Source organism: Haloglycomyces albus DSM 45210 (assembly GCF_000527155.1).
GTDB classification, from domain to species: Bacteria; Actinomycetota; Actinomycetes; order Mycobacteriales; family Micromonosporaceae; genus Haloglycomyces; species Haloglycomyces albus.
In genome coordinates, this window is sequence record NZ_AZUQ01000001.1 from 3,452,225 (window position 1) to 3,509,895 (window position 57,671).

Sequence of the window (57,671 nt, forward strand, 5' to 3'; positions counted from 1 at the left end):
TGACCGACTGCACGATTTCATCCGAATCGTCCGCGGTCAGATCGAACCGGACCGGTCCCCCCACACCCTCGGCAATGAGTTTCGACTCCCGCAACAGCGGTTCGAACCGATCCTGCAGGGTAGTCAGCACATCGATCTCGGGGTGGCTCCAACCCGTCTTGATCTCGGCAATGCGATCCGCCTGACGTTCTTGGTAATTCCGGAGATGTTCATCCTTATTGGCGAACCACTCCCGCACATCGTCCACCGGCTGGCGCACCTCGACGGCGCCGGACGAGTCCAGTTCCACCTGAGTCCCCGGCAGGAGAACGATGTTGTTCTCCCGACCCTGATTTTCCAACCAATCGACATAGACTTGCTGGTCGGGGAAGATATTGCCAGGATCGTCGAAAACGTCGTTGAAGGCGTACAACTCAGGATCCAGGAAACAGGGAGGTCCGGCGATGGGAAAGACCCAATCGGCGTTTGCGTCCTCAATGTAGCGCAACGACCGGTCAAATTGCCGATCGCGCTTCTGCTTTCCAAAGGCCCGCTTGGCGTTATCGGGAATTTCGTAGACCATGGGGTACCAAATCGCACCCGAGAACTGCAGGAGATGCGCATGCAGGGGGCCGTGTTTCAGAAAAGCGGTCAAATCCGTAGGGCGGGCGTCGTTCTGATTCAGCAAGCGTGTTCCGTCGGCGTCTTCCACCCACAGAGACGAATCGCCAATGGGACCGTCCGTCGGCGAAGTCAAGGCCTGAACCATGACCTTCACGCCTTCGCTCAACTCCACTATCTTTTCGTTCTCGGTCTTAATGAAGTTATGGAATCCCAGTTCACGCAGTTCATCCTCGAGCTCATCCGTGGGGTACTGCGGAAGAATGACCGTCGTGTCCTTGCTGATGTTCTCGCGTAGGTTGTCGGCGTCAAAGTGGTCGCGATGCAGGTGCGAAACATAGAGATAATCCGTCTGCCCCAGCGCTTTCCAATCCAACCCGGAATTGTCGGGGAAGGGAAACCACGATCCCAGGTACGCGGGATTCACCCATGGATCGGTCAGAATCGTTCCGGCAGCGGTTTCAATCAGCATGCTGGCGTGCCCAGTACCGTAAATTCGCATTGACGCCGTCCTCTCACTTTGACATATTCCTCAAAAGCTGCCGCCATGACCTTGTCGACCTACTGACCGTTCGACCGTCAACGTTGAATTCACAGTACGATGCCCTAGCGCACCCCCACGGACTGAGGCTGGACCGTAGGCGCAAAGGCCATGATCGTCACAGGCGGCTACGCGACGTCCAGCGTCGCAATCGACCGTGGCAAGCAAACCGGTTATCGGTATCGCAGCAGCCGATACGGATGATAGACGAACATCGGTCAGAAGCCACAACCGACACAATGAGCACGTCTCCACATCATAGGATACTTCGTGGGAACCACATCTCAATTGGATCATGTCGCATATCATGCGCGGCTGTGGCATGACAGACTATGGTCAACCGTGCCGTAGAAAAGGAGTCGCCTGTGTCCGCCGCAGAGGAACCCATAACATCACCCGACCAGAAAAAGCCCACCAAACGCAATTGGCTGTATACCGCACTTCTGGTCTCGGCAACGATCATCCTGCTTTTCCTCTTTGGCAACCACACCGGTTGGATCGAGGACGTATTCATCGTATTGAGTGCCGGTTCGCTGGTGGCCTTCGTGGCCAGCGACTGGGCCATGCGCAAACGGGGCTGGCGCTAACGTCGTCGCACCGCGCCGATCGATCCGGCGCGGCCCGCTCTCCGCCATCTCCGCAGACAGCCCGACCAAACTCCCCGGCGCAATGCGCGCCGCTCTCAGTCCCCCGACCGTAATGACGACAAGCCACGATACGCGTCGAATGCCCACCGAACCTTTTCCCGGTGAGAGCGGAAATATTCCAGAGACCGTGCTTCCTCGGCGTCGAACCAACGAACGTCAAGTGCTTCCTGTGGCTGCGCCACCGGAACCTGCGATCGATCGCGCATGAGGGCGATGAACGTCGTGATACCACCGATGCGAATTCCCCCAACCGAAGGTCGGGTGGAAAACAGTTTCGCGGGCCCCAGCGGAAGGGCGTCCACACCGGCTTCTTCTTTCGCCTCGCGTACGGCCGCCTGCGCCGGCAATTCCCCGATTTCGGTCGCGCCACCCGGAATACACCACGTACCGGTATCCATTCGTCGAATCAAGAGCACTCGATCGCCGTCAAAGACGGCGCACTCCGCACCGGTTCCCACTCCGACGGAGGCGACGGGATCACGGCGCCGCACCGGATAATCAACGTCGACCCGTTCATACTGCCGCATGGTCTCCGACAGATTCACGATCCGTTCATGCCCCCAGAAATTACTCAGCTGGGGCGCCAAACGATCGCAGACGTCCGCGATGTCCTCCATCCGTTCGGCAACCGCACCGGACACATAAGGCGTCTTATCGCGCGGTTGCGTATCGGTGACGTCGTACAGTTTCAGTGCCACGTCCTGGAGATCCACTGTTGACGGGCGCAGACGCATGTCCACCGTCAACGAATCGAGCGGGCTCGACACGGCGGTCACCGCGATCGTGGTCTGCGGGCCCGGCAGTCCCGCACGGTCGGTATCGGCGAATCCGATCAACTCGGGCCGCTGGGACGATTCGAGGCTGTAGGAGAGATCGTTCAGACGGTAGTCCATGACTTCGCCGTAGTCCAAACGCCAACGACGCCGTACGGTCACACCGTCTCGGCAATGAACGTTGACCTCCAGCCCCGAACGAGGGCTCTGCAGATTGAAATCCGTCCTAAAAAGAGTATCGAGCTCGTCGGCATCTCGGGAATCGGACATCGCCATCATTTCGGCCGCGAGACGACGGATTCGATCGTAGGATTCGAGCGCGAGCGGGAACTGATCGGCTTTCCAGTAATAGGCGTCCGACACACTGGTACGTGCTCGCCGTACAAGATAGAAGAGGTCGTTGAGGTAACTGTCCGAGGTGGCGTCGGGGGTTGTCACAATCCACTCCTTAATACAGAGGTGAGAGCGGCCGAACCCCGCTCCGTACCGGACGGGGACGATCTAGACCGGATCGATGTTCTGATCGGGATAGCAAAAACGGCAGATGTCGAGGTTGCGTTCACGGATTCGGGCCTTGATCGTATCAAGGTGGCCCGTGTTCATACCAGCACTGCCCATGCCCTGCATCTGCTTCTGCATTTTAAGGAAGGACATGTTCGCCTTACCGCCCTGCTGCGCCAACATGGTCACGTTTCGCACCCGTGACGCCATTTCCCGGTATCCCCCTTCAGGAGCGTGCCGTAGGAGGCGAACCTCCGCGTCACCGGTGTCCACCTGGTGGAGGAGAGCCGAAGTATAGGTGTCCAGTTCCTGATAGAGCTCGTATGCCGACATGGCGCTGTAACCACTCTCCTTCGCTATAGTCCCTCTTAACCCATCTGACCTCGGCTGACGAAGATATCGCGGATCTCGCGCAGAGCCGACTCCACTTCCGCTTCAAAATATCCCCCTTGCACCAGCGAGAACTGGCTTATATCCAACTCACGTTCGCCCAGCGGCATCTCGCTACGACCGGTCATGTAGTTGGTGACGGCGTCGAAAACGCGGTTGACCTGGCCTGGGTCGTAACCCGAGCCAAAACGTCGAGGTTGGAATCCGCGCCGCAAAGTCTCCAAGCGATGGAGGTCATCGGCGCTGAACGGGGAGTCGGTCGAACGCATTTCGGTCGTCATTTCCTCACGACCATGGCGCCCGGGGGGATCGAACGCATGTCCCTCGTACGGATGTGCCGGGCGCTGTGGTTGCTCTGCGGGAGGTGGGGCGGCCGCTGCCCGAGCGGTGCCGAAACCACCCCGATGAGACTGAGGCATGTCATGCTGCGGCGGCGGGTTATACGCCCCGGTTTGCGGTGGAGGTGGTACCGGATTATGAGCGCCGGTCTGTTGTTGCGGTGGCAAACCACGTTCATAGCCGCTGGTATACGCGCCACCCCCATATGGTGCGTCCTCCGAGGGCGGTGGTGCACCTCTGGCGTATTCCCCTGGACTGTTCGGGGGCTGCTGCGCGGTGAATCCACCGGTATCGTCGTACCCGCCGGTTCGACCGGGGCGCCTGCCGCCGGCGAGTGGGACGTCCACGGACGTCGGTTCCGGAGCGGGAAAACCCCGAGCCGGTGTGCTCGGAGTCGACGGCTCCACCGGTGCGGCCCGACGGGACCCCGTATCGGAGAAGCGGTCGGCCCGCTGGTCGGAATAGGCCGCTCCGAAACCCGCGGCTTCAGCGTCTGGTGCTTGCGGTGGAACCGCGGGCCCCGCAGGCCCAGCCGGACCGCCGAACGAAGGTTGCTGTGGCGAAGCCGGAGTTTCACCCATGGACGGCTGCTGTGGAGACGCCGGATTCTCACCCTGCGGCCCCGCAGTCGGACGCGCATCATAGCCCGGGGGGACAGGAGAGGCCGGTCCAGGCTGTGCCCCGGCCAATGGCAGCTGTTGCGTGGCAGCGGCCGGGTCGGGGGGACCGTCGCGGTGGGGGGTGGAGGCGTAATTCGCAGGCACGAACGTGTCGTCGCTTTGTATCGGCGCGAAACCCGATCCCGGCTGTGGCTGTTGCGGGGGCGTTCCGCTGTCCATTGGAGGCCCAGGCTGCGGTGACGGGGGCCGTTGTGCGAAGGGGTCGTCCTCCGCCGCACCTTGAGGTGGCGGAGCCAAGTGTCCGAAACCTTCATCGTCATCTGCTCGCAAATGTGCGAACCCTTCCGGATCCGGATCCGACCCCCGCTGAGCGGGCATGACGGTGGTGGGCTGACCGGGATTCGGCTCCGGAGGCGCGGGGGCGGCGAAGGCATTCGGTTCTGGACTGATGGAAGGAGCCGGTGCGGGGGCGGCAAAACCGCCAGCCTCCGGTTTTGCCTCCAACTCCCCTACCTTGCTGTAATCCGGGGCGGGCGCGGAACCCAATACTCCGCGTTCTTCCAGTTCGGCCAATTGCCGTGCGACACGATCGAGGTAAACATCGACCTGCCACTCGTCATATCCCCCGAATCGAACCCGAAATACTACGTCGTCGACTTCATTGGCAGTGACCGGCGAGTTGCCGACAGGCTCTCCCGCGAGAGTTGCTTCCACACGGTCAAGGAAGTCGTCCACTTCATCGACCTTGTATCCCCGACTCAGCGCTCGCCTCCGAAAACGATCACCTTGACTAGCCACTGTATGAGTCACCTTCCCTAATTGGCCGCGTCTTGACGTTGATCTTGCTCCACAGCAGCGGCCAACTGCCCGCAAGCGCCATCAATTTCCTGGCCACGTGTATCACGCACCGTAGTCGGTACGCCACCGGCACGTAGTCGCGCCACGAATTCGTCTTGAACTGGGGCGGGAGAGGCATCCCATTTACTTCCCGGGGTGGGGTTAAGTGGTATCAGATTAACATGCGCCAACTTACCCGCTAGCTTGCGCGCCAACAGATCTGCCCGCCACGGTTGATCGTTCATATCCCGAATCATGGCGTACTCGATCGATACCCGACGTTTGGTCTTAGCCGCATAATCCCAGGCCGCTTCCAAAACCTCGGAAACCTTCCAGCGATTGTTGATCGGTACCAGCTCATCGCGCAGCTCGTCGTCGGGAGCGTGTAGCGAGATCGCCAGAGTCACCGGCAGGTCTTCCTCGGCCAATTTACGGATCGCGGGAACCAATCCCACCGTCGAAACGGTAACGTGACGCGCGGAAAGCCCGATTCCCTCCGGATTCGGAGCGGTGATGATGCGCAAGGCCTTCTTCAATCGCGCCCAGTTGGCAAGTGGCTCTCCCATACCCATAAATACAATATGACTGAGCCTGCCAAGTCCGCGTTCCTCGGAGATCTTGGCGGCATGGACGACTTGGTCGACGATCTCGGCCGTCGACAGGTTACGTGTCAGTCCAGCCTGTCCGGTCGCGCAGAAGGGGCAGGCCATTCCGCACCCGGCCTGAGAGGAAATACATGCGGTTACCCGATCCGGGTACGACATGATAACGCTTTCCACCAGGGCATTGTCGTACAGTCGCCACGCCGCCTTCACCGTCTCCCCGTTATCGCAGGAATCTACTTTCACCGGGGCCAGTAGCTGTGGCAGCAATGCCTCACCGATGGAGTCACGGGCGTCGGCCGGCAGGTCGGTCATGGAGATCGCGTCGGTCACATGCCGCGCGTAATATTGCCGCCGGATTTGTTTAGCGCGGAACGCCGGTTGTCCCATATCCGTCAGGATCTGCTGGCAATCGGTCAGGCTGAGGTCGGCGAGATGCCGGGGCGGCTTGGTGCGCTGCCTCGGTTCGCTCAAGGTTAGTGCTACAGACATGTCGTGATCCAGTCTCGCATGAAATAGGTGGGTATTGCCAATCGCATCAGGTGCCCGTTCAAGTACCGACTACCGGCTGTTCGGTCCTTCTCACTAGGCAGAAGTCACAGATTATACCGACTCTGAGACGATATGACCTTCATCGTCACTCGACCGAATGCGACGCTAAACAACTCGGTCGTGTCACGGCTTATTCGGATTATTGCAGTTCTGTCATCCCAGCAGGTAAGCAAACCAGAGGTACCCGACCGGCGCCGCCATGACAATCGAGTCAAGTCGATCCATAAGCCCTCCGTGACCTGGAATCAAATGACTCATATCCTTGATATTGAGGTCCCGTTTAAGGACGGATATCGCTAGATCGCCCAGCGTAGCAGCCAAGGCGACCGAGGCCCCGAACGCCAGGCCCAAATAGAACGGGAACTCGAATATGAAATGGCACGCCAGGCCTCCCCCCAGAGCCGCGGCCAAGACGGAACCGCCGAGTCCTTCCCAGGACTTCTTCGGGCTGATCGACGGAGTCATGGGGTGGTTGCCGACCAGTACTCCAGCGGTGTATCCGCCGGTATCCGACAGGACGACCATCAGCAGCAAGATCAACACCTGCAGAGGTCCGTTCTCTCCCGAAGTGGCCAAAAGGAGGATGAACCCCGCGAGGAACGGGACTTGAATCAGAGTCTGCACGGAGGAGGCGACGTCAGTGCGATATCTGCTGGCGCCCTCGGCCAACCGCCAGACCAGGATTCCCGCGACCGCCAATGCGGTGCCCAAGGCCAGGCCCGTTCCGCCACCGAACCATGCCATGGCGGCAATGAACGGGCCGCATGCCGTCACCGGCCAAATCGGAACCCGTCGGCCCGCTCTGTTCATCGCGGTGGAGACTTCCCAGCAGGCCAATGCCAATGCGACGGATCCCAGACCGAAGAATATGATCGACTGCCAGAGAAGAGCGAAAACGACAACGGCCCCCAAACCGACCCCGACCCCGATCGCGATGGGCAGGTTACGGCCCGGAGACGGGGAAGCGGGTTCGGTGGAGTCCTCTGTCGGGGTGTCGTTCGACGGGTTCATTAGAATTCAAGCAGCTCGTTTTCTTTGGACTGCATAAGCTCGTCAATCTGAGTGACGTAACCGGAGGTCAGATCATCCAGCTCCTTTTCGGCGCTGTGACCTTCATCCTCTGAAACGTCCGAGTCCTTAACCAGCTTGCTGATTTCTTCCTTCGCCTTACGGCGAACGTTGCGAATGGCGATTTTAGCGTCTTCGCCCTTCGTCTTAGCACGCTTGACCATATCCCGGCGACGCTCTTCGGTCATGGGCGGCAGGTTCAGACGCAGTTGCGTCCCTTCATTCGCCGGATTCAGCCCCAAATCGGAATTGCGTATCGCACGCTCGATGTCGCCCATCTGGGAACTGTCGAACGGCTTGACAATAACCATGCGCGGTTCCGGAATTCCAATGGAAGCCAGCTGAGTCAACGGTGTAGGAGCACCGTAATAATCCACCGTCACCCGGTTGAACATCGCCGATGAAGCGCGCCCCGTGCGGATCGCGGCGAACTCTTCTCGGGCATGACTCATCGAGCCGTCCATCTTCGACTCCGCTTCAAGCAAAATCTCGTCAATCACAGCTTACTCACATTCTGTTCGGAAAATCTCATCATATCGACTTCAATTGTCGTCGCATAGGTGGTCGGGACGAGCATGGCGTCCCGGAATCCCGTCGAGTCGACGCCGGTCGGTCATGGTTCCGCGACCGAACCGGACACACGGTACGAACTCGTCAGGCGTGAATAAGCGTACCCAGTCGTTCGCCGGTGATGGCACGGCACAGGTTGTCGTCTCCGTCCGCACCGAACACCAACATGGGCAAGGCGTTGTCCTTACAGAGGCTGAAGGCCGTCTGGTCCACAACGGCGAGTTCATCCTTCAACGCCTGGTCATAGGTCACATCGTCAATCTTTTCCGCGGTCGGATCCACCCGAGGATCGGCCGTGTACACCGCGTCGACACCGTTTTTGCTCATCAGCACGATATCGGCTCCGACCTCCAGAGCTCGTTGCGCGGCCACGGTGTCGGTCGAGAAATAAGGCAGACCGGCACCCGCGCCGAATATGACCACGCGCCCCTTTTCCATGTGTCGGATTGCGCGTCGGGGAATATAGGCTTCCGCGACTTGGGCCATCGAAATCGCCGTTTGCACCCGCGTGTCTATGCCTTCCTTCTCCAGGAAGTCCTGTAGAGCCAGACAGTTCATGACCGTGCCCAACATGCCCATGTAATCGGCCCGAGTTCGTTCCATACCACGTTTCTGCAGTTCGGCCCCGCGGAAGAAGTTTCCGCCTCCGATCACTACCGATACCTGTACGCCCTGTGAAGCCGCGTTGGCCACCTGACCGGCAATTCTCTGCACGACATCGGGGTCAACCCCTACAGCGCCTCCCCCAAAGGCCTCTCCCGACAATTTCAATACGACACGGCGGTAGTTGTCATAGCTCATACCGGCTTCCTCACTCCAGTCAGTCACGGACGCGGATTGCATGTATACGCCAGGGAAGCTACCATCACTTCCCGGCAATAGTCTTCGACTGCATTAATCCACATGAGAAGGCCGGTGTTACGAGTGTGGGGCGACGGTCGTGACCGCCGCCCCACACTCCACCCGATCCACATCCCATGAGGAGATGCTTTGGGGGTGCTGAAAGGTTAAATTATTGTCCGACCTCGAAGCGGATGAACCCGGTTACGTTCGCACCGGCCTCATCCAATACCTGCTGGACGGTCTTCTTGTTTTCCACGACGGAATTCTGTTCCAACAGCACGAAGTCGCGGTAGAACGCGTTGACCTTGCCTTCGATGATCTTAGGCAGGGCGCGCTCCGGCTTTCCTTCTTCCTTCGCCGCTTCCTCGGCGACACGCTTCTCCGCCTCGACCGTCTCGGCCGGAACCTCGTCGCGAGTGAGGAACTTGGGACGCATAGCGGCGATCTGCATACCCGTCTGACGTGCGGCTTCCTTGTCTCCGGTGTAGGAGATCAGAACACCGACGGCGGGAGGAAGATCGGCGGAACGGCGGTGCATGTAGGCCACGACCTCACCGTCCAGCGAACCGATCTGACCGATTTCGATCTTTTCCCCGATCTTGGCCGACTCGGTCTGAATCGTGTCGGCTACGGTCGATTCGCCCATCTTCGCTTCCAGGAACGCGGCGACGTCGGCGGGCCGTACCTCGTCGGCCAGTTCCACCAGGCTCTGCGCCAGTTCGACGAACGGACCGGCTTTCGCCACAAAATCGGTTTCACAGCGAAGCTCCAGGAGGGTGTTGCCAGATTCGGCAACGAGTCCCTGAGCCGTGGTACGTTCCGCACGCTTACCGACGTCCTTGGCCCCCTTGATACGGAGAGCCTCAACGGCGGCGTCGAAGTCGCCGTCGCTCTCCTCGAGAGCCTTCTTGACGTCCATCATTCCGGCACCGGTGATCTCACGCAGGCGCTTGACATCAGCCATCGTGTAGTTGGCCATGCTTCTCTTTCCTATTTCTCCGCAGCTTCTTCGGTCTTTTCGCCGGAAGGCTCCACGACCTTCTCAGTCTGGGTCGTCTTGTCGGCTTCCAGGAGGTCCTTCTCCCATTCGGCCAAAGGCTCACCGGAGTCCTTACCGGCGTCGGTTTCGGCGCCGGAGGAACGGGCCAGAACACCTTCCGCGATACCGTCGGCGACGATCTTGGTCAACAGCGATACCGAACGGATGGCATCGTCGTTACCCGGGATCGGGTGGTCGACCTCGTCGGGATCGCAGTTCGTGTCCAGAATGGCCACAACCGGAAGGCCGAGCTTGCGGGCCTCGCCCACGGCGATGTGCTCCTTCTTGGTGTCCACGATCCAAACCGCCTGAGGCAGCTTGTCCATGTCGCGCAGACCGCCCAAGGAACGCTCAAGCTTGTCCTTTTCGCGCATGAACTGGAGCATTTCCTTCTTCGTACGCCCCGGAGCACCGTTCGCCTCGATGATTTCGAGTTCCTTCAGACGCATCAAGCGCTTCTTGATCGTCTGGAAGTTGGTGAGCATACCGCCGAGCCACCGGTGGTTGACGTACGGCATGCCGACCCGCTGAGCCTGCTCGGTGATGGCTTCTTGAGCCTGCTTCTTGGTTCCCACGAAGAGGACTTTGCCGCCCTCGGCCACGATGTTCTTCACAAAGTCGTGAGCCTTGACCGCGTAGTCCACGGTCTGACGCAGGTCGACGACGTAAATACCATTACGTTCGGTCAGAATGAAACGCTTCATTTTCGGGTTCCAGCGCCGGGTCTGGTGCCCGAAGTGCACGCCGCTTTCAAGCAGCTGGCGCATAGTAACAACCGCCACGGTTGCTTCCTTTCGTAGTTTTCGGTTTCCTGCGACGGCTCGGTGAACCGTCGCTCCTGGCATCTGAACGCAGCCCACTGCCACTGCTTTGCGGAGGCAGACCTGTAGAGCCGACGCATACGGCCGATCGCCTCGGCCATCACAGATGCGCGAAGTCAACCCGGGCGGAATCCGCCTAGGTCGCTTCCCCCAGTGTACGTGCTGGACATCTGGCTTGACCAGCACGGTCGGACACAGTGACGCCAGACCTAACCGATTGACTGATGAAAGACCATCCCATCTGGGCGGCTCTGTACTCGTACGACTCGCTGAGATCGGCGTGTCGTATTGGGTCAAAGCCGGAATTCCGCTTTTATTTCCACTGTGCAACAGATAATCGAATCGGTTTCACATTATTGTCGTATCGTCTGATTTATTCGCCTTTCAGGCGCAACAATCCTTATCCACAGCTTTATACACAGGCCTGATAATTCCTTGGCTTTACCGATAATGTGTCCGATTCTTTCCCCATGAGACGCACGATTACGTTTTTCATCACAGTGGTTCTAGCGGGGGTCACAGCCATCGCCGCTCTCTTCGGTCAGCCTTCCCAGCATCCGGCCCGAGCCGATGGACCGATCCGCGACCATGACAGCCAGTCCGAAACGGAGCAGACCGTCACATCAGATTGGCTGGCACCGACGACCGAAGGGAATGCGATCACTCGCGATTTCCATCCCCCTCCCCAGCCCTGGCAGCCGGGACATCGAGGCATCGACCTCGCCGTCAGTGCGGGTGCTGTCGTGCGAGCCTCCGGCGACGGAGTGGTGTCGTATTCCGGTCGGGTGGCCGACCGAGGGGTGGTGTCTATTATCCACGACAACGGTTTGCGCACCACCTATGAACCGGTGAACCCGGTGGTGGACGACGGCGAGCGCGTATCGGCGGGCGACGAAGTAGGCCGGGTCACCCCGGGGCACGGTGGTCCCGGTTCCGCGGTGGTGCTGCATTTTGGGGTGCGGTCTGACGAGGAGTATCTCGATCCTCTTGCTTTGTGGGGTCAAGGCTCGGTGCGTCTACTCCCTACCAGGACGGAGGTGGCGGAGTCATGACCAACATGTCGGCGCGGAGTCTGGGGCGTATCGGTGAGCAATTGGCGGTGACGCATTTGCGTCGGGACGGTTTTCATATCGCGGCACGAAATTGGCGGCATGGGACATCGGAGGTGGACGTTATCGCACGTGATCGCACGACTTTGGTGGGTTGTGAGGTGAAAACCCGATCGGAGACGAGCCGATGTCACCCGTTCGACGAACTCACGTCCGCGCAGTTGGAACGGGTGCGTCGTGCGGTGCGTTCCTGGGCAAGGGAACGCGATCTGCCGTATCAAAGGATTCGGATCGATGTGGTTGGGGTGGTCGTTATGCGCAACAACCGTTGCGAGGTCGAACATGTGCATGGGGTGCATCATGGGTTACGGGAAAGTCATGACGGTATGTCTTCTGGGAGCGGAGGGCACTCTGGTCACCGTCGAAACCTCAGTGGTCAAAGCGGCCGCAAATGGGGATTCGGCACGTTTTCTCATGTCGGGGCTGCCCGACAGCGTTGTTTCTCAAAGTCAGACACGGATTCGTTCTGCCATCGCCAACTCGTCTCTGCACCTTCCCGAACAGGTCACCTCGGTCAATTTCGCTCCGGCGTCCGTTCCCACCCGTGGTTCGGCGGTGGATTTGGCCGTGGCGGTGAGCATTCTGACCGCCTCCGACGTCATTCCAGACGGTCCGTTGACCGATTCCGTTCTGCTGGCCGAGTTGGGACTGGACGGCAGCCTGCGGGGCGTTCCGGGGGTGCTTCCGGCACTCTCCGCCGCGCGGGATTCCGGTGTCCGCACCGCGATCGTGTCTCCCGCCAATGCGGCTGAGGCGGCATTGATCGACGGTTTGCGTATCGTCGCGCCGGACACGTTGACCGAGCTCGTTTCATGGCTGCACGGGAAATGCGACCTCCCTCCGCCGTCCCCGGCGGAGGAGGACCGCCGTGATCAGGGCCCTGACCTGTCGGATCTGAGGGGGCAACAACGTGAACGAACGGCCCTGGAACTGGCGGCGGCCGGGGGACATAATCTGTTTCTCATCGGGCCTCCCGGTTCGGGAAAGACGATGTTGGCGGAGCGGTTGCCGGCATTGCTGCCGCCTTTGAGTCGTAGCGAGGCGGTGGAGGTAACGTCCCTGCATTCCTTGCGCGAGGCTCATGACGGCTCCCGCGTGCGGTTGATTCAGCGCCCTCCGTTTCAAGCACCGCATCATTCCAGTACCATGCAGTCGCTTTTGGGCGGCGGCCACCGTGAGATCGGGCCGGGGGCGCTGTCTTTGGCGCACCGTGGGGTGCTGTTTCTCGATGAGGCGCCCGAATGGAAGAGAGAGGTTCTGGACGGCCTGCGTGAACCGTTGGAGAGCGGGGAGGTCGTACTCCATCGAGCACACAATATCGTGCGGTTTCCCGCACGGGCTCTCCTGGTGTTGGCGGCCAATCCGTGTCCCTGCGCGGCGGCACGACCGATGGATTGCACCTGTGCTCCTGGTAAACGCCGACGTTACCTCGCTAAACTGTCGCGGCCGTTGTTGGATCGCATTGATCTTCACTTGGAGGTGCGTCCACCTTCACCAGCGGCCCTTCTGGATGAGCAGCCCACAGCGGAGGCGACCGCCGTGGCGGCTCGCCGGGTGGCCGAGGCACGCGAAGCGGCACGGCACCGATGGTCCACAGCGGGTGAAAGGTGGGCCTGCAACGCCGACGTTCCTCCTTCTCGGTTGCGATCTACCACCTGGCGTCTGCCCGCTTCGGTGACGCGCGAGTTGAATTCGCTCCTCCGCCACGAACGGCTCACGCCACGCGGGTACGACCGTGCCCTGAAACTGGCGTGGACCATCGGTGATTTGGCGGGCAAGGAGCGTCCGCAGGCGGATGATGTGGCCACTGCCTGTGAATATCGGGTGGGAGTGCGAGGTGGGGCTCTGTGAAATTCGATGCTGGACCGCGTGCGGCTCTTATGGTGCTGTCGTCGATCATTGAGCCCGGGGAAGCGGAACTGGATGATTTCCTCGGTGAAGTGGGGCCGGTGGCTGCGGTCGAGGCCATATGGGAGCGTGACTTGCCAGAGCGCTTGCATCACCTGACGTCGGCGGTGGTCGAGCGTATTCGTGATCCCGTCGCACATGCGGACGAATTGCGCAGTGCCGGTGATTCGTGCGGAGCGACGGTGCTGATTCCCACTGACCCACAGTGGCCACAACGGCTACACGAATTGCAGTTGTTGGCTACTGAGGATCAGCCGCATCTGCGGCCGCCACGATGCCTATGGGTGCGAGGTGCGACGAACCTGTCGGCGATCTGTGAACGCTCGATCTCTATTGTCGGTGCCCGAGCGGCCAGCGATTACGGCCGGTTTGTAAGCGATCAGCTGGCCGGAGACCTGGGTGAGGCGGGATGGACGATTGTTTCCGGCGGTGCCTACGGTATCGATCGTGCCGCCCATCTGGGGGCGGTCAGTAGGGAGGCCACCACGGTGGCGGTACTCGCCGGCGGGGTCGACCGACCGTATCCCAGTGGAAATGCACGACTCTTTGAACTGATTGAACAGCGTGGGTCTCTTGTCAGTGAATGGCCTCCTGGCTGCGAACCACGACGTTACCGGTTTCTCATTCGCAACCGAGCGATCGCCGCCCTGTCGGTCGGAACCGTAGTGGTGGAGGCGGCTCCGCGTTCCGGAGCCAAACACACGGCCCGGCTGGCAGCGGAGCTGGACCGAACATTGATGTACACGCCTGGTCCGATCACCTCGATCACGTCGGCGGGCGTGCATCAGTTGGCGCGAGAGTGCTGGGAACCTCGCTTGGTGACATCGGCCGCGGAGGTGATCGCCGATGTATCCGGGTTCATTCCCGAACCGGTGTTTCCGGGGGCCGCCGACAATCGGCCGCTCGACGGCTGGGACCACGACTGTGTACGGATCTATGAAGCCCTGTGCCCCGGTTGGGTGCGCGAAGAAACCGAACTTGCGGCCGAGGTCGGTCTTCCCGTCACTCATGCCCGCGAATGCCTCATGAATCTGGCCGCAGCGGGTTGGGTGGCGGAGGTCAACGGACGGTGGAAGCCGCTGCGAGCGGGTATTCCCCCGCAATGAGGACACACGGCTCGATCGGCGCAACACCGTTGCACGATCAAGCCGTGGTTCCCTTTAAACGGTTTCGGTCACCTTCTTGAGGCCGCGTGGGGCATCGGGATTCTCACCACGTTGCAAGGCAAGGTGCAGTGCGAGCTGCTGCAAGGGGAGAATGTCCAGGAAGGCGGCGAACCGCTCGTCTATTGCCGGGGTGGTCATTCGTGCGGTCTGTCCCGGAAGGTCCTTCGGGCCGACCACGACAATGTCGGCTCGCTGATCTTCCAAGCGCGACAACACATCGTACATGGCGTTCCCACCCGGTCCGGATCCGACTACGGCCAGAACCGGAACACCCGGGTCGGTCATCGCCAAGGGGCCGTGCAGTAGGTCGGCACCCGAGAACGCCAGAGAGGGGAGGTACGACGTTTCCATAAGCTTCAGGGCGGTTTCGCGAGCGGTGGGGTAGGCGTATCCCCGACCGGTGGTCACGAACCGCTCGGCGAAACGGTACCGGCTCGCCAGGTCGGCTGCGGTGCGATCGGCCAGTACGTCTGATGCCAGGGTCGGCAGCTGTGCCAGCAATTCAGAGTCGCTTGAGTCGAGCGCACCGGTCTCGCTTCGCATCCCTTCAAAAAGGAGGAACAGGGCCAATAGCTCGGCCGTATAGGTCTTAGTGGCAGCTACAGCTCGTTCGTGACCTGCGGATACATTGATATGGTATTCAGCGGCGGCGGCCAGTGGCGAATTGGGGTTGTTGGTGACGGCAAGTGTCATCGCCCCCGATTCCCGGGCCGCGTTGAGAACCTTCGTCAAATCCGGTGATCCACCAGACTGGCTCACCGCGACTACCAGGGAGTCCTTCCAATTCGGCTGCGAATCGTACACCGTGACGACGCTGGGGGACGCCAATCCCGCCGGAATGCCAAGGCGGATTTCTGAGAGATAGGCGCCGTACAGTGCGGCGTGGTCGGAGGTACCGCGTGCGGTAAATACAATCGACCGCGGCCGACGTTCCGCGATAGCGGCGGCGACTTCGGCGATGTCGCTCTGGCCGTTGTCAATGAGACCGGCCATCACCTGCGGCTGCTCGGCGATGTCCGCTGCCATTCCCGCGCCGGGCCTGACCTGCGTCGTGTCGTTCACTTTAGCGCTCCTTGCACATCAGCAATCCTCGAGCATCTCAGGTTCACTACCGATTCTCCAATCTTCATTCGCATTCCGTCGTGGAACCGGCGACAAACCCAGTCATCCGTGTACGTCACGTGCATTCGTTCCATCCCGCTCAGATCGGTGGAACAATCAGAATACGTTCATTGTGTGCACACTTTTGCGCGATACTTGAGGTTTTGCATTACAAACTATCATAGTTAGGATAGTTCCCTAAAACTCGTCACGTCCACTCCATCTCGAACAGATCATGGCGATTGTGGCGTGACAAAACACGCATATCGCGAGGGTTCTGCGATAACGGCGTCTCCGGGTTAACCTGGGGCCATCCGGTTTCCCTGTCACGACTCCATTCGAGCGAAATAGGGCCCGGAGACAAGGAGGCGATGTCATCCGCACCGCGACCATGACGAACGGCACTGCGGATCGAATGTCGCAATGTCGAGACGTCACACCTGGAGAGGAATCGCGGACAGATGGCCAAAGCCGCACGTAAACGCAAGGCGCGCAAGAAGAAGAACGCCAACCACGGTCGCCGCCCGAATAGCTGAGCGCCCGAACCCCGCGATATCAACGTGGGGTTCGAGTGAACTGGACGGACCGGGTACCTCAAGGCTGTTGCCCCGACACAGAGTCGGGGTTTATCCTAATCTGGATAAATACTATAAGTAAATATGACGCTCGGCTTCCATCGGCACGTCCGATTGAGGCACACCATTCGCCATCATCCTGTGCGCCGTACGATTACGTTGTTTTTGCTCCATGGTTCCGCTCATACCCGTAGAAGGCACGATCTCGGCCCGACTTCGGGCAGAGTGCAGGCCGTTTGACCGCTTCTGGTCTCACTTCTGCACACCGGTACCATGAATATCCATTGCCCAGGCAATGCAGCAGCACGTTATGGCGCCCGGACGAGGGCCACGCCCACGGAAATGACACATGACCCAGACATCGCATAATCCCGATTCGACTCGTGAACGCATACAACGAACCGCCATAGAACTGTTCAGTGACAACGGCTACGAGCGGACGTCGCTTCGGGAGATCGCCGAACAGCTCGGACTGACGAAGGCGGCTCTCTACTACCATTTTAAAACCAAAGAGGACATCGCGGCGTCCTTCTTCGACTCGTACGCCGCCGACGTGGACGCGATTTGCGAATGGGGAGAGGCTCTGCCCCGGACTCTCGATAATCGGATTGAATTGCTGCGCCGATACGCCGAAGTTGTACGGTCACACGTACCGGTCATGAAATTCATGCAGCACAACCAAGCGGCTCTGACGACTCTGGACAGAGGGTCGGTATTCCGTCAACGCCTCAATCGTCTCCGCGATCTCCTTGTGGAGGACGACGCGCCCCTCCTACATCGACTTCGCGCCTGGGACGCCCTCACCACGCTGTACTCCGCATGGGTCACCTTTCGCGGGCGACGCGAATCGGATGTGGAGCTACGAGACGCCGCATTGGCCATCTCGGAAAGCCTCATAGAAGCGAACGCCAAAAACATCGACCCAACGTCGAAGTAACGCGTCCCGGTACGGATACGGGACTCGAAAGCGAGAACCGTACCGGCGGCCGGCCGGGACGACCGAACACCTGAGGGGACGGGACGATTCCGACGACGTTCAATCGGTCGTCGGTGCGGTCCCACGCGGTGCAGCGCCTTATGTCTCGCTCTGCTCGGAGGCTCGTTCGCGCTCCTCGGTCCAGAGCGAATCACCCACCTTGTCGATGGCGGCGAGCTTCTCCTTCAGACGGTCCTTCACCTCGTCGGGAGCTTTCTCCTGGGAACAGCAACGGTGCACCAGGGTTCGTACTTCCTGTTCGATGCCGTATTCGGACAGGCAGGGAGAGCACTCTTCCAAGTGCTGACGAATGACCGTGCGACGGCTCTCAGAGCACTCGTTGTCCAGGTACAGATAGACCGCCTCAATGACATCGCCGCAGTCCTCCTGGCCGGCTTTCTTCGATTCCTCGCACATCGTTTACTTCTCCTTGGTGTCGTCTGAGCCTTTGGAGGCTCCGTATTGAGCGGCGTAGGAGCTCAATTGTTCACGTAGCTGTCGCCGACCACGGTGCAGGCGCGACATGACCGTCCCGATCGGCGTACCCATGATGTCGGCGATCTCTTTGTAGGAAAACCCCTCCACATCGGCAAGGTAGACGACGATTCGGAAGTCCTCGCCGAGTTCCTGCAGCGCATCCTTGACATCGGAGTCGGGGAGACGGTCGAGCGCCTCCACCTCGGCCGAGCGCAGTCCCTTGGACGAATGGGATTCGGCGTCCGCCAATTGCCAGTCGGCGATCTCCTCGGTCGGAGACGTCAAAGGTTGACGCTTCTTCTTCCGATAGGAGTTGATATAAGTATTGGTCAGAATCCGATACATCCACGCCTTGAGGTTGGTTCCCTCTTTGAACTGGTGAAATTTAGCGTACGCCTTGAGATAGGTTTCCTGCACCAGGTCTTCGGCGTCGGCGGGATTTCGAGTCATGCGCAGCCCCGCGCCGTACAGTTGATCCAACAACGGCATCGCTTCGCGCTCGAAACGCGCTCGCTGCTGTTCGATGGTCTCTGAAGTCGTGCTAGGCGTCACCGGCTCCTCTTTCCTCGGGGATGCCTTCGAGCCTACGACGCTATTGACTGTCACGTTGCCAAGTTTAGACTCTCCGTCCGTGGCCTCCACAGAACCGTCGTTCTGAACCGGGGCCTTCGCCTTGGCCACCGATGGGGTGTCGATCGTCATCGTCATACCTTAAACCTCCCGAAGTCGTACCCGAACAACACCGAATACGACCCGAATATTTCCCGTATGACAAGAGCCACAGGGGCGAAGTCATCGCAACTTTGACGTCGATCGATTGTGTGGCACCGCATAGCGCATCGGTCGTAACCGGCCGTGACATTCCACAGTTAGACGAAGTGTTCGGTGGAGGTTGACGGCAACGCAAAAAGCGACTAGTTTGCATGTCAACCTTGCTGGATTGATCCGACGACTCCGTGGTGGAGCCGTCCGCACAGTCGTGTCGGCATCGGCCCGGTTCGCTGCCGTACCGTTCTCCGTGGCGGTCGGAAGGCGACCGGGACGCTTTCGAGGAACGACTGTGTACGTCGCCCGCTTCAGGGCGGCAAGGGTCAGTCTCGCAAGACGGCTACAGCAAAAACACACTACCGAACGATGCGCCTCACGGTGGTGCCACGAGATCGGATGATGCGTTGACGAAGCACGCCTCCCCATCCGGCCTCGGCACCACCGGGGTGACGCATCACGGCGGTTGACACCATCACGCCACTCGGTCGCCCACGCGCGGTTCCCACGATGTCCGATATGCCGAGCACAGGCGACCATACGGCCGCCGTCCTCCGCCCCGGACGGACAATCGGTTCGACGACTACAGCCCCGGCAAGGTATCCGAATCGGATTTCTCGGCAACTTTCCGTCCGGCCACATCGGTGTCGGAACCGACGTCCACAGCGACCCGTTCCACAAGTTCGGGACCGTTATTACGCACCGCACCCACCGAACGAGAAACCGGGTACACCTCCAGACTCGCCACATCGTCCGCTGCGGGACCACGGAGGAGGTCGTCGGTGGAGGCCGAACCTTCACCCAGCCACTCCGCGATTCGGCCGGTAGGCAGCACATAAGACATTCTCGGATGGATATCCGCCATACGCGACGATCCGGCCGGACACGTAACGATCGTAAAGCTCCAGGTCACACCCGCGTCACTCCCCTTGGGCTTCCACCGTTCCCACAGCCCGGCGAGCGCGATTGGGGTATCGGGCCCGAATGTGAAGAAATACGGCTGTTTCTTGGCCCCGGGTACGGCCTGCCATTCGTACCAGCCGGATACCGGGACGACAGCTCGGCGGACCGAGAAGGGTTTGCGGTAGGCGCGTGACGTGGACACCGTCTCGATTCGGGCGTTGATCATGCGGGTCGCCATCGAGCTGTCCTTCGACCACGAGGGAATGAGACCGAAGTGCGCCATGCGGAGAATTCGGGACGTTTCCCGGTCTTCCTCGCCGTCGGCAGCGGTGTCGCGGACGATGATCGGCGCGGATTGGGTCGGAGCGACGTTGTAGCTGCCGTTCCATTCGGTATCGGTCTCGTCGGCGGCGTCGAACACTCGGGCCATGTCGGGAGCCGACATGGAATTCACATATCTTCCGCACATGGCTCATATTTTAGAAGGACAGTGTGACATCCATTGCATGTCGACGGTAAGTTCAGGGTGTCCACCGGCAGTATGGAGCCCACAGCGTCGGTGGACGCTTCTCATGAACCAGGATGTCCCGAATCCGACCGCGTGCGGCACCGCCGTTTTCCAGTAAAGTGGGTGGCATGTCGGTTACCACCAAGCCCGAACGGCGTAGCTGGAACGCACCGCACAGGTCCGGTCGTCTGCACGCCGCCGTCAGTATTCCCGGATCGAAGTCGCAAACCGCTCGGGCCTTGGTTCTCTCTGCCTTGGCCGATGCCCCGTCCACGATCGTCAATCCCCTCGAATCTCGCGACAGTCTGCTCATGGTGGAGGGTCTGCGGTCTCTCGGGGCTCAGATCGATACGGGTGATCCCACCCGCTGGCACGTACAGCCGGCCCCACAGCCGCGATTGCGGGCCGACACCTCCGCTGAGATCGACTGCGGGCTCTCGGGGACCGTCCTGCGTTTTCTCCCTCCGGTCGCGGCGCTGAGCAGTGGAGACGTTCATTTCGACGGCGACGCGTACACCTACCGGCGCCCGAACGACGGGGTCCTGCGGGGCTTGCAGCAGCTCGGCGTCACCGTTACAGGTGGAGAAAAGGGTACGTTGCCGTTCACCGTCGGCGGTATCGGGACGGTCAAGGGCGGGGAGGCCACCATCGACGCGTCGGCGTCATCACAATTCATCACCGCGCTGCTCTTGGCCGCGCCCCGTTTTGAGCAGGGCATCGATCTGCGCCATGACGGACCCGACGTTCCCAGCCGACCGTACTTGGAAATGGCCGTGGCGATGCTGCGTCAGGGTGGTGTCGAGGTGGACAATCCGGAACCGAATCGCTGGCGTGTGCGTCCCGGACCCATTCGCGGACGGGAATGGGTCATCGAGCCGGACTTGCAAAACGCCGCTCCGTTCATCTTGGCGCCCTTGGCCGTCGGCGGACAGGTCACCGTACGCGACTGGCCGATTGAGACTACACAGTCCGGCGACCACGTACGTGAGATCATCACGCGTCTCGGCGGACGTTGGGAATGGTCCAAGGGCGGTCTGACCGTGATCGCCGAACCGACCAAGCACAACATTTCCATGGATTTGTCCGACTGTTCCGAACTGGTTCCCTGCTTGGCAGCCTTGGCTGCCGTCACGAAAGGGCAGATGGAGATTCGCGGAGTCGAACACATTCGCGGCCACGAGACGGATCGTCTGTCCGCGCTCGCGCGGGAATTGACCCGTCTGGGCGCGACGGTGGACGAACATCGTGACGGCCTCACTGTTTTCCCGGGTGTTCCTACTGCCAGTATCTTCGATACCTACGATGATCATCGGATGGCTCATGCCGGGGCTCTGGCCGGTTTGGCGGTTGGCGGTGTGGAATTGAGCGATGTCGCCTGTACGTCGAAGACGTGGCCCCGGTTTCCACAGGTTTGGGAGGAATTTGTGACCAGCGAGGAGAACGATTAATCGTGGTGTACAGAGGTCGAGACTGGGATGAAGACGACGTCCGCATCCGTCCCCCGAAGAAGTCCCGACCTCGAACCAAGATTCGTCCCAAACACAAGAACGCTCGGACGGCGTTCGTGGTGGGTGTCGATCGGGGCCGGTATCGATGTCTGCTCGACGACGTCCCGATCACGGCCATGAAGGCGCGCGAGCTCGGGCGGCAGTCGGTCGTGGTCGGCGATCGGGTCGATGTGGTCGGCGATCTCAGTGGGAAGAAGGACACGTTGGCGCGGATTGTCCGGGTCAAGGATCGCCATGGGGTGTTGCGACGCAGCGCCGACGACGACAGTTCACACGAGCGGGTCGCCGTCGCCAACGTCGACCAGTTGGTGATGGTCGCGTCTGTTACCGACCCGCCGTTCAGCTCCGGTTTTGTAGATCGTTGCCTGGTGGCCGCGATGGAGGCCAGGATCTCCCCGATTCTGTGCTGCACGAAGATCGACCTCGACGACGGCCAATTCGATTCCATTCGCTCCTACTTCACCGGCACGGATTTGACCATCGTCGCGGTATCGCCTGACAGTGACCTCGCTCAGTTCAGAGAGCTGTTGGCGGATAAAGAGAACGTCTTCTTCGGGCACTCGGGTGTCGGTAAGTCCACCCTGGTGAACCGCTTGATTCCCGACGCCGATCGTACGGTCGGGGATGTTCGCGCCATCGGGAAGGGAAGTCATACCTCCACCAGTGCGGTCGCTTTCGAGCTTCCGGGCGGAGGGTGGGTGGTCGACACCCCGGGAGTCCGTTCGTTCGGCTTGGCCCACGTTACGGTAGATTCGCTGTTGGACGCCTTTCCGGAACTCGCAGAGGCTGCTCAGGAATGTCCCAAGGGTTGCACTCATACCGAGGGACGTGACGATTGTGTTCTCAACGAGATCTTCAACGACGATGATCCCCGCCGGGCTCGGTTGGAGTCCTTCCGACGCATGATCCAGTCGCTACATGACAGTCGCAGGGACTACGAGCGATAAGGCGACCACTCCCGTTCACCGCACGATTCATGCCTTCACCCACGTATAACGCTAGGAGAAACGTGACCGACTCTTCGTACAACGACGATTTGCGGCTTGCTCTTTCGATGGCCGACGCGGCCGACAGGATCGGCATGGAGCGGTTCCGCAGTAACGAACTCAAAATCGATCAAAAGCCCGATATGACGCATGTGACCGAGGCGGACTTGGCGGTAGAGCGCACCATTCGCGACACCCTGGCCGTCAAACGCCCCGATGACGGTGTGTACGGAGAGGAGTTCGGCGACGCTCCAGGGGAGTCCGGGCGCCGCTGGGTCCTCGATCCCATCGATGGAACCGCCAACTATGTACGCGGAAATCCCGTGTGGGGCAGCTTGATCGCCTTGTTCGACGGGGACGAGCCCGTCGTCGGAGTCGCCAGCGCTCCGGCCCTAGGTCGCCGTTGGTGGGCGGCACAGGGCGCGGGAGCGTGGGCTGGACCGACCGCTGGCCACGGCGGCGCGGTCGAGCGTCTGGAGGTGTCTCAGGTTAAAGAGCTATCGGATTCCTTCGTATCAATATCCTCTTTGTCCAGTTGGAAGCGATACGACAAGGTCGACGCGATCGTGGAGCTGTTGGACGACGCGTGGCGGGAGCGCGCTTATGGCGACTTCTACCACTACGCGCTTGTCGCCGAGGGCTCGGTTGACGTGGCGTGTGAACCGTCCGTAGAACTGTGGGACCTGGCTCCCATGGCCGTCATCGTCGAAGAGGCGGGAGGCCGGTTTACCGATTTGAAGGGCAACCGTGGTCCGGCCGGGGGAACCTCGCTCGCCACCAACGGCCGCCTCCATGACGACATACTGCGTCGAGTCGGACTTTAAACGTGCCGCAGGAAGGGAAGACTATCGTGGACGATTGGGCCTCGATACGGTCGGAGGGCGTCGCCTATGAAGACGAGGCGATTCTGATCCTCAACAAACCCGCCGGATGGTCGGTCATGGGTGAACGCCACGCGATCGACTTGGTGCGCCTGGCCGAACAGGCGGGAGAGACCCTGCATCCGGTACACCGTATCGACAAGGTGACGTCCGGAGCCGTTCTGTTCGCCAAGAGCATGGACGTCCACGGCGGCCTGACCCGGCAGTTCAACAAACGGACGGTCGACAAGGACTATCTCGCCATTGTGGACTCCGATGCGATTGCCGACTCGGGCCGCATTGACCTGCCGCTGTCGGTGGGACGAAAGAATCGCGTACGCATCGCCGCCGAACGGTCCGACATCGTCGCGGCCGACGGAGTCTGGTCGGTACCGTCCGGTCAGATCTTCGACCACGTCAAAACCTATCCGTCCGTCACCGAGTTCACCACCGTGGAGCGTCGGAACAACCGCGCTCTCCTGCGGCTGCGTCCGTTGACCGGACGTAGACACCAGATCCGCGTCCACCTCGCCTGGATCGGTTTCGCCATCGTCGGCGATCCGCTCTTCAAAAGGAACGCGCCCGAACGAACCGGGCTTCACTCGGCGCGATTGGCTTTCGACGCCGACTGGTTGGGACGGCGGCTGGACGTCACGGCACCACCGGGGAACGACTTCTGGGACCTTCTTCCCGGAGTCGACCCGACGGTCGTGGACCGCTGAGTCCACGGTTAAGGAAGCCCTTCAGACGCCGACGACACCGTTCTCCCATGCCCACGCGGCCACTTCGACCCGATTGCGTACCGACAGCTTGGTACGGATCGAGTCAAGGTGGGTTTTAACGGTTGACAGAGACAGGTACAGTTCGGCCGCGATCTCATTGTTCGTGCGGCCCCGAGCGACCTTCTCCATGACGTCCAGTTCGCGTTCGGTCAGTCCCGCGTCCCTCCAACGTCCGCTGCGCCGTGGTTGTGTCATGTGTTCCAGCAGTCGCACCGTTATCGACGGAGACACCAGGGATTGGCCGTCAGCGGCGGCACGTACCGCTTCCAGCAAGAGATTGGGGCCGGAATCCTTGAGCAAGAACCCCGAGGCCCCGTTACGCAGCGCCTCGTACACGTATTCGTCGGTGTCGTAGGTGGTGATCACGACGATTCCGGGGACCTTCTCCAACGCCCCGTTCGTCAACAGACGAGTCGCCGCCAATCCGTCCTGCTTGGGCATTCGAATGTCCATCAGGACGACATCGGGTTCGAGGCGACGTGCCAGCGCGACGGCTTCGACCCCGTCCGACGCCTCACCGACGACGTCCATATCGTCCTGCGAATTGATGACCATGGTGAAGCCCGCGCGCACCAAGGCCTGGTCGTCGGCGATTACGACTGAAATCGGCATTACGAATTCTTTCCATCTCTATACGAATACGTCACAAGGCCACCGTTCCTTTGTCCTCACCGGACAACGACCGGCCTTCGTTCACATCGTCGGGAAGGAAAGCGGACACCTCCCAACCCGGCGAGTCGGATCGCGGGCCCCATCGCAGGCGACCGCCATAGCTTTCCACCCGCTCGTTCAAACCAAGCAATCCCACACCGCTGGGAGCGAATCGACCGGAGGAACGCCCCGTACCGTTGTCGCGAACCGAAACCTCCACTCCCCGATCAGCTTTCGACACCGTGACACGTACGCCGGTCGCCTCGGGAGCGTGTTTGCCGATATTGGTCAGCGATTCACGTACCACCCGGAAAACGGTGGCCTCAATGTCGGGAGGCAAGGCGGGAATCTGCGGGGAAATGAAAACCGAGCTGTCCACCGTAGAGGCAGTCCACTGTTCCACCAGAGCCGATACCTGCCCTATTGTCCCGAGCGGCTCCCGACCGATTCCCTCGTCACGGCGCAGCATGGCGACCATCCGCCGCATCGATGCCAATGCCTCCGTCCCCGCTTCCTCGATCTCCCCGAAGGCACGTTCCGCTTCCTCCCGGTCATGAGCGGCAGCGAACCGAGCCGCCTGAGCACGGACGACCATACCGGTGACGTGATGTGCCACGAAATCATGAATCTCGCGCGCCATCTCGGTGCGCTCTTCCTGACGCACGTGCTCCACCGCCTGTTTCCGGGCATTGTCCAATCCACGCAGGTACATCCCCACCGAAATCGACACGGTCGTAGGAAACGCCAACAGTCCGGCGAAGACGAGATAGCCCAATAGTGGAGGATGCGCACGCAACGGAATGATCATAATGGCCAGAACCAGAGCCGCCAACACCGTCCAATCCAACGTGTCTCGGCGTTCCCGCACCAGATGAATGAGCAGCAGACCCAGCAGGAGAAGTTCACCGTACCCGATATAGTTCGCGTACGAGCCCAGCGTCACTTGGCTGAGTACGACGGTCAGTGTGATCGACGCACCCGCCACCACGGCGGTTCGGCGATACACCGAACGCCGAAAACGCGCGAAATAATAGGCACCCGGCATTGCGGGAATCAAAAGCAGCAGCGTAAAGGGAAAATGCTGCGAATACGCACTGGTTTCCAAGAAAGCCAACAAGACCGCGCCGGTGGCGACTCCGTACAGGAGCAGCTTCTCACCGAAGCGCTGAATCCGTCGGTCAGATCGCGATGTCAGCTCCACTCCCCCAGCTTAGCGACGATCCGATTCGCATCGGCCAAAAGAACGATCGCACCGCCGTAGAACCAACCAAGCTACCGAGGTCGACCATCTCGAATTCCGGTCACTCTGGGAGCCATGGACACCATTCTTTTCATAGCCTTCGTGCTATCGGCGGTCACGGCGGTGCCGTTCCTCATCGCGGGCATCGCCCTACCGCTGGCCGACGACACAGACAACGAAAGGACCCGGATCTAATGCCCAACACAGGTGAACTGCGGGGCGTCAACCTCCGCAAGGAATACGGCTCGACCGTCGCTCTCGGTGGGGTCACCATGGAGATCCCCGCCGGCCAATCCACTGCCATCATCGGCCCCAGTGGATCAGGAAAGTCCACTTTGCTACACGCATTGGCCGCTATCCTGCAGCCGGATTCGGGTGAGGTGCATCTGAACGGGGAACGTATCGACCGGTATTCCGAAGGAAAGCGTTCGGCGCTGCGCCGCACTCGATTCGGCTTTCTGTTTCAGTTCAACGGCCTGCTGCCCGAACTCACCGCCCGCGACAACGTTGCCCTGCCGCTAATGCTGAACGGCACGGCACGGCGGCGCGCCTACACCAGCGCCGACGCTTGGCTGCACCGGCTTGGCATTCACGGCTTGACCGATAATCGCCCTGGGGAAATGTCCGGCGGTCAAGCCCAACGTGTCGCGCTGGCCCGTGCACTCGTCATCGAGCCGTCGGTGGTGTTCGCCGATGAGCCCACCGGGGCACTCGACCAGGCTACGGGAACGGAAACCCTGCGCACCTTGCTGGATACCGTCAAGGATCGCGGCGCGAGTCTGGTGATGGTCACCCACGATCTCAACGTGGCCGGAGCATGCGAGCGCGTCGTCGAAATCCGCGACGGTCACATCATCTCCGATTCTCGTCCCTCCGCGACGATCATCGAGGAGGCCACGGTATGAGAGCGACGCTCGGTGTCGCCTGGACGCTGTTCCGCAGCGGTAGGAGCAACAGTCGACTGTCCTCGGTCCTGACCCTGGCCGCCATCGCCGTGGTCACTCTGGTGTTGCTGTTTACCGTCGCGGCGAACCTGGCTTTCGCGCAGCGAGCGGACGCCACCGCGTGGCGGAGTCCGGCGGAGGTTTCGTCGGACGAGGCGATCGCACACATCGCCACCGCCACCGACTTTGTGGACGCCACTCTGGTCAAACGCGTGGATGTGGCCGCCGAGGATTCGGGCTCTACTCCCCCGCCGCCGGGCCTGGATCGGTTTCCGCGGCCGGGCGAGGTGTTCGCTTCTCCTGCCGCTCAGGAGTTGTTGGAGTCTCGACCCGACGCACAGCTCGCGGACCGGTACGGGGAGATCACCGGAACGATCGCGAAGGAGGCGCTCACCGGCCCCGGAGAGGTGCTGGTGGTCATCGGGCATACCCCGGACTCGGACGTGATGACCTTGCCTCGCGACGGCGGTTCGGATGACTCCGGCCCCTACGGTTTCGCGTCGTTCTCCGACGGTTCGAAGTCGGACATCTATCTGATCTACCAGAACCTGATGGCTTTGGCCACGGTTTTCATGCTGGTTCCGTTGTTCATCTTCGGCGCGGCAGCGGCCCGATTGAACGTAGCGCGCAAGGATCACCGCTTGGCGTCCATGCGACTGATCGGTGCCACTCCCAGGCAGGTCACGGCGATCACGGTGGTGGAAACGACTCTGATCGCGTTCCTGGGAGCGGTTCTGGGCGCGGTGACGTGGGTGGCCGCCATACCGTTGGTCCGTCACATTCCCATTGACGGAACGGCGTGGTACGCGTCGGATCTGTGGTCCGGAATCGCCCCCCTTCTTCTGACGGTGACGGTCGTTCCGATATTGGTGGCCGTGTCGGCGATCGTCGGGTTGCGACGGGTCTTGGTCTCACCGTTGGGGGTCGTGCAGCGGCAGAAGGCTCCGGGGTTGCGAGCGATACGGTTGCTGGTGTTCCTCGGTCTGCTGGCCGCCTTCTTTGTAGGGATCAATCTGGTCAACCCCGAATCGATGGCGGGTACGGTGATCGTGTTCTCTTTGATGGCGGCCTTTGTGTGGGGACTGAGTTTCTTGGGCCCCTGGGTGATCCAGACCTTGGGCCGGATTGTCGGTTTCTTCGCGCGGTCACCGGCACGTCTTTTGGCCGCCCGCCGCATGGCGACCGATCCCAAGAGTGCTTGGCGAACGGTGTCGGGGGTGACGTTGATCGGTTTCATCGCCGGCTACATCGCCATGATGCCGATGATGACCGAGCCGGCGCGGGATCTCGACGAACCCCGGCTGAGCGTCACCACCTCGATGGCGGCGGCCGAGGAGGCCGCGGCGAGCCTGGAGTCGTCCGAGTCCGTTGCCGCTCGCGACATTGAGGTTATCGAGTCCGAGGACGGGGATGGTGCACGGTTGAGTGCGACGTTCGATTCCCTCCCGGTGGACGAGGCCCGTACCGTGATGGCCTCTCTCATACCCGGTTCAAGTCCGCAGACGGATTCCGACTTCCAGATCGAATCGAGCCGTTCGGGCGCGAGTATCGCCACCGGGGTCCTGGTCGTGTTGGTCGTTTCGTTTATGACGGCGATCATTTCCGCCGCCATCGCCGGCGTCGCCTCGACGTTGGAAAAGCGCGAGGTCTATCACCTGATGCACTTGGCCGGTATGCCGCGCAAGGTTCTCAATCGAGCGAGGCGGCAGGAGACGCTCATGCCTCTTACCGTCCTCGGAGGTGGCTCGATCCTCACGGGTGTCCTGATCGCGGTGCCGTTTTTGAACCTCGCTCCGGAGGGCGACTCCATGGCGTGGATCTTGGCGGTGGCCGTCGCCGTGGGGTTCATAGGGGTCATGCTGGCGAACGCGGTGGCACGCCCGGTTCTATCGCAGGCCATGTATACCGCGACGGTCCAGGGCGACTGATCCAGCCGCCCGTGTCGTCAGACCGAGGTTCAACGACACGGGCGGCTCGGTCCTAACGAGTCGAACTGTCGACGAAGGGCGGCTTCACGACTTTGACCGGGAGGCGGCGTCCACGGACGTCGACTTCCAGGTCGGCTCCCGGTTTCCAACCCGAGTCCAGGAGCGCCAAAGCGATTCCCTTCTTCAATGTCGGCGAAAACGAGCCTGAGGTGGTGCGGCCGACCTTTTCTTCACCGTCGTACACGTCCATGCCGGGGCGCAGTACGCCCTTCTTCACCGCTTCCAGCCCCCAGGAGCGACGTCGCGGGCCGTTCTCACGTTCAGCGGTCAGGACGTCCTTGCCCCAGAAGTCGGGTTTGTCCCATCCGATGGCCCATCGCATGCGTGCCTGCACGGGGGTGATGTCGGTGGTGAGGTCGTTACCGTGTAGGGGATAGCCCATTTCCAGACGCAGCGTGTCCCGTGCCCCGAGCCCACAGGGCTGGACGTCGCGGCGCATCAATTCGTCCCACAAAGGACCCGCTGCGGACGTCGGAACGAGGAGTTCAAAGCCTTTCTCACCGGTGTATCCGGTCCGGCACACCAATAGCTCCGTTCCTTCGAAGGAAGCGGTCTTGAACTCCATGAAATCGTCGTGATCGGTCGGCAGACCGAGGTCGGCGACGATTCCGGGGGCTTCGGGTCCCTGTACCGCGATAACGGCCCATTCGGTGTGTTCATCGGCGATGTCGATGTCGGCCGGAGCAGCATCACGCAGGCGACGCGCCACGTCCGCGTTGTTGGCGGCGTTGGGCATGGCCAGGATCTTCTGTTCACTGAAGCGGTAGCAGATAACGTCGTCGACGACGCCGCCTTCGACCGTGCAACAGAGGTTGTAGAGCGCGCCTCCGTCTTTGGCACGATTGAGGTCGTTGGTGAAGCAGGAGTTGACGAATTCCAACGCTCGGGGTCCGGTGATGACCAGCTTGCCGAGGTGGGAGACATCGAATGCGCCGACGTGGTGACGTACGGCATTGTGCTCCGCGATGACGCCTTCGTATTCCAGCGGCATCTCCCAGCCGGCAAAGGGCGCGAATTTGGCTCCCAGTGCCTGGTGACGTGGATACAGCGGCGACGGTCGCAGTGAACCCTCTTGAGGTGATGTGTGAGTCTCAGCCATGCCTAATACGGTACTGGGCCCGCATGGGAACATAAGATCGGGATTGAGCTTAAGTCGAGTCCCCTGGTGCGTCCGGTACACCTCAGGTAACCCCTGAGCGGCGTATTCGACGCACCGGCGACGTATCCATCACGTGACGCTTCACGTGTGACACTTTTCGAAAGGTATAACGTGACTGAACTTCGTTTCGATTCGGCGGCCGCGCAGGAAGCCGCCGTTGACGTCGTCATCATCGGTGCGTACTCGTCCGATGAGTCTGTACCCGTCATCCCCGAATCCGCTTCCGGCGTCAACGCCGCCTTCGGTGGGGAACTGTCGGCTCGCCTGGCGGAGATCGGTCATGAGGGTTCGGCCTCCACCGTCGCCAAGCTTCCCGCTCCCGACGGTCTTGCCGCCAACTCGCTGTTCGTCGTGGGCTTGGGCGCTCAGGACGACGTCGACACGGAAGTCCTACGTCGGGCCGTGGCTACCGGTGTCCGCGCGACGTTCGGGCGCGACACCGTCGCCGTCGCCGTGGAGGGGGACGACGAAGCGGTGGCCACCGGTGCCTCCCTGGGCACCTACAAGTTCGACGATTTCAAAACCGACGAGGCAGACGACGTTCCTCCCCAGTCGGTAACGGTTCTGGGCACCACCGCCGAGGTCGTCTCACGGGTAGAGGCTCTGACCGCCGGAGTATTCGCCGCCCGCGACTGGCTGAACACCCCCGCCAACTATCTGCGCCCGCCGATGTTCGCCACCGAGATCGAACGTGCGGCCGACGAACTGGGCCTTGAAGTCGAGACGCTCGATGTTGAGGCACTCAAAACCGGTGGATACGGTGGCACCTTGGCCGTCGGAGGCGGTTCCGAGGCGGGGCCGCGTCTGGTGCGTATCATGTACCGCCCGGACGGAGCCGATAAGCACATCGCCCTGGTCGGAAAGGGCATTACCTTCGACACCGGTGGCATCTCACTGAAGCCGCCACAGGGCATGTGGGACATGAAGGGCGACATGGGCGGCGCCGGTGCGGTCGTAGGCGCCATCCTCTCCATCGCTCGATTGGGCCTTCCCATCAACGTCACAGCGACGGTCGCTTTGGCCGAAAACATGCCGTCCGGTTCGGCCTACCGCCCGGGCGATGTCGTGACCGCCCGCAACGGCAAGACCATCGAAGTACTCAACACCGATGCCGAGGGACGCATGGTGCTGTCCGACGCACTGTCTCGTGCCGCCGAAGACGAACCGGACGCTCTGTACGACGTCGCCACTTTGACCGGTGGTGCCGTCATTTCACTGGGAGCGCGCACCATGGGTCTGATGGGTACCCCCGCCGAGACGGCTCGGGTACAGCGCCTCGGTGACGAGACCGGCGAACGGGGTTGGGCCATGCCGTTCCCCGAAGACGTCAAGAAAAACATGGAGTCGTCCATCGCCGACGTGTCACAGTGTGCGCAGGGAATGAAGCGCGACGGACACATGCTGCAGGGAGGTATCTTCCTCTCGCACTTCGTCCCCGAAGCCCTACCGTGGGCGCACCTCGACATCGCCGGCCCGGCGGATTCGGACTCCGCATTCGGCTACCTCGTGAAGGGCGGCACCGGTTTTCCCGTCCGAACCTTGGTAGCGGTCGTGGAAGACTGGCTCGCCGAGCAATCGTAATTCCATGGAATTGAGTCGCCGGCGTTGGGCGCGTTTGCGTTCAATCCGGCGACGCTCGTCGAAGTCGCGTTTTCTCTGCGGGTAGCCGGTCTTCTCCACTTCATACAGCGGTATATCGTGCTTCTTGGTGAGGTTGAACGCCCCCTTCATCCCACCAATATGCCGCCGTGTCCATTCCCCGTCATAGGCGATCAGCATGACCGTGGTCTCAGTGACATAGGTTTCGGGTTCGAGGTAGGCTTCGACCCCATGGCGCGACTGAATGAATTCCGCCAAGTGCTTCGCATCCGCCTCATCCGTCGCTCGACCTTGCGCGCCCGGGCTGGATTGCTTCTTCTTTTTACGACGAAACCAAGGCATGTGGTCTCCTTCCCGGCGTGGGATTTGCTCGATGCCATTCGCTCAAGAGTACACAGTTCAGCGCCCGCCTGTGTCCAGCGGCACAGCGGTAATCTTGCCGTCGGCGGGGAATCGCGCTTGAATGGGTGTTGTCCACACTCCATTAACTCTGACTCGGTGCCCACAAGGTTCGAGTCGGTGAGACGATGGACGAAGTCTATACCAACGTCACAGGGGAGATTAATGAGCAACCCGAACACAGGATACGACGTAGTAATCCTGGGTGGCGGCAGCGGCGGTTACGCCTGCGCATTCCGCGCAGCCGAACTCGGCATGTCGGTCGCCCTCATTGAAAAGGACAAAGTGGGTGGCACGTGTCTGCACCGCGGTTGCATCCCCACCAAGGCCCTGCTTCACGCCGGTGAAGTCGCCGACACCGCACGTGACGGTGCCCAGTTCGGTATCCAGACCGAGCTCAAAGGTGTCGACATGGCCGGGGTCAACAAGTACAAGGACGACATCGTCGCAGGTCTCTACAAGGGCTTGCAGGGCCTGGTCAAGGCGCACAAGGTTGAGTTCATCAACGGCTACGGCCGCCTGACCGGACGCAACACCATCGAGGTGGACGGACGCACCGTCACGGGTAAGAACATCGTTCTCGCCTCCGGCTCATACTCCAAGTCGCTCCCCAATCTCGAAGTGGACGAGGAGCGGTTCATCACCTCCGAAGCCGCTCTGAACCTCGACTACGTTCCCAACAAGGTCGTCGTCATCGGCGGCGGCGTCATCGGTGTCGAGTTCGCCAGCGCCTGGCGCTCCCTCGGTGCCGAGGTCGAGATCGTCGAGGGTCTTCCGCGCCTCGTGGCCGCCGAGGACGCCGATACATCGAAGCAATTGGAACGTTCCTTCCGTAAGCGTGGAATCAAGTTCCACACCGGCAAGTTCTTCGAGAAGGCCGAGAAAACCTCGGACGGCGTGCGCATCACGCTTCCCGGCGACAAGACCGTGGAAGGCGACATCGCTCTCGTCGCGGTCGGTCGTGGCCCGAACACCGAAGGACTCGGTTATGAGGAACAGGGCATCGCCATGGAACGCGGCTTCGTTCGCACCAACGATCACCTCCAAACCAGCGTCGACGGCATTTACGCCGCCGGTGACATCGTTCCGGGCATCCAGCTCGCCCACCGTGGTTTCGCTCAGGGCGTCTTCATCGCCGAACACATCGCCGGCCTCAACCCGGCCCCGATCGACGAGAAGGGCATCCCGCGCGTTACGTTCACCGACCCCGAGGTCGCCTCGGTCGGCTACAACGAAGACGAGGCCAAGGAGGTCTACGGCGCCGACAACATCACATCCTACAAGTACAACCTGGCCGGCAACGGCAAGTCGAACATCCTGAAGACCCAGGGGTTCATCAAGATGGTGTCGGTCAAGGACGGACCGATCGTCGGTGTTCACATGGTCGGCGGTCGCATCTCCGAGCAGATCGGTGAGGCGGAGCTGATTTACAACTGGGAAGCCTACGCCGACGACGTCGCCAAGTTGATCCACATGCACCCGACCCAGAACGAGTCGCTGGGCGAGACCGCCATGGCGCTGGCCGGCAAGCCGCTGCACGTACACGACTAATAGGTGTTCCGCATTCGCGGCACTACATATCGATCCGTGAAACGGCACCCGAACATGTGGCCCACGTGGCCGATGTTTGGGTCGCCTCACATTTGTATTGTGAATAGGTCCAGCTCAGGCCCCACATGGTGAATATTGCGCTATGGTTGTCTGCGCTGGACCTGTTGTTTGTGAACTAACCAGAACTTATACGCGAGTAACCATTCCGGTCGGTCCGCTCGATCGGCCACAAGCGCCATAACCATTAGAACAGGAAGTCTGACATGCCTACATCGGTAACGATGCCCGCTCTCGGTGAGTCGGTCACAGAGGGCACAGTTACTCAGTGGCTGAAGCAGGAGGGCGACACCGTCGAGGTGGACGAGCCGCTTCTCGAAGTTTCCACCGACAAGGTCGACACCGAGGTTCCCTCTCCCGTCGCCGGAACTCTCATTAAGATCGTGGCCGCGGAGGACGCCGAGGTCGAAGTCGGCGGTGAGCTGGCCGTCGTCGGAGAGGCCGGGGAAGCAGCCGGTTCTCCCACTCCCGCACCCGCAGAGGCTCCGGCCGAAGAAACGCCCGCGGAGAAGCCGGTCGAGGACACTCCCGCTCCCGTGGCCTCCGCTGAGGCCCCCGCCTCCGGTGGCGGCGAAGGCACCGACGTGACCCTGCCCGAGCTCGGCGAATCCGTTACCGAAGGCACCGTTACTCAGTGGTTGAAGGCCGTTGGCGACACCGTCGAAGCCGATGAACCGCTCCTGGAGGTGTCCACCGACAAGGTCGACACCGAGATTCCCTCTCCCGCTGCCGGAACCCTGCAGGACATTCGGGTTCCCGAGGACGAGACCGCCAATGTCGGTGACGTCCTGGCCGTCATCGGAACCGGTGCGGCGCCCGCGGCGGATACTCCGCAGGAAAGCCCGGCCCCACAGCCGGCCGCGCCCGCGGAACCGAAACCGGAGCCGTCCGAGAAGCCGGAACCCGCTGCGGCAGCTCCGCAACCGGCCGCTCCGGCCGCGCCCGCCACGACTCCGCCGGCGGCACCGACCAACAAACCCACCGAAGTCAGCTACGTCACTCCCTTGGTGCGTAAGTTGGCCAATGAAAACGATGTCGACCTTTCCCAGGTCACCGGCACCGGCGTGGGTGGTCGTATCCGTAAGCAGGATGTACAGGAGGTCATCGACCGCCAGAAGTCCTCCGCTCCCGCTCCCTCGGCCCAGCCGAGCGCTCCAGTGGAACCCAGCCCGTTGCGCGGACGGGTGGAGAAGATGACTCGTCTTCGTCAGGTCGCCGCCAAGGCCCTGCACGATTCCCTGCAGTCGCAGGCGCAGTTGACCACCGTGGTAGAGGTCGACCTCACCAAGGTCATGAATCTGCGGGCCGCCAAGAAGGACGAGTTCCTCGCCCGGCACGGCGTCAAACTCTCCCCGCTTCCGTTCATGGTCGTGGCCGCCATCGAAGCGCTGCAGCAGTACCCGATCGTCAACGCCTCCATGAACATGGAAGAAAAGACGATCACCTACCCGGAGGCGGAGAACGTAGGCGTCGCGGTCGACACCGAGAAGGGCCTCATCGTTCCCGTCATCAAGAACGCCGGGGATCTCAACATTCCCGGAATCGCGCGCCACACCGCCGAACTGGCCGAAAAGGCCCGTTCGGGTGGTCTGACTCCGGACGACCTGTCCGGTGGCACCTTCACCGTGACCAACACCGGAAGCCGCGGAGCCCTGTTCGACACTCCGATCGTCAACGCTCCGCAGTCGGCCATCCTGGGAACCGGAGCACTCGTGAAGCGACCGGTCATTGTGGATGATCCGGAGTTGGGCGAGGTGGTAGCTCCGCGTCAGATGATGTACTTGGCCTTGTCGTACGACCACCGTCTGATTGACGGTGCCGACGCGGCACGGTTCCTCCAGTCGGTCAAGGGACGTCTGGAAGAAGGAAACTTCGAAGGAGCGCTGGGCCTGTAAGGTCCGACGCTCGTGTGAGATTCGATCACTCCACTGGGGTGGGCTTCGTCCCACCCCAGTGGAGTTTCCGCTTAGTGTGAGCCGGAACCGAATTCACCCGGTCGTGCGGCGACCGTAACGGCACGATCCATACGACTGTGGGCGGCTTTCCTCGACCGCCGATTCCGTCTTTCGGCACGGTGACAGTACTCTGTTGAAGAACCGTCACATGTGAGAGGAATGATCGTGGAACCTCCGACTCCCGGGTACCCCACCCCACCCCACCGTAATTCACCACCGACCGACCATAGGGCCTGGTGGAACGGACCCGAATCCAGTGCCTCTCCACTCTGGATTCCCGGCAGCATCGCCCTGCAGGCCGTACTGGCCGCCTTCATTGCCTTTCCCGGTGTGGACATCGGCATAGGGCTCGCGCTCATTGGAATCCTGTCCATCGCCATCCCGACGTTCGTCGCCCGGCATCGCCTGACGTCCTTCGGCTGGACGGCAGCCGCCCTATCCGCCGCGCTCTGGGCCATGGTCGCCGTGCGGGATGCCAACTGGTTGGCGGTTTTGTGCGCGCTGACGGCGATTGCCTTGACCCCGATCGCCCTGTCGCAACCGCGGCGTTTTACCGGATTTTTTCGCAGCGTATTCGAAACACTGTCCGGATGCGTCGATGCGGCGAACTGGACGACCGGCTCCTTCCGGTCACGAATTCCCACCGGTTCGACTGGTCGTGTCGGTATCACCGTCCTGATCACCATGGGTCTACTGGTAGTGTTCACCACCTTGTTCGCCTATGCCGATCCGGATTTCGCCGCCCTGATCCTCTCGTTGATTCCACAGTGGGACATCGCTTCCTTCACGTGGAGTGTCATCGTGGCAGGACTGGTCGCCGGCTCCGCCACCCTGTGGGCCTACATGGCGGCCTCTCGGTCGATCCAGGTCGACCGAGATTCGCAACCCCGTCAACCGGTCAGCCTGTTCGAGTTCGCTCTTCCACTGGCGGCGCTGAACATTCTGTTCTTCGTTTTTGTGGGGGTGCAGGCCGGTCGGCTGTTCGGCGGTTCGGACCGTATCGGTTCGGTCGAGGAACTCACCGTGGCCAGCTACGCCCGGACCGGTTTCGCCGAACTCGGTTTCGCCTCCGCTCTCACCCTCGCCGTCATCGTCGTCGCAGCGTGGAAGGCCCCCACCGCCTCCCAAAAGGAACGCCTTGCCACCCGCGTCCTCCTCGGTGGAATCTGCGTCTTGACGCTCCTCGTGGTCGCTTCCGCGATTCAACGCATGACGCTGTACTTCGACGCCTTCGGTCTGACTCGCCTGCGCCTGACGGCCTTCGCAGGCGAACTCTGGATCGGCGGCATGTTCGTTCTACTACTCGCCTGCCTGTGGCGTCTGCGCGCAAACTGGCTGCACCGTGGCGTCGTCTTGTTCAGCGCCGCGATTCTACTCGGACTGGCGCTGATCAACCCGGACCGATTCATTGCGCAGTACAATATCGACCATCAGACGGCCGGCGACGGCGTCGACGCCGCTTACCTGTCCGGGCTGTCGCACGATGCGATTCCCGCGATCATGGATATCGAGGACGAGGAACTACGCGAATGCGTAATCAGCATGTCCGATTGGGAGGACAACCGCCCGTTCACCGCCGGCAATCTGGGTTATTGGCTGGGCCGCAATGCCACTGGGGACGGTTCGCCCACCTCGTCTACCTGTCCGAGGAGTAGTAGCCCAGACGACCAGGCAGTCTCACCTCCGGTTCCAACGGACCGGCCGACGTCACAAGACGACCGCTTCTTCATTCACAACTGCCCCGATCTTCCGCTACGCTCCGCTGAAACATATTTCGGACGCGACTCGGCGAAAGGTTACGATACGTTTATCTATGACTATGGCAACTCACATGCCATGAGTTCGGATCTTTCGCAAGAGCCCTATTTGCACTGCGCGTATACCACCTCCAACGACGGAACCGTCACCGTTAGCCTGAAACAATGGCCGTCTGCCGACGAGGCGTTGCAGGAGTTCAGCTCGATCGAGCTGAACGAGGCGGAATCGAATGAGGCTCAAGCCGAAACGTGGCCGGAGGCTCCGGTAACCGGTCTCGCCCAAGACGAAGGCGACCCCACCGTTACCGCCAAAGCGATCGATGATGATCATATGACCGTTGAGGTAGGCATTAGCGGACACGATGCGGCGGACGAAGACGACGTTCGCCAAGCCGCCCTGTCGGTTGCCCGCGACACACTGACGGATTACATGGACTAGACTTTTAAGAATTCATGTAACACGATTTGACTGAGGTGTGCAGTGCGGTCCGACGTACTCATTGTGGGAGCCGGTCTGGCAGGACTGGTCTGCGCCACCGAGCTGCTCGAACGCGGCAAACACGTCACGATAGTGGAACAAGAGGGCGAACAGTCCCTAGGCGGCCAGGCGTTCTGGTCCTTCGGGGGGTTGTTTCTGGTGGACTCCCCCGAACAGCGCCGCATGGGCATTCGCGACTCCTTCGACCTTGCCTGGCAGGATTGGTGCGGCTCCGCCGGTTTCGATCGCGACGAGGATCTGTGGCCGCAGCGTTGGGCGCGAGCGTACGTCGAGTTCGCGGCCGAGGAAAAGCGGGATTGGCTGCGACGTCGAGGGTTTCGCTTCTTTCCCGTCGTGGGATGGGCCGAGCGTGGCGGGTATACCGCTGAAAGCCATGGAAACTCGGTTCCTCGGTTTCACATCACCTGGGGAACCGGACCGGCCGTGGTGGAACCCTTCGCTCGATCAGTGCGACGCGCGGTAGAAGACGGTCGCGCCGCCCTTGCCTTCCGTCACCGAGTGGATCGGCTCCTCACCGAGGTCGACGAGTCCGGTAATACCGTCATCGGCGGCGTCGAAGGGACGGTTCTCGCTCCCGACCGTGCCCCGCGCGGAGTCAGCACCAATCGCGAAGAAGTCGAACGCTTCCACTTCCAGGCCGACGCCGTAGTCGTGGCCGGCGGCGGCATCGGCGGCGATATCGACCTGGTGCGGAAACACTGGCCCCGACGAATGGGCGCACCGCCTCGGCGCATGATACAAGGCGTCCCCAGCCACGTCGACGGTCGGATGCTGCAGATATCGGACGACGCCGGTGCGGAGTTGATCAATACCGACCGTATGTGGCACTACACCGAAGGCGTGGAAAACTGGGACCCGATCTGGCCGCACCACGGTATCCGTATTCTTCCCGGACCGTCCTCGCTATGGCTGGACGCCACCGGTCAACGTCTCCCCATACCGCTGTTTCCCGGATTCGACTCGCTCGGGACCTTGGAGTACATCATGTCCACCGGACACGATTACACCTGGTTCATCTTGACCCAGAAGATCATCGAGAAGGAGTTCGCGTTGTCGGGCTCGGAGCAGAATCCGGATCTGACGGGCAAAAGCGTCGTGAAGGTACTCCAGCGGGCGTTGCCGGGTGCGCCCGAACCCGTCGAGGCCTTCAAAGAGGAGGGCGCGGACTTCGTCGTCGCGGATGATCTCGACGAACTGGTGGCGGGCATGAACACCGTCGCCGACGGACCGAAGCTGGACGTCGAAGCGGTTCGAACGGTCATCGAGCGACGCGATCGGGAGCTTCGCAACGACTTCACCAAGGACGCCCAGATCGCGGCGCTGCGAGTGGCACGCAACTATCGTGGTGATCGTCGGATTCGCGTGGCCAAACCGCATCGGATTCTGGATCGGAAGGCCGGTCCGCTTATTGCGGTTCGGCTTAATATTCTCACCCGGAAAACCTTGGGTGGTTTGCACACCGACCTGCAGGGACGCGTTTTCGCCTCTAACGGCGAAGGGAGGACTCTGCAGGGACTGTACGCCGCCGGAGAGGCCTCGGGATTCGGCGGCGGCGGCATGCACGGCTATCGGTCGCTGGAGGGGACGTTCCTGGGAGGCTGCCTTTTTTCAGGACGTCAAGCCGCCCTGGGAGTCGATGCGGACCTGGAGTTAAAGAAAAGCCTTACCCTCGCCCCGATAGGTCGGTGCTTCGTCGACGATGTCCTTCCCGTCGAAGAGGTAGAAGGTGTTGAGACGCTCGGCGAGTTCTCCGGCTTTCGCATGGCGCATCCACACACGTTGCCCCAGCGACACGTCGTCGGCGGCCGCCCCTGTCAAGGGCGTCTGTACTTCTCCGGCTCCCTCCGCCGTCGTGTAGCGCATCCGCGCAGGGTGGGCCACCGTCGGTAGGCGATCCTTGCCGGGAGCTCCGGAGGCGATCCAACCGCCTCCTAGCGCCGTCACCGCTCCCGGTTTCGGCCGCCGCACCACGTCCAAAGCGAAATGAACCGCATTGCAGGGACGAATGGAGCGATAGCCGTCGAACAGCCCCGGGCCGTACAGGCCGGACCCCGCCGCTACCTCGGTTACCGCCGGTCCCGAGGCGGTGAACTCCAGGGACCCCGTTCCGCCTCCGTTCACGAATTCCAGATCGGTAAAAGAGCTCAGGCGTTCGACGATATCGGCACGACGGCGTAGTACATCGTGTCCGGACCAGCGCTTCAGCGCTCGGACGGCCGTATTCTTCAGTTTTTGACCCGGTACTCGGTCACCGACTCCGGCGATCTGTGCCTCATAGGCGAGAACCCCCACCAGTTTCGTCCCCGAACGTTTGTCGATATGTTTCGCCAACTCCTCGGCCTCTGCCGCGCTGTGAATCGGTGACCGCAGTGATCCGACCCGGATTCGACCGCCCCACAAGCGCAACGACATGTCTACGTCGAGGCACAAACGAAGTGGGCGCGAGGACGACGGCGCCACGTATCGCTCCAGGTACTCCAGATGCTCGATCGAATCGACGGTAACGGTAATGCGGGCGGTCGCCCGGTCGTCACGGGCCAAGCGCTGCAGTGCTTCTGTGTCGGTGGTGGGGTAAGCGACGAGAATATCGTCGAACTCCTCGGAGAGCCACAGGGCTTCGGGGAGGGTGAACGCCATGATCCCCTCGTAACCGGGGCGGCGCAGCACTCGTCGCAACAGAGTTCGATTGCGCAGCGATTTGGACGCGACACGGATCGGTTTACCGAGCGCGTGACGGCGCATGATGGCCGTATTGGTGTCAAAGGCACCGAGGTCTGCCACCGCGAACGGTGCGGACAGGCCTGCGGTGGAGCTGTCGAGGACCTCAAAGTCTGACATGACGGATTCCTTTTCCATTGCCGGTCAACTGGTCACGCATACCGAACAGCGAGCGGATCCGGGGCGCGTTCACCTCTACCCGCTGCATCAACTATAGTTCTACTCACATTAACCATACGAAGAGATGTTCCCATCCATCATATTGCCGTATCAACGCAGCGACACGGCCGGACGATGGCCCGAAATCTCTACGATGGCGACCGACTGAATCGGACGGACACCGGCGCATCAGAAAGTAGCATCATGGCACGCTGGAGCAATTGGTCGGCCACGGTCGACGCATCCGGGATCGAGATGATTCGCCCCGTGGATCGCGAAGAGCTCATGACCTCGGCGGCCCACCTCTTCCATCAAGGAAGGCGAGTTCGCCCGCTGGGGAACGGCCATTCCTTCAGCGCGGTCGGCGAACCTAACGACACGGCGGTCGACCTCTCCCTACTCGACTCGGTCGTGTCGGTGGACCGACGTCGCTCTCAAGTCACCGTCGAAGCGGGCATGAGCCTGCGACGCTTGAATACCGTGCTTGACGCCCACGGCCTCGCCTTGGAAAACATGGGCGACATCGATCGCCAGACCGTGTCCGGCGCACTGTCGACCGGAACGCATGGGACGGGAGCGTCCTTCGGTGGCCTGGCCACACAGGTACGTGGTGTGGAACTGCTGACTCCCGACGGAGACGTCGTTGCGGTGAACGAATCGAACGACGATTTCCAAGGAATGGTGATCGCTCTGGGAGCCTTGGGCATCGTCGTCTCCGTCACCCTACAATGCGTACCGGCGTTTCGGCTCGAAGCGCGAGAAGCCCCCATGCGGGTGGACGAACTCCTTCCCCGGCTCGACGAATTCGCCGACGGGACCGATCATTTCGAGTTCTACTGGTTTCCCAATACTCACACCACGCTCACCAAGCGCAACCGCCGCCTGCCTCGCGAGGAGTTCGCGTCCCCTCCGGGACGATTGAGCTACTGGTGGAACGAATCCTTCACCGAAAACATCCTGTTCCACGCCACCAACCGAATCGGGTCGCTCGTCTCCCCCGGCATTCCCCGCCTCAACCGCGCTGCGGCACGTTTCGTCAGCGCTCGTCATTACACCGACACCTCGCACCGCGTCTTCACCTCTCCCCGCACTGTCGTCTTCCGTGAAATGGAGTACGCCCTGCCCCGCCACTGCGTTCACGACGCCCTCCGCGAACTGATGCGCTACATGGATCGAAGCCGAACGCAGGTGTCGTTTCCGGTGGAAGTACGTTTCGCGCGCGCCGACGACCTCTGGCTGTCGACCGCTCACCAGCGCGACACCGCCTATATCGCGGTCCACCAGTATCATCGCAATCCCCATCGGAAGTTCTTTGCCGCCGCGGAACGGATCTTCGGCGCTTTCGAGGGCCGCCCGCACTGGGGAAAACTGCACGGCCTCGATGCGACTCGTTTGGCTGAGCTGTACCCACGCTTCACGGACTTCCGGGAACTGCGGGATCGTTACGACCCACAGCGCCGGTTGACCAACCGATACCTCAATCGAGTGCTGGGAGACTAGCCTCCACTCCGGTGCCTTACTATGTGTAATTGAATGACTCTCATTTGATGTAATCATGGCATGCGTACCATTTTTAAACTTTTCACGACGGCCGGTGCGGCCGCGCTGACGCTGGGACTTCCCGCCTCTGCCGCTGGAGCGGCCGAATCCACCGGTGCTGAGGGACCGGAAGAATTCGTTGAGGCCCTACCCGACGGGCAGCACGTCACTGTCAATCTCAAAGATCACCCCGAGCTACCACTGGGGCTCGACGAGGACGGTCTGGCGCTGACCTCCGAAGGTGACCACTGGATCATTCGCGACGTCACCGTCGCCCCGGACGACGACTACGACCTCCAGGTCTCCCAGGTCATTCACTCCGAAACCGGCCGTTGCCTCAGCGCGGCGGAAAGCGATGTCGACGCCGTTTCGCGACCGGTACTGGTCGACTGCCCGGAGGCCACCGCATGGAATGTACAGGTGGACTGGAATAAGACCCCCTATGACTTCGCCTTTTTCGCTCCCGACGGGCGCACCCTGCAAACCGAGGGGCACAGGGCCGAGCCGAACGAACCCGTCATTCTGCGAGCGCCGGGCGAATGCACCAAAGGCACGTGCCATTTTGAGGAATGGCACGTGACATTCGCCGATGAAGGACCCGGTGCTCCGGTCGATCATGAATCGCCGGAGTCGTCCGCCCAGTCCAAGGACGAAGGCGAACCCACGCTGGCCACAACGGGTCTTGACATGACGGTACTCGCTGCCGCGACCGCGTTCGCCCTTCTGCTCGCCGCAGGGGCCGTCGTCTTCCTTCGATTCCAGCGCACCAAAAACAATTGGTGACGCGTCACACGTATCAGATAATGAGATGCGCTTGGTGGGCGTCACAGTGAGTGTCATAATTCTCGCATGACTCAACAATGGCACGTCATGATTATGTGCGCCGAGCGCGTGTACGGCTGTTAGACCCAGCGTCTCACCCGACACGCGCTAGACCTTCCGCATCCTGCGGGAGGTCTTTTTGTTTGGGTAATAAAAACCGTCCTGTCGGCGGGAGCCCGTGGTACAGGCAGGAAATATCGCACAGTTCGAGGCGGGAGTAAACCGTGAGATATTCGCACGATACGAACGATACAGACCCCACAGAGTCTCCATCGACACCGACTGATTTCCATATCTTTGACACGACGCTACGCGATGGCGCCCAAATGGAAGGGCTCCGTTACTCCGTCGCGGACAAGATGTCCGTTGCCCGCCTCATCGACGAGTTGGGAGTCGACTACATCGAAGGCGGCTGGCCCGGGGCCCTGCCGTCGGATACCGAGTTCTTCGAGCGCGCGTCTGAGGAAATCAACTTCAAACACGCCAAGCTGGTCGCCTTCGGTATGACCCGTCGTGCCGGCATCGCGGCCGCCGACGACGAGGGATTGGGCGCGCTCATCGATTCACGTGCTCCCACTCTGTGTCTGGTCGCCAAGTCCGATATTCGCCACGTCCGTCACGCACTGAAGGCCTCTCCGGCCGAGAATCTGGAAATGATCCGTGATTCCATTTCCTACGGGCGCGAATACGATCGGGAGGTGTTCATCGATTGTGAGCACTTCTTCGACGGCTTTCGGCATTCTCCGGACTATGCCACCACGGTCGTCAAGTCGTCCTTTGACGCCGGCGCCGACGTCGTGGTTCTGTGCGACACCAACGGTGGCTCGATTCCCTCCGATATCGCGCGGATCATCGGCGACCTCCGCTCCCGCCTCGCCGACACCATGCGCCCCGAGGATATCCGCCTTGGCATCCATGCCCAGAACGACACCGGCTGTGCGGTGGCGAATACTTTGACGGCCGTGGAATCGGGGGTCATGCACGTTCAGGGGACGGCCAACGGTTACGGCGAGCGACCGGGAAACGCCGATATCTTCAGCGTTATCGGGGGTTTGCAGACCAAGATGGGGATGCGGGTCCTACCTCCCGGGGGCCTGGAGAAGATGACTCATACCTCGCACTCCATTGCCGCCATTGCGAACATGCCACCCAATGAACACGCGCCGTACGTGGGGCACGCCGCGTTCGCGCATAAAGCCGGACTGCACGCCTCCGCCATCAAAACCGATCCGGGTCTGTACAACCATATCGACCCGCAGGTGGTGGGCAATGACATGCGTATTTTGGTCACCGAGATGGCGGGGCGCGCTTCGATCGAACTGAAGAGCCGGGATTTGGGGATCGAGTTGCGTGGACAGAAGGACGTTTTGGATCGCGTCACCAAGCGGGTCAAGGATCTGGAGGCTCAAGGCTGGTCGTTCGAGGCCGCCGACGCTTCCTTTGAACTGCTCTTGGACGATGAGCTGCCGCAGGCGAATCGGGTCGTTCGCCCGTTCACGGTGGCCTCGTATCGGGTGATCATCGATCATACTCGGGACGGTTCGGTGGTGTGTGAGGCGACGGTTCGCTTGGAGGTTGACGGGGAACAAACGATCACCACGGCCCAGGCCCGCGGACCGGTCAACGCATTGGACGCGGCGTTGCGACAGGCCTTGGCGGAACGGTTCCCGGGGCTGTCGGAAATCAATCTCTCCGATTACAAGGTCCGTATCCTGGCGGGAACCAGTGGTACTGAAGCCATCACTCGGGTATTGACGACTTTGAGCGACGGCGATGACGAATGGACGACCGTTGGAGTGGACGACAACATCGTGGAGGCGTCGTGGCGCGCCCTCATCGATGCGTTGACCTACCGCCTGCGATGACGTCGTTGCCCGTCTCCGGCTGGGAAACGTATACGCGCCGGTGGCGTGGTTTCACTCCACCGTACAATGGAATCGGATAACCCTGTGGGGCCGAGAACGGAATAGTCTCGGCCCCACAGCTCTGATTCTAATCGAAGAGTGCGTATCCGCGTTGCGACATGTTTCCGTCCCCGAAGGTCAGAAATCCCCCGGCCGCGGAGAAGTTCGTTCCGTCGGGGTGGGTCTTGAGCGACCAGACTCCGACCACGGAGTCTCCCTGCGGATCCCAGGGTAGGAGGTTACCGTACTGATCGGTGGCCAAGAGTTTTCCACGGTCGGCTTTTTCACCGTCGACGCATTCACCTTGGGGGCCCGAACGGTTGGTGGTGCAGACGTTGTCGAAGTGTCCGCCGGCTATGAGATGGTCGCCGTGCTTGGTGACCGCCTGCACGCCGCCGTCGACTCCGATGTTCCACAGCGTACGCCCGAAGGTGTCGTAGGCACGCAGTTCGCCGCCACGTCCGTCGAGGCCGGCGTAAATGGTGTCGCCTTCCACGATGAATTGGCGGATCAATACATTGGTCTTGGCGCGGAACCCGTTGTCCAGGTCCCCGGTGAACGGATCGACCGCGGCGAAGTTTCGGTAGCTCTCACGCTCTTCCACCGCTTTGAACGCTCCGGCAATGTACAGACGTTCGTGGTCGACACTCATGTCTCGCACCGACCCGTCGTTGACTTCAGGGCGGAAAGACTTGACGATCGACGCGTCCGAGGCTCGTACTGCCGCCAGCGCGGGCTGCTCGTAGTCCCCGACGTAGGAAAAGCGCCCACCGAGGTACACCCGATCACGATTGGTCGCCACCGAGAACACTCGCGCCGACGGCCGGGGAGCCCATTCGGTGTCGACTTCACCGGTGGACAGGGAGAAACGTGCCACCTTGGGCAGATAATTGTCGTTCACACGCCGAAAGTCACCGGCAATGTACAGCCAATCACCGTTGATTTCCAGGTCACGGACCATGCCGTCCAAGTGCGGAGAAAAGGACAGCAGCTCACCGTCGCGAGTGTCGACGGCGGCGATGTGATGTCTCTGGTGATAATCGCCCGCCGTATCTTGAGCGTAGGTGAACGGACCTCCCACATAGCTGACGTCTCCGTGATAGACGACCTGACGTACATCGTCGTTGAAGGAAACGGTCGGACGCGGAAGATCGTATTCCGAGCCTTGGGCGGGAGCAGAGGCGAAAACAACGGCCACGCTGAGTACTATCAATGAAATCAATCGACGCATGTTCAACAGTCTGCGGTCACAGTGGAGCGCCGACGGGCCATCCCGTCGGCGCGTCGCCACTGCGTGTCACATTGAAACCGTCACACCTGACCGAACGGTCACACGCTGACTTTAAACTCCGGTCTGTGGCTCGTCCGGGGAGGTCAACAGAGTTTGGATGTACATGTCCTCGCCGAGCTTTTCGATCAATTCAAGTTGCGTGTCAATATGTTCGATATGCTCTTCTTCGTCTTTCAGAATCGTGACGAAGATTTCCCGGGACGTATAGTCGCGAGCCGATTCCATGTATTCGACTCCACGGCGCAGCCGATCAATGGCTTCGACTTCCAATTCACGATCCGACTGGTACATTTCGGTCACGCTTTGACCAATGCGCAACGGAAAAAGCCGCTGAAAGTTCGGCAAACCGTCCAGCCATAGAATCCGATCCGCCAGCATTTCGGCATGATTCATTTCCTCCATGGACTCGTCCCGACTGGCTTTGGCTAGTTTGGTCCATCCATGGTGGGCCTGCATTTTCGAATGCAGGAAATACTGATTGATGGCAGTCAATTCTGCCGTGAGCTGCTCATTGAGGAATTCGATGACGCGCTCGTCTCCGTACATGGCGTATTCTCCTGACTACTAGACGAGTGTGGTTACCGTCCAGGCTAGTGCCTAGGACGTAACGCTCACGAGTCAGGAACACCTAAATAAGTTCAGCCTTGCCTTAACATCCCTCGAACAGGCGGCAGCGAGACGGCCGTTCACACCGGGGCGACGGTACTCGAACTCAACCGGTCGGACTCCGCGAAGTGGTTCTCAATCATTCGGCGCAGCCGACCGTGGCAGTTTCCACATCCGGTTCCGGCCCCACAGGCATCGCCGACGTCTTCCACGGTCTCGGCACCTTCAGCGGCGCACTCGCGCACGGTTCGTTCTGACACTCCCATGCAGATACAGGCGAACATTGACACTCCGGGCGGATTGGTTAACTCGGTACCCAGCCATAAGCCGGATTTACTTAGGTATACCTAACCTTATCCACGCGGGGCGCTCGTGTAAACCCCCGGGTGACGAAATCCTACTTTCAGCCACCCAGGGAGACACCATCGATCGACCGGGTCAACCGACCAACCCATTCACCGCACCAGTTCGCTGAGAGTCTTGAGGGCGTATTCCACCTCGGCGTCGTCGATATCGCGGTGCGTCACGATTCGTCCTTTTCGTTCCCCCATCACCGCAAAGCGCACTCCCTGTTCGGCGGCCTCCGCCGCGATGCGTTTTATCTCCCCATGGTGGATCATGACGATGTTGGTCTCCACTTCCGCGGGTTCACACAGTCCGTACACCGACAATTCGTCCGCCAGATACCGGGCACGCGCGTGGTCGTCCTCGAGGTCGGCGAGATTGTTCTCCACCGCGAAACGTCCTGCCGCCGCCAGGATGCCCACCTGACGCATTCCGCCACCCATGCGCTTACGGATTCGGCGTGCCTGCGACTCCTGCTCCGACGAGCACAGCAGAAGGGAGCCGACCGGAGCACCGAGGCCCTTCGACAGACACACCGACAGCGTGTCAAAGGGGGCGGCGATCTCCTTCGCGCTCAGTCCGGTGGCGACCATGGCATTCCATATTCGCGCACCGTCACAGTGCAGGGTGATTCCATGATCGTGGGCGAGTTCGCCCAGTCGGGTGAGCTCCGGTTGGATCTGCACCGCTCCCCCGGCCAGATTGTGAGTGTTCTCCACCGCTATCAGCGCCGTCGGTGTGGCGAACGTTCCGGTCGGATTGATCATGTCCGCCACCGTGTCGGCGGCGATCCGACCCCCCGCTCCCATCCACGTGCGGCTCGAGACCCCGCCCAGGGCCGCAAGCGCGCCGACCTCGAAATTGAGGACGTGGGCGTCCACATCGGCCAGAATCTCCTCGCCGGGACGTGCATTCAGTTGCAGCGCGATCTGGTTGGCCATGGTCCCGCTCGGCGCGAACACGGCGGAGGGGAAACCGAACATATCGGCGACGTATTGTTCGAGCGCATTGACGGTGGGATCGTCTCCGAACACGTCGTCACCGACTTCAGCCTCGGCCATCGCTTGGCGCATGGCGGTGCTGGGCCGGGTGACGGTGTCGGATCTGAAATCTACGTGCATTCTTTGAGACTAGCGCGTCATCGCTCATATTCAAGCGGGCCGCGGATCAAAGGTACGGAATTTTCGCATTGCACCAACGATTGTGCCTATTGAGCTGGAGTACCGATACGACTGTCGGATCCCCGTCGTCACGACGTCGCCGTGAAGGGCGGTCCATCGCTTGTTTCAGTAGGCGTTGAACCCGTTACCGATACCCAATACAGGGAGGTACATGCGTTCGCCCTCTTTGGTGAACCCTTCGTAGACGATGTCAAACAGGTCGATGATGCCGAAGGCGCGGAGGGCGTCGACCATCATGTGGGCGGCTTGGGAGGCATTGGTTCGATCGGCTTTGCCGTACGTGCGACTCCAGTTCGGCATCGCGCCGGCGGGAGCACGGTAGCCCAGTGCGGGTAGTTGGGCGTAGGCGTTTCGCCAACTGCTCGCGACCGCCGATGACGCTTCCACATGCAGCTGCCCGTTGATCGTGGCGAGAACGTAACGCGCGGACCAGTCGTTGGTTCGCAGTATGACCGTTCCGGTGGTGCCGAATATGTTGGCGTCCACCGACATATCGGTCATGAGGACGGCAAGTCGGTCGGTGAACTCGTCGAAGTCGTCCACGGCGGGTTCGGACGGATGAGACCAGGCTTGGGAGAAGGCCGACCACCCGGACACGTCACCACGTCCGATCGAGAAGGTATTGAGGTGTTCAAAGTCGGTGGGAGACAGGAGACGCAACATAACGCCGCCGTGGAATCGTTTCAGGTGCAGTTCGAATACCAGTCCGTCGCGGTACCAGCGCACCCACGGCCCACCGTCGCCGCCGCGTACCTCGGGTCGCCCCAGTTCCCGCATCACTTGTCCGAGCACCTCTTTGAAGACCTGGGTGCGGTGCTGTTCACCTTGCCGCCCGCGTTCCGCCGACCTCAGCACCATGACTTCAATGGAATAAAACTCGGCCCCGGTCGACGACATCATGCCCGCTGGAAAACTATCGATAATGGCCTGCCCGGTCTCATAGCCGGTTTCGGCGCGCCACATTCCAATATCGACTTCGGTGCTTCGCGGCTTCCACCCTAGGTTGTTCAGTGCACCGTACAAATCGGACTTCGTCCAGCGCCCGAAATTCGTCTGTCTGGCCCGACGTAGTAGATCGACCAGTTGGTAATCGCTGATTCGATGTGTACCGAGCATGCGGCTTCCCAGTCTATTGGTGCTAGAGTTCACAGAGGAAATCCCATGACTCCCCCGTATACTTTATAAGGGTAGCCTTACCTCACATTCAAAACGCAGGCCCTAAGGAGCTCAGGTGACGAGCCAAGCTAAAGCTGTGCAGCAAGACACGCTTATTAGCCTACTAGGTGGAAAAGATGGCGCGTTCGACGCCTGCGCACCTTTGGTCATTTTCATAGGAACGTGGTTTGTCTCCGGAGAGTCGATCGCCTGGGCCACCGCCACGGCTCTCGTGGGTGCTTTGACCATCGCCATCCGGCGTCTATTGCAGGGCGCCAAACCACGCGCGGTCATATTCGGTTTGCTCAGCATTGTCATCGCTTCTCTGGTCGTTTTCTACACCAACGATCCCGCCGACATTCTCCTGCCCCGCATACTCTCCAACGCCGCGAGCGCCTTGGTCTGGGCCGGGTTCATCGTCTTTCGACGTCCCTTGCTGGGGTTGATCGTAGGCGGGGTACTCGGTCAACGGACCCGTTGGCGTCACGACCCCGATTTGCTACGCGCCTATAGTTGCGCCTCTTGGGCATGGGTGGCGATGTACACCGCACGCGTGTTGATCTTGACCCCGTTCTGGTCGTCGAGTGACGACCGATTCGCCCTTCTCGGTGGCGGTGTGATGCAGCTCGTGTTGAGCTGGCCGCTTCTCGCCGCGTGCCTGCTCGTCTCCGGGTGGATCATCACACTGGTGCTTCCACGTGAACACCCGGGAATCCGGCATCCTCAGGCCCAGAACGCTTAGCGTCACACTGGGGCCGCACCACAGTCCAACGCTCCAGAGGTCACCACAGACGGGCGATATGACACCATCGAAGCATGTCACAACGCTCCGCACCAGGTACGCGCATGAAAATTCGCCGCCCCGGCACCTCAACGGCGGTCGCCCTACTCGCTTGGCTCTGTGCCTGGCCCCTCGGGTTGTCACTGTTCGCGGCGCGTGATCCACTGCAGTCTTGGTGGTCGGTGCCGCTGGGCCTTCTCATTCTGCTGACCCCGTTGGTCGTCGCCTGGTGGGCGTGGCGATCAGGCGTCGACGTGGATTCCAGTGGCCTGACTTTGAAGGGACCGTTCAGTTCTCGGATCATCTCCTGGGAGTCCATCGACGGCTTTGCCGTCGACCGTGACGGCGTTCAGGCCATTCTGCGCGACCAGTCGCAGGTGTCGTTGCGCCCCATGCAAGCTGAATCGCTTCCCTCCGTCATTGAAGTCGGCGGCCAGGAAATGGCGGTCTCGACCGCCGACTGAGTACATTATCCGCGACTCGTACGGATGCGGGCAAGTGACGGCTCTATACGTCCTGCCCTTTGGCTTTGCGCACCAGTGCCCAGGCTCCGGGCAAGAGACCGGCCGCCAGTAGGATCTTCAGGGCGTCGCCGACGAGGAAAGGAAGCACGCCCTTTTCCAAAGCCGTCACGGCGTCAAGATTGGCGGCGGTGGCCAGGTACGGCGTACCGATGGCATAGATGACCACGTTCCCCAGCAGCATCAGGCCGACGGTGCCCATGACCTTACGGTCCGTACCACGGCGTGCTGCCAGTGCACCGACCAGTACCCCCGCCACGAGGAAGCCGGGGATGTACCCGAAGCTGGCCATGGCGTATCCCGCCGACGCATCCGCGAACCACGGCACACCGGCGACTCCGGCAACGAGGTAAAGACTCAGCGACAGGGCCGCCCGAGCCGGCCCGAAGGAGGCGCCCACCAGAAGGGCGCCAAAAGTCTGGAGAGTAAAGGGGACCGGGCTGATCACCGGAATCGTAAACGCGATTTGGGCGGTCACACCAACCAGAGCCGCTCCGGTCAGAGCCAGAACTCCTTCACGGGCGATCGTCTGGGCCCGTCCATTGCTCCAGGGAATAAGGTCGGTCAGCACCCGAGGTCCGGCCTCGACGGCGGTAACAGCCATGTGGAGATCCTCCAACTAGGTTTGTAGGTAATGCACAGGATTAAAGCTGAGATTACCTCATAGTCGGTCGTCCTTGACATCCGGTCAGATGAGATTGAACCGATCACACAGCCAAGAGCCGGGCCGACCGTTCGGTTCAACCCGGCTCTCAGCATTCGTGTCACGCGATCAGCGCAGCGAACCGCCGACGCTACTTGCGTTTCTCGACTTCCTCCAGAAGCTGCGGCAGGACGTCGAAGAGGTTACCGACGACACCGAAATCAGCCATGGAGAAAATCGGGGCGTCGGAGTCCTTGTTCACCGCGACGATGACGCGAGAAGTCTGCATACCCGCGCGGTGCTGAATGGCACCCGAGATTCCGGCAGCCACGTACAGCTGTGGGCTGACGGTGGTACCGGTTTGGCCGACCTGGAATTTGTGGGGATAGAATCCCGAGTCGGTCGCGGCACGCGAAGCACCCACCGCAGCGCCGAAGGAATCGGCCACCTTTTCGATCAAGGCGAAGTCGTCGGCCGAACCAACACCACGACCACCGGAGATGATGACGTCCGCCTCGGTGAGACCTGGACGGTCCCCGGCAGGCTCGTCCACCGTCTCCACGATCGACACCTTCTTGGCGTCATCGCTGAGACTCACGTCGACGGCCTCTTCGCTCGGTGTGCTCGGAGCGGGCTCGGCGTTCACCGCTCCGGCCTTCACCGTCGCGATGGTGAATCCGTCGGTGACCTTCGAGGTGACGATACGGGATCCGGCGAAGATGTCCTGACGAGCAACACCGTCGGAGTCCAGCGTGGAGATATCGGTCAGGAAGCCCCGGTTGAGGGCAACGGCCAGTCGTCCCACGATGGCCTTACCTTCGTCGGAACCGGGCAGCAGGATGCCGCCCCAGTCCTGCCCCTGAGCGATGGAGGTGATCGCCTCGGCCTTCGGAGCCGCAAAGTACGAATCAACCTGCGGTTCGTTAACGCGGTACAGCGTCGTCGCACCGTACTCGGCCGCCGCCGCGGCACCCTCCTCATTGAACGCCACTGCCGCCACTTCGCCCAAGCTGCGAGCCAAGGTCAAGATTTCACCGGCGTGTCGAGAATTGTCCGGAACGTATACGAGAATCTGGGACATAGCGCGCTCCTAAATGAATTTCTCGTTGACAAGGAATTCGGCAAGGGCACGTCCGCCTTCGCCTTCATCGGTGACAATCGTGCCCGCACTGCGCTCGGGACGGGCTTCCACGCTCAGCACCTCGTTGGTGGCCCCGGCCTCTCCGACCGTTCCGGCCTCGACGCCCAGGTCCTCCAGGCTCAGGGATTCGATCGGCTTGCGCTTCGCCGCCATGATTCCCTTAAGAGAGGGGTACCGAGGCGTATTGATGGTGTCCCATACCGACACGATGGCAGGCAGCTGAGCTTCCAGCTTGCTGTAGCCATTGGCGCGCTGGTGCTCCACCGTAACGGTCTGACCGTCCACTTCCAGGCTGCGAGCACCGGTCAGGGCCGCCGCTCCGGTGTGGGCGGACAGCATATGCGGCATGACACCCATGCCCGAGTCGGTGGACTCGGCACCGGCGATGACCAGGTCCCAGTCCTGTCGCTTCAAGGCCGCGGCCAGAATCGAGGACGTACCGAGTGCGTCGGATCCCGCGATGGCCTCGTCACTGACGTGAACGGCTTTGTCCACTCCCATGGCCAGGACTTTACGAATCGTCTCTGTCGCCTGGTCGGGTCCGATCGTCAGAACGGTGACGGAACCGTCATGCTTTTCTTTCAGTTGCAGGGCGGCTTCGACGGCATATTCGTCGAGCTCACCCATGACGTTATTGGAGCCGTCGCGGTCCACCCGCTTATCGGCATTCAGATTTCTCTCGAGCCCGGAGTCGGGGACCTGTTTAACAAGGACCACGATGTCCATCGGCACAACCTCCACTATCTAATGGTCTGGCCTCAATTGTGGCAGTGTTTCCTGCCGCCAAACATTCGCCAGTGCCACTGGCGTGGCCGGCGTGTGTCCCCGGTGTGAGGCTCACACCGGGGACAACGGTCAATCGACGGTCAACCCGTCGATCATCCGCGTTTTTCAAGGTTCCCGTACACCCGGCTTGGACTCGGGGAGACCTCGAATCGGTGTCTTAAACGACACTATACCTCCTAAGTTACTGACAAGTAATAGCGGTGGGGTCTTCGCATTAAGCCGCCCGGACAAGGCATCATAGCGGTATGATCAGAGTCTTGATTTTCACATTCCTCGCTTACCTGGCGCTGGTGATCGCCTCCTTGTCCGACTGCTTGGGAGGCGAAGAAGAGCCGCGTAAATTTACCCGCGGCTCGTGGGCGGCCATAATTCTGCTGATACCGATCATCGGTGCCGTTTGCTGGTTCGTTTTCGGGAAACACCGCCCCGAGCCGGGCACCGGCGGTTCGGCGCGACCCAACAACGGCTCCCACGGCCCGATCGCCCCGGACGACAACCCCGATTTCCTCCGAGATTTGGACAAACGACTCCGTGATAATGACCGGAACAAGAACGACGAGTGACCTTGCCCCGGCGAGTCGTCGCGGTACGGGAACCACCGAACGGCATAACCCGGCTCGGTGTCGCCCTGCCGCGTTATGCCGATTGGCGCCTTTGCCCCTTGTCGTGACGTCCCTTCCCCTGCCAACCCAAGCGCGAGGATTTTTCCGAACGGGGCACCAGGGTAGGGCTGACGTTTTTACGCACCGCTTCGGTGGTGATGCGCACCTTTTCGACTTCATCCGACCGTGAGGGAATTTCAAACATCATCGGTTGCAGGACTTCTTCCAGAATGGCACGCAGTCCACGCGCTCCCGTACCCCGCAGCCGCGCCTGCTCCACGATCGGCTCCAATGCGCCTTCCTCGAACTCCAATTCGACGCCGTCCAGTTCGAAAAGCCGTTGATACTGCTTGACCAGGGCATTACGCGGCTCAGTGAGAATGCGGAGAAGCGTGTCGGAATCCAGTTCGTCGACCGCCGTCAACACCGGAAGGCGTCCCACGATCTCGGGAATGAGGCCGTAGTTCAACAGGTCCTCCGGCATCGGATGCTCGGGCTGGCGCAGCTCGGGTTCTTCGACGTCGGAGGCGGGGTTGGAAAAGCCCACGGTGTGTTTCCCGAGACGTTGGTCGACGAATTCGTCCAGGCCGTCGAAAGCTCCGCCGCAGATAAACAGAATATTGGTGGTGTCGATCTGATAATTGTCCGTCTGCGGATGTTTACGCCCGCCCTGCGGAGGCACGGTGGCGGTGGTTCCCTCCAGAATCTTGAGCAGTGACTGCTGCACGCCTTCACCGGAAACGTCCCGCGTAATAGACGGACTGGGAGCCTTGCGGCCCACCTTGTCTATTTCGTCGATGTACAGGATTCCGCTCTCCGCTCGCTTGAGATCGAAATCCGCCGATTGGATCAGTTTGAGGAGGATGTTTTCGACGTCGTCTCCCACGTAACCGGCCTCGGTCAACGTGGTGGCATCGGCGATCGCGAACGGAACGTCAAGCATTCGTGCGAGGGTTTCGGCCAAATGGGTCTTACCCGACCCGGTCGGACCGATCATGAGGATATTGGATTTCTGGAGCTCGATTCCGTCCTTACCGCCGTGAGACTCCACGCTCTCGGCCTGGATTCGTTTGTAGTGGTTATAAACCGCGACGGCCAGGGTCTTCTTGGCGCGATCCTGCCCCACGACGAATTGATCGAGGAAATCGACCACCTCTTTGGGTTTGGGCAGTTCCGACATTGCCGCATCGGCGTCTTCGAGCAGTTCCTCTTCGATGATCTCATTACACAGATCAATGCATTCCACGCAGATGTACACCTGTGGGCCGGCGATCAATCGCCCCACCTGACGTTGAGTCTTCGAACAGAAGGAGCATTTCAATATGTCGTCATGTCCAAGACGTGCCACCATAAATTTGCTCCTGTTCTCAACAGTCTCAAGCACACTCATACGTCCGGCGAACGCCGAACCATTCTTTCATTATTTCTCATATCTGCTCGTGGTGCCACTTCATGGTTGAGGCAATCCTGTTTCAATTCCACAAAGATTACGGCGCCGATCGACACCCCGCAGTGCACCACTGCCAAGGGTAGTCGTTATCGGCGACGATTGGCCGGGTTTCCGCCTCTCCTGACGCAAAGCAGTCGAGGCGCACCCCTCGGGCGCGCCTCGACAATTCAGTTCCGGTATGCCTTTCCACGAACGCATCGACCGACCGGATCGGACGTCGCCGTCTTACTTCGAACGTGCGTTCTTCTTGCGGTAGGCCAGGATGTTGTCCACCAGTCCGTACTCCGCCGCCTCTTCGGCGGTGAAGATCTTGTCACGTTCGATGTCCTTGCGGATACGTTCCACATCGTTTCCGGTGTGACGCGCCAAGACTTCTTCCAGTTGGTCACGCATCCGCATGATTTCGCGAGCCTGGATCTCCATGTCGGAAGCCTGCCCGAAGGTGCCTTCGGTAGCCGGCTGGTGGATGATGACACGGGAGTTGGGAAGTGCGGTCCGTTTACCGGGCGTCCCCGCTGCCAGCAGCACCGCCGCCGCCGAGGCCGCCTGTCCCATGCAGACGGTCTGAATGTCGGGGCGAACATACTGCATCGTGTCGTAAATGGCCATCAGAGCCGTCAGTGATCCACCGGGAGAGTTGATGTACATGACGATGTCGCGTTCGGGGTCATTGCCCTCCAACACGATCAACTGGCTCATAATGTCATTGGCCGAGGTGTCGTCTACCGGTGACCCGAGAAAGATGATTCGGTCCTCGAACATCTTGTTGTACGGGTTCATCTCCTTCACGCCGTACGAGGTCTTCTCGGTGTACGACGGAACGATGTAACGCGCATTCGGCTGGTATTCGCCGGGGAATTGCATCTCCACTGTGCTGTCCTCTCTTAGCTATCGCCTGTAGAAGCGTCCGAAACGCGCTGAACTACGTGGTCGATGAATCCGTACTCCAGAGCCTGCTCGGCAGTGAACCAACGGTCTCGATCGGAATCCACTTCAATGGTCTCGGGTGATTGACCCGTGTGATGGGAGATCAATTCCAAGAACATCTGCTTGGTATACAGCATTTGATCGGCCAGGATGGCCACATCGGATGCCGTACCGCCAATGCCGCCGGACGGCTGGTGCATCAATACCTTGGCGTGCGGCAAAGCGAACCGTTTTCCGGAAGTACCGGCACACAGCAGCAACTGCCCCATCGACGCCGCCATTCCCATGCCGACGGTGACGACGTCGTTCTTGATGTACTGCATGGTGTCATAAATGGCCATGCCGTCGTAGACGGAACCACCCGGGGAATTGATGTACAGCTTGATGTCACGTTCGGGGTCTTCCGCCTCCAGCAACAACAACTGAGCGCTGAGGCGATTGGCGACCTCGGCGTTGACTTCGCTGCCGAGGAAGATAACCCGCTCTTTCAACAAGCGCTCATATACAGTGTCGTCCAGGCCCGCGCCAGGACTGGAACCGCCCTGCCGAGAGGTCGGCAGGAATTGGTTTGAATCAGTCATCATTGTCCTTTCTATTTCGACATAATGACTCCAGCTTTAATACTTAGACCTTAACCCGCGAAGCGGCCTGACGGACACGGATATGCCCTCTGTTCGCTGCAAGCAGAGCGGGGAATATCCCTGGCGGACGCCATAAATCCACTCGTGGCGGTGCTGTAAGGCCAATCGAGCCCCAGACAGCGAAAACCGTGCCGGTCATCGACCGACACGGTTTCAAAAATGAGCCCTAACAGGCTATTTGGTTTCCGCCTCAGCGCTCTCGCCTTCGGCTTCGTCGCTGCTCTGTTCTTCCGGGCTTTCACCGAAGAGGGCGACCTTGTCCAGAGTGTTACCGTCGCTGTCGACGACGGTCG

At 60.9% G+C, this 57,671-nt stretch carries 51 protein-coding genes and 3 pseudogenes (2 of these 54 running past the window's edge); 24 read left to right on the top strand and 30 right to left on the bottom strand.

Annotation, left to right across the window (positions count from 1 at the left end):
• Positions 1-1,096: the 5' portion of a Rieske 2Fe-2S domain-containing protein gene (locus HALAL_RS0115900; RefSeq protein WP_025274945.1), read on the bottom strand. The gene continues 461 nt to the left of window position 1, outside the view; 1,096 of the gene's 1,557 nt are visible here — the first part of the coding sequence; the start codon lies at positions 1,094-1,096; the stop codon falls past the left edge of the window.
• 410 nt (positions 1,097-1,506) lie between these two features.
• Here HALAL_RS0115900 and HALAL_RS0115905 point away from each other — a divergent pair, with 410 nt between their 5' ends.
• Complete coding sequence (locus tag HALAL_RS0115905; protein ID WP_029768164.1) at positions 1,507-1,728, top strand: DUF2631 domain-containing protein; 222 nt, start codon at positions 1,507-1,509, stop codon at positions 1,726-1,728.
• Positions 1,729-1,823: 95 nt separating this feature from the next.
• Here the strand turns inward: HALAL_RS0115905 and HALAL_RS18745 are convergent, their stop codons facing one another.
• The 9 genes and pseudogenes from HALAL_RS18745 to rpsB all read right to left on the bottom strand — a co-directional run bounded on the left by HALAL_RS18745 (position 1,824) and on the right by rpsB (position 10,704).
• Entirely contained in the window at positions 1,824-2,999 is a 1,176-nt protein-coding gene (locus tag HALAL_RS18745) for an NUDIX domain-containing protein (RefSeq protein ID WP_025274947.1), read from the bottom strand.
• Between the two features lie 63 nt (positions 3,000-3,062).
• Positions 3,063-3,395, bottom strand: coding sequence for a hypothetical protein (locus HALAL_RS0115915; RefSeq protein ID WP_025274948.1), 333 nt, complete (start codon positions 3,393-3,395; stop codon positions 3,063-3,065).
• Positions 3,396-4,939: 1,544 nt separating this feature from the next.
• Positions 4,940-5,209 (bottom strand): annotated as a pseudogene (locus tag HALAL_RS19530) (DivIVA domain-containing protein); the annotation flags it as partial.
• A gap of 17 nt (positions 5,210-5,226) precedes the next feature.
• Positions 5,227-6,342: a dual-specificity RNA methyltransferase RlmN gene (gene rlmN, locus HALAL_RS0115925; RefSeq protein WP_029768167.1), complete on the bottom strand. Its 1,116-nt coding sequence runs from the start codon at positions 6,340-6,342 to the stop codon at positions 5,227-5,229.
• A 213-nt stretch (positions 6,343-6,555) separates the two neighbouring features.
• Positions 6,556-7,413 (bottom strand): phosphatidate cytidylyltransferase, encoded by an 858-nt coding sequence (locus HALAL_RS0115930; protein ID WP_025274951.1) that lies wholly within the window; start codon positions 7,411-7,413, stop codon positions 6,556-6,558.
• A complete protein-coding gene (gene frr / locus HALAL_RS0115935; protein WP_025274952.1) occupies positions 7,413-7,970 on the bottom strand; it encodes a ribosome recycling factor in 558 nt (185 codons plus the stop codon). Before frr ends, HALAL_RS0115930 begins: the two co-directional genes overlap by 1 nt.
• A gap of 154 nt (positions 7,971-8,124) precedes the next feature.
• Positions 8,125-8,841, bottom strand: a complete 717-nt coding sequence (gene pyrH / locus HALAL_RS0115940; protein ID WP_029768169.1) for a UMP kinase — start codon at positions 8,839-8,841, stop codon at positions 8,125-8,127.
• 211 nt (positions 8,842-9,052) lie between these two features.
• Positions 9,053-9,862, bottom strand: a complete 810-nt coding sequence (gene tsf / locus HALAL_RS0115945; protein ID WP_025274954.1) for a translation elongation factor Ts — start codon at positions 9,860-9,862, stop codon at positions 9,053-9,055.
• An 11-nt stretch (positions 9,863-9,873) separates the two neighbouring features.
• Complete coding sequence (rpsB, locus tag HALAL_RS0115950; protein ID WP_025274955.1) at positions 9,874-10,704, bottom strand: 30S ribosomal protein S2; 831 nt, start codon at positions 10,702-10,704, stop codon at positions 9,874-9,876.
• 509 nt (positions 10,705-11,213) lie between these two features.
• Between rpsB and HALAL_RS0115955 the strand changes: the two genes are divergently transcribed.
• From HALAL_RS0115955 to HALAL_RS0115965, 4 genes and pseudogenes are all read left to right on the top strand, one after another.
• Positions 11,214-11,795: a M23 family metallopeptidase gene (locus HALAL_RS0115955; RefSeq protein WP_051463017.1), complete on the top strand. Its 582-nt coding sequence runs from the start codon at positions 11,214-11,216 to the stop codon at positions 11,793-11,795.
• A gap of 5 nt (positions 11,796-11,800) precedes the next feature.
• Positions 11,801-12,136 (top strand): annotated as a pseudogene (locus HALAL_RS19535) (YraN family protein); the annotation flags it as partial.
• Positions 12,137-12,152: 16 nt separating this feature from the next.
• Positions 12,153-13,703, top strand: coding sequence for a YifB family Mg chelatase-like AAA ATPase (locus tag HALAL_RS0115960; RefSeq protein ID WP_025274957.1), 1,551 nt, complete (start codon positions 12,153-12,155; stop codon positions 13,701-13,703).
• Positions 13,700-14,866 carry a DNA-processing protein DprA gene (locus HALAL_RS0115965; protein WP_025274958.1) on the top strand — a complete coding sequence of 389 codons (1,167 nt, stop codon included), beginning with the start codon at positions 13,700-13,702 and terminating at the stop codon, positions 14,864-14,866. The genes HALAL_RS0115960 and HALAL_RS0115965 overlap by 4 nt, the downstream gene beginning before the upstream one ends.
• Before the next feature lie 54 nt (positions 14,867-14,920).
• Here HALAL_RS0115965 and HALAL_RS0115970 read toward each other — a convergent pair whose 3' ends face one another.
• The gene (locus HALAL_RS0115970) at positions 14,921-15,952 is read right to left on the bottom strand and encodes an SIS domain-containing protein (RefSeq protein ID WP_025274959.1); all 1,032 of its coding nucleotides are present in this window, start codon (positions 15,950-15,952) and stop codon (positions 14,921-14,923) included.
• 536 nt (positions 15,953-16,488) lie between these two features.
• Between HALAL_RS0115970 and HALAL_RS19540 the strand changes: the two genes are divergently transcribed.
• Complete coding sequence (locus HALAL_RS19540; protein WP_425402664.1) at positions 16,489-16,563, top strand: 50S ribosomal protein bL37; 75 nt, start codon at positions 16,489-16,491, stop codon at positions 16,561-16,563.
• A gap of 388 nt (positions 16,564-16,951) precedes the next feature.
• On the top strand, positions 16,952-17,539 hold the full coding sequence (locus HALAL_RS0115975; protein ID WP_025274960.1) for a TetR/AcrR family transcriptional regulator: 588 nt from the start codon (positions 16,952-16,954) through the stop codon (positions 17,537-17,539).
• 138 nt (positions 17,540-17,677) lie between these two features.
• Here HALAL_RS0115975 and rsrA read toward each other — a convergent pair whose 3' ends face one another.
• The 3 genes from rsrA to HALAL_RS0115995 form a co-directional block, all read right to left on the bottom strand.
• Positions 17,678-17,995, bottom strand: a complete 318-nt coding sequence (gene rsrA, locus HALAL_RS0115980; RefSeq protein ID WP_025274961.1) for a mycothiol system anti-sigma-R factor — start codon at positions 17,993-17,995, stop codon at positions 17,678-17,680.
• Between the two features lie 3 nt (positions 17,996-17,998).
• Positions 17,999-18,763 (bottom strand): sigma-70 family RNA polymerase sigma factor, encoded by a 765-nt coding sequence (locus HALAL_RS0115985; RefSeq protein WP_084472053.1) that lies wholly within the window; start codon positions 18,761-18,763, stop codon positions 17,999-18,001.
• A 640-nt stretch (positions 18,764-19,403) separates the two neighbouring features.
• Positions 19,404-20,192 (bottom strand): SOS response-associated peptidase, encoded by a 789-nt coding sequence (locus HALAL_RS0115995; protein WP_025274963.1) that lies wholly within the window; start codon positions 20,190-20,192, stop codon positions 19,404-19,406.
• Between the two features lie 167 nt (positions 20,193-20,359).
• Here HALAL_RS0115995 and aroA point away from each other — a divergent pair, with 167 nt between their 5' ends.
• The 4 genes from aroA to HALAL_RS0116015 all read left to right on the top strand — a co-directional run bounded on the left by aroA (position 20,360) and on the right by HALAL_RS0116015 (position 24,307).
• The gene (gene aroA, locus HALAL_RS0116000) at positions 20,360-21,679 is read left to right on the top strand and encodes a 3-phosphoshikimate 1-carboxyvinyltransferase (RefSeq protein WP_029768177.1); all 1,320 of its coding nucleotides are present in this window, start codon (positions 20,360-20,362) and stop codon (positions 21,677-21,679) included.
• Between the two features lie 2 nt (positions 21,680-21,681).
• Entirely contained in the window at positions 21,682-22,686 is a 1,005-nt protein-coding gene (gene rsgA / locus HALAL_RS0116005; RefSeq protein WP_025274965.1) for a ribosome small subunit-dependent GTPase A, read from the top strand.
• Between the two features lie 62 nt (positions 22,687-22,748).
• On the top strand, positions 22,749-23,549 hold the full coding sequence (hisN, locus tag HALAL_RS0116010) for a histidinol-phosphatase (protein WP_025274966.1): 801 nt from the start codon (positions 22,749-22,751) through the stop codon (positions 23,547-23,549).
• Positions 23,550-23,575: 26 nt separating this feature from the next.
• A complete protein-coding gene (locus HALAL_RS0116015) occupies positions 23,576-24,307 on the top strand; it encodes an RluA family pseudouridine synthase (RefSeq protein WP_025274967.1) in 732 nt (243 codons plus the stop codon).
• A gap of 21 nt (positions 24,308-24,328) precedes the next feature.
• Here HALAL_RS0116015 and HALAL_RS0116020 read toward each other — a convergent pair whose 3' ends face one another.
• Positions 24,329-24,979: a response regulator gene (locus HALAL_RS0116020; RefSeq protein ID WP_025274968.1), complete on the bottom strand. Its 651-nt coding sequence runs from the start codon at positions 24,977-24,979 to the stop codon at positions 24,329-24,331.
• Positions 24,980-25,010: 31 nt separating this feature from the next.
• Positions 25,011-26,219 (bottom strand): sensor histidine kinase, encoded by a 1,209-nt coding sequence (locus HALAL_RS0116025; protein ID WP_025274969.1) that lies wholly within the window; start codon positions 26,217-26,219, stop codon positions 25,011-25,013.
• 233 nt (positions 26,220-26,452) lie between these two features.
• Here HALAL_RS0116025 and HALAL_RS0116035 point away from each other — a divergent pair, with 233 nt between their 5' ends.
• A complete protein-coding gene (locus HALAL_RS0116035; protein WP_025274970.1) occupies positions 26,453-27,163 on the top strand; it encodes an ABC transporter ATP-binding protein in 711 nt (236 codons plus the stop codon).
• Positions 27,160-29,130, top strand: a complete 1,971-nt coding sequence (locus tag HALAL_RS0116040) for an FtsX-like permease family protein (protein ID WP_025274971.1) — start codon at positions 27,160-27,162, stop codon at positions 29,128-29,130. The genes HALAL_RS0116035 and HALAL_RS0116040 overlap by 4 nt, the downstream gene beginning before the upstream one ends.
• Positions 29,131-29,182: 52 nt before the next feature.
• Here the strand turns inward: HALAL_RS0116040 and gcvT are convergent, their stop codons facing one another.
• Positions 29,183-30,289, bottom strand: coding sequence for a glycine cleavage system aminomethyltransferase GcvT (gcvT, locus tag HALAL_RS0116045; protein WP_025274972.1), 1,107 nt, complete (start codon positions 30,287-30,289; stop codon positions 29,183-29,185).
• Positions 30,290-30,460: 171 nt separating this feature from the next.
• Here gcvT and HALAL_RS0116050 point away from each other — a divergent pair, with 171 nt between their 5' ends.
• The 5 genes from HALAL_RS0116050 (at position 30,461) to HALAL_RS18350 (ending at position 40,056) form a co-directional block, all read left to right on the top strand.
• Positions 30,461-31,930: a leucyl aminopeptidase gene (locus HALAL_RS0116050; protein ID WP_025274973.1), complete on the top strand. Its 1,470-nt coding sequence runs from the start codon at positions 30,461-30,463 to the stop codon at positions 31,928-31,930.
• A 582-nt stretch (positions 31,931-32,512) separates the two neighbouring features.
• Complete coding sequence (gene lpdA, locus HALAL_RS0116055; protein ID WP_025274974.1) at positions 32,513-33,898, top strand: dihydrolipoyl dehydrogenase; 1,386 nt, start codon at positions 32,513-32,515, stop codon at positions 33,896-33,898.
• Between the two features lie 263 nt (positions 33,899-34,161).
• A complete protein-coding gene (gene sucB, locus HALAL_RS0116060; RefSeq protein WP_025274975.1) occupies positions 34,162-35,850 on the top strand; it encodes a 2-oxoglutarate dehydrogenase, E2 component, dihydrolipoamide succinyltransferase in 1,689 nt (562 codons plus the stop codon).
• Between the two features lie 225 nt (positions 35,851-36,075).
• Complete coding sequence (locus HALAL_RS17890) at positions 36,076-38,106, top strand: DUF4153 domain-containing protein (RefSeq protein ID WP_169732460.1); 2,031 nt, start codon at positions 36,076-36,078, stop codon at positions 38,104-38,106.
• Positions 38,107-38,148: 42 nt separating this feature from the next.
• Positions 38,149-40,056, top strand: coding sequence for an FAD-binding dehydrogenase (locus tag HALAL_RS18350; RefSeq protein WP_025274977.1), 1,908 nt, complete (start codon positions 38,149-38,151; stop codon positions 40,054-40,056).
• 156 nt (positions 40,057-40,212) lie between these two features.
• Here the strand turns inward: HALAL_RS18350 and HALAL_RS19150 are convergent.
• Positions 40,213-41,022: pseudogene (locus HALAL_RS19150) on the bottom strand (alanine racemase); the annotation flags it as partial.
• Positions 41,023-41,247: 225 nt separating this feature from the next.
• Between HALAL_RS19150 and HALAL_RS0116080 the strand changes: the two are divergent.
• The 3 genes from HALAL_RS0116080 to cimA all read left to right on the top strand — a co-directional run bounded on the left by HALAL_RS0116080 (position 41,248) and on the right by cimA (position 45,269).
• Complete coding sequence (locus HALAL_RS0116080; protein WP_025274979.1) at positions 41,248-42,543, top strand: D-arabinono-1,4-lactone oxidase; 1,296 nt, start codon at positions 41,248-41,250, stop codon at positions 42,541-42,543.
• A gap of 60 nt (positions 42,544-42,603) precedes the next feature.
• Complete coding sequence (locus tag HALAL_RS0116085; protein WP_025274980.1) at positions 42,604-43,365, top strand: hypothetical protein; 762 nt, start codon at positions 42,604-42,606, stop codon at positions 43,363-43,365.
• 332 nt (positions 43,366-43,697) lie between these two features.
• Positions 43,698-45,269 (top strand): citramalate synthase, encoded by a 1,572-nt coding sequence (gene cimA / locus HALAL_RS0116090; RefSeq protein WP_029768184.1) that lies wholly within the window; start codon positions 43,698-43,700, stop codon positions 45,267-45,269.
• A gap of 127 nt (positions 45,270-45,396) precedes the next feature.
• On the opposite strand, the gene HALAL_RS0116095 is transcribed toward cimA, so the two are convergent.
• From HALAL_RS0116095 to HALAL_RS0116115, 5 genes are all read right to left on the bottom strand, one after another.
• The gene (locus HALAL_RS0116095; protein WP_156937780.1) at positions 45,397-46,539 is read right to left on the bottom strand and encodes a hypothetical protein; all 1,143 of its coding nucleotides are present in this window, start codon (positions 46,537-46,539) and stop codon (positions 45,397-45,399) included.
• 111 nt (positions 46,540-46,650) lie between these two features.
• Positions 46,651-47,145, bottom strand: coding sequence for a bacterioferritin (gene bfr / locus HALAL_RS0116100; protein ID WP_025274983.1), 495 nt, complete (start codon positions 47,143-47,145; stop codon positions 46,651-46,653).
• Positions 47,146-47,285: 140 nt separating this feature from the next.
• Positions 47,286-47,471 carry a (2Fe-2S)-binding protein gene (locus HALAL_RS0116105; protein WP_211240491.1) on the bottom strand — a complete coding sequence of 62 codons (186 nt, stop codon included), beginning with the start codon at positions 47,469-47,471 and terminating at the stop codon, positions 47,286-47,288.
• A 189-nt stretch (positions 47,472-47,660) separates the two neighbouring features.
• Positions 47,661-48,671 carry a threonine aldolase family protein gene (locus HALAL_RS0116110; RefSeq protein ID WP_025274985.1) on the bottom strand — a complete coding sequence of 337 codons (1,011 nt, stop codon included), beginning with the start codon at positions 48,669-48,671 and terminating at the stop codon, positions 47,661-47,663.
• Between the two features lie 165 nt (positions 48,672-48,836).
• On the bottom strand, positions 48,837-49,847 hold the full coding sequence (locus HALAL_RS0116115) for a DUF6301 family protein (RefSeq protein WP_025274986.1): 1,011 nt from the start codon (positions 49,845-49,847) through the stop codon (positions 48,837-48,839).
• Positions 49,848-49,962: 115 nt separating this feature from the next.
• Here HALAL_RS0116115 and HALAL_RS0116120 point away from each other — a divergent pair, with 115 nt between their 5' ends.
• Positions 49,963-50,628 (top strand): DUF3159 domain-containing protein, encoded by a 666-nt coding sequence (locus tag HALAL_RS0116120; RefSeq protein ID WP_029768185.1) that lies wholly within the window; start codon positions 49,963-49,965, stop codon positions 50,626-50,628.
• A gap of 74 nt (positions 50,629-50,702) precedes the next feature.
• Positions 50,703-51,131, top strand: coding sequence for a PH domain-containing protein (locus tag HALAL_RS17895; RefSeq protein ID WP_084472055.1), 429 nt, complete (start codon positions 50,703-50,705; stop codon positions 51,129-51,131).
• Positions 51,132-51,174: 43 nt separating this feature from the next.
• On the opposite strand, the gene HALAL_RS0116130 is transcribed toward HALAL_RS17895, so the two are convergent.
• The 3 genes from HALAL_RS0116130 to HALAL_RS0116140 form a co-directional block, all read right to left on the bottom strand.
• Positions 51,175-51,792 (bottom strand): biotin transporter BioY, encoded by a 618-nt coding sequence (locus tag HALAL_RS0116130; RefSeq protein WP_025274989.1) that lies wholly within the window; start codon positions 51,790-51,792, stop codon positions 51,175-51,177.
• A gap of 190 nt (positions 51,793-51,982) precedes the next feature.
• Complete coding sequence (locus HALAL_RS0116135; protein WP_025274990.1) at positions 51,983-52,912, bottom strand: electron transfer flavoprotein subunit alpha/FixB family protein; 930 nt, start codon at positions 52,910-52,912, stop codon at positions 51,983-51,985.
• Between the two features lie 9 nt (positions 52,913-52,921).
• On the bottom strand, positions 52,922-53,698 hold the full coding sequence (locus HALAL_RS0116140) for an electron transfer flavoprotein subunit beta/FixA family protein (protein WP_025274991.1): 777 nt from the start codon (positions 53,696-53,698) through the stop codon (positions 52,922-52,924).
• 305 nt (positions 53,699-54,003) lie between these two features.
• Between HALAL_RS0116140 and HALAL_RS17125 the strand changes: the two genes are divergently transcribed.
• On the top strand, positions 54,004-54,321 hold the full coding sequence (locus HALAL_RS17125; RefSeq protein WP_051463021.1) for a PLDc N-terminal domain-containing protein: 318 nt from the start codon (positions 54,004-54,006) through the stop codon (positions 54,319-54,321).
• A gap of 73 nt (positions 54,322-54,394) precedes the next feature.
• On the opposite strand, the gene clpX is transcribed toward HALAL_RS17125, so the two are convergent.
• The 4 genes from clpX to tig form a co-directional block, all read right to left on the bottom strand.
• A complete protein-coding gene (gene clpX, locus HALAL_RS0116150; RefSeq protein ID WP_025274992.1) occupies positions 54,395-55,708 on the bottom strand; it encodes an ATP-dependent Clp protease ATP-binding subunit ClpX in 1,314 nt (437 codons plus the stop codon).
• A gap of 327 nt (positions 55,709-56,035) precedes the next feature.
• Positions 56,036-56,674 carry an ATP-dependent Clp protease proteolytic subunit gene (locus HALAL_RS0116155; protein WP_025274993.1) on the bottom strand — a complete coding sequence of 213 codons (639 nt, stop codon included), beginning with the start codon at positions 56,672-56,674 and terminating at the stop codon, positions 56,036-56,038.
• A gap of 20 nt (positions 56,675-56,694) precedes the next feature.
• Positions 56,695-57,318 carry a ClpP family protease gene (locus tag HALAL_RS0116160; RefSeq protein WP_025274994.1) on the bottom strand — a complete coding sequence of 208 codons (624 nt, stop codon included), beginning with the start codon at positions 57,316-57,318 and terminating at the stop codon, positions 56,695-56,697.
• Between the two features lie 234 nt (positions 57,319-57,552).
• Positions 57,553-57,671, bottom strand: the 3' end of a protein-coding gene (gene tig / locus HALAL_RS0116165) for a trigger factor (protein WP_025274995.1). 1,270 nt of this gene lie beyond the right edge of the window; the window shows 119 of its 1,389 coding nt (coding positions 1,271-1,389); its start codon lies beyond the right edge, outside the window; the stop codon is at positions 57,553-57,555.

What these genes read in the sequence shown, in the direction of transcription:
- sucB (WP_025274975.1), top strand. Translation starts at nt 34,162, where the DNA reads ATGCCTACATCGGTAACGATGCCCGCTCTCGGTGAGTCGGTCACAGAG.
- HALAL_RS0115915 (WP_025274948.1), bottom strand. Translation starts at nt 3,395, where the DNA reads ATGTCGGCATACGAGCTCTATCAGGAACTGGACACCTATACTTCGGCT.
- HALAL_RS0116135 (WP_025274990.1), bottom strand. Translation starts at nt 52,912, where the DNA reads ATGTCCCAGATTCTCGTATACGTTCCGGACAATTCTCGACACGCCGGT.
- pyrH (WP_029768169.1), bottom strand. Translation starts at nt 8,841, where the DNA reads ATGAGCTATGACAACTACCGCCGTGTCGTATTGAAATTGTCGGGAGAG.
- HALAL_RS0115930 (WP_025274951.1), bottom strand. Translation starts at nt 7,413, where the DNA reads ATGAACCCGTCGAACGACACCCCGACAGAGGACTCCACCGAACCCGCT.
- HALAL_RS0116160 (WP_025274994.1), bottom strand. Translation starts at nt 57,318, where the DNA reads ATGACTGATTCAAACCAATTCCTGCCGACCTCTCGGCAGGGCGGTTCC.
- HALAL_RS0116105 (WP_211240491.1), bottom strand. Translation starts at nt 47,471, where the DNA reads ATGGGAGTGTCAGAACGAACCGTGCGCGAGTGCGCCGCTGAAGGTGCC.
- HALAL_RS17895 (WP_084472055.1), top strand. Translation starts at nt 50,703, where the DNA reads ATGTCACAACGCTCCGCACCAGGTACGCGCATGAAAATTCGCCGCCCC.
- HALAL_RS0115970 (WP_025274959.1), bottom strand. Translation starts at nt 15,952, where the DNA reads ATGGCAGCGGACATCGCCGAGCAGCCGCAGGTGATGGCCGGTCTCATT.
- tsf (WP_025274954.1), bottom strand. Translation starts at nt 9,862, where the DNA reads ATGGCCAACTACACGATGGCTGATGTCAAGCGCCTGCGTGAGATCACC.
- HALAL_RS0116155 (WP_025274993.1), bottom strand. Translation starts at nt 56,674, where the DNA reads ATGCAATTCCCCGGCGAATACCAGCCGAATGCGCGTTACATCGTTCCG.
- HALAL_RS0116080 (WP_025274979.1), top strand. Translation starts at nt 41,248, where the DNA reads ATGGCACGCTGGAGCAATTGGTCGGCCACGGTCGACGCATCCGGGATC.
- HALAL_RS0115955 (WP_051463017.1), top strand. Translation starts at nt 11,214, where the DNA reads ATGAGACGCACGATTACGTTTTTCATCACAGTGGTTCTAGCGGGGGTC.
- HALAL_RS0116115 (WP_025274986.1), bottom strand. Translation starts at nt 49,847, where the DNA reads ATGCTCGGTACACATCGAATCAGCGATTACCAACTGGTCGATCTACTA.
- bfr (WP_025274983.1), bottom strand. Translation starts at nt 47,145, where the DNA reads ATGTACGGAGACGAGCGCGTCATCGAATTCCTCAATGAGCAGCTCACG.
- HALAL_RS0115975 (WP_025274960.1), top strand. Translation starts at nt 16,952, where the DNA reads ATGACCCAGACATCGCATAATCCCGATTCGACTCGTGAACGCATACAA.
- HALAL_RS0116095 (WP_156937780.1), bottom strand. Translation starts at nt 46,539, where the DNA reads ATGCGTCGATTGATTTCATTGATAGTACTCAGCGTGGCCGTTGTTTTC.
- rlmN (WP_029768167.1), bottom strand. Translation starts at nt 6,342, where the DNA reads ATGTCTGTAGCACTAACCTTGAGCGAACCGAGGCAGCGCACCAAGCCG.
- HALAL_RS0115960 (WP_025274957.1), top strand. Translation starts at nt 12,153, where the DNA reads ATGGGTTACGGGAAAGTCATGACGGTATGTCTTCTGGGAGCGGAGGGC.
- HALAL_RS0116085 (WP_025274980.1), top strand. Translation starts at nt 42,604, where the DNA reads ATGCGTACCATTTTTAAACTTTTCACGACGGCCGGTGCGGCCGCGCTG.
- HALAL_RS0115995 (WP_025274963.1), bottom strand. Translation starts at nt 20,192, where the DNA reads ATGTGCGGAAGATATGTGAATTCCATGTCGGCTCCCGACATGGCCCGA.
- rsrA (WP_025274961.1), bottom strand. Translation starts at nt 17,995, where the DNA reads ATGTGCGAGGAATCGAAGAAAGCCGGCCAGGAGGACTGCGGCGATGTC.
- lpdA (WP_025274974.1), top strand. Translation starts at nt 32,513, where the DNA reads ATGAGCAACCCGAACACAGGATACGACGTAGTAATCCTGGGTGGCGGC.
- HALAL_RS0116020 (WP_025274968.1), bottom strand. Translation starts at nt 24,979, where the DNA reads ATGCCGATTTCAGTCGTAATCGCCGACGACCAGGCCTTGGTGCGCGCG.
- HALAL_RS0116110 (WP_025274985.1), bottom strand. Translation starts at nt 48,671, where the DNA reads ATGCACGTAGATTTCAGATCCGACACCGTCACCCGGCCCAGCACCGCC.
- HALAL_RS17125 (WP_051463021.1), top strand. Translation starts at nt 54,004, where the DNA reads ATGATCAGAGTCTTGATTTTCACATTCCTCGCTTACCTGGCGCTGGTG.
- gcvT (WP_025274972.1), bottom strand. Translation starts at nt 30,289, where the DNA reads ATGGCTGAGACTCACACATCACCTCAAGAGGGTTCACTGCGACCGTCG.
- HALAL_RS0116140 (WP_025274991.1), bottom strand. Translation starts at nt 53,698, where the DNA reads ATGGACATCGTGGTCCTTGTTAAACAGGTCCCCGACTCCGGGCTCGAG.
- HALAL_RS0116130 (WP_025274989.1), bottom strand. Translation starts at nt 51,792, where the DNA reads ATGGCTGTTACCGCCGTCGAGGCCGGACCTCGGGTGCTGACCGACCTT.
- HALAL_RS0116040 (WP_025274971.1), top strand. Translation starts at nt 27,160, where the DNA reads ATGAGAGCGACGCTCGGTGTCGCCTGGACGCTGTTCCGCAGCGGTAGG.
- HALAL_RS0116035 (WP_025274970.1), top strand. Translation starts at nt 26,453, where the DNA reads ATGCCCAACACAGGTGAACTGCGGGGCGTCAACCTCCGCAAGGAATAC.
- HALAL_RS0115985 (WP_084472053.1), bottom strand. Translation starts at nt 18,763, where the DNA reads ATGACGATGACGATCGACACCCCATCGGTGGCCAAGGCGAAGGCCCCG.
- aroA (WP_029768177.1), top strand. Translation starts at nt 20,360, where the DNA reads ATGTCGGTTACCACCAAGCCCGAACGGCGTAGCTGGAACGCACCGCAC.